The organism is Panacagrimonas perspica (assembly GCF_004364935.1).
Lineage (GTDB): Bacteria > Pseudomonadota > Gammaproteobacteria > Nevskiales > Nevskiaceae > Panacagrimonas > Panacagrimonas perspica.
Genome location: NZ_SOBT01000008.1, coordinates 2,511,814 through 2,552,833 on the forward strand (window position 1 = coordinate 2,511,814; position 41,020 = coordinate 2,552,833).

The window sequence follows — 41,020 nt, forward strand, 5'->3', positions numbered from 1 at the left end:
GTGCGCGATCAATTGCTCGGAATGGTCCGCTGCGGCATCGACAGCTTCGAACTGCGTGCCGACCAATCGCCCGAGTCGTGCATGGAAGCGTTGAAGGATTTCTCGATCGCTTACCAACCTCCTGCAGACGATCTTCCGCAGATCCGAAGCCTGCGGCGCCGAAGCATGTCGACGTGAGCCTCAACTGAACCAAGATGAATCGTTGAGCGACCGCTTTTTCGCGGTCGTTCATGGTGTTGTCATAGAAGAACCCATCCGCTCTAATTGATTGGATGCAGCGCAAAAGCGCTCGCAGTTCAAGCACATCAATAAGGTGGGGAAAGAACGCCATGAAGCTCAAAGCCGTCGCGGCAACGTTTGCCCTGAACGCGATCTCCCTGGCTGTCGTCACTGCGAACGCGCAGGGCTCAGCCATCTCCGTGCCGCAGTCGGCGCCCAACTCTTACGCGGGTGCCAGCTTCGGTTCGCCGCTGGCATTCGGTGCGGATTGGGGAGCCGTCGGTATCGGCGTCTACGGCCAGACCCTGCCGAACAAATTCAACGGCGCCAAGTTGGATACCGACGAAGATTTCGACGGCAGCGCCGCGATCGTCTTCGGCCTCGGCGATGCCGATAAATACGTAGGCCTGGAAACGGCGATCGTGACCACGTCGCTGACCGGGTCCGAGAAGTTGACCGGCAACGACTCCGATGAATTCGGCGAGTCCGGTGGCCTGTCCTTCAAGCTCCACACCAATGTTCCGGGCGGTGCAGCTCTTGCCATCGGCGTCATCGGCACCGGCCGCTGGGGTGAAGCGGAAGAACAGAATGAGTCGAGCGTCTTCGCAAATGCGACGAAGGTGTTCTCCATCGACACCGGATCGAGCAAGCATGCGTTGGTAGCGAACATCGGCATCGGCGACGGCTCCTTCACGAGCAGCCTGCGCGACGATGGCGTCAACGTGTTCGGCTCGCTGGCGTTCTATGTCACCCGGCAGCTTTCGCTCATCGCAGACCACAACGGTCGATTCACCAATCTTGCAGTGTCCGCAGCCCCGATCAGAGGCATCCCGCTCGTCGTGACGCTTGGCGCCGTGAACGTCGGCGAGCGCTTCGATTCCGACATGCAGTTCGGCGGCACTCTCGGCTACACGCTCAGCTTCTGAGCGAACTGAATAACTGGAGATTCAAATGTCTTCCAATTTTCTCAAGTCGGTCGCGTTTCTCGCCATGACCATGGCTGGTACGGCTGCGATGGCACAGACGGACGGCGGCGCCACCACCGGTGGCGTAAGCCTCAGCGGCAATCTCGGCGGGCTGAACTCCGACTTCGCGGGTGGTACTGCAGCCGGTTCGAACACCGGAAAAACGGGCGGCCTGATCTCGTCGATCGACAAGGCCATGGGCGGAAGCGGCGGCGAGAAAAAGCAGGATACGACTGCCGGCTGCGGCAAGCTGAAGTGCGATTGATCGACGGCTCAATCGCTGAGGCGGGCCTCCATCAAACCTTGATGGAGGCTTGTCCGAAGTAGCTCTGAAGCGCGCCCGGGATTTCGATGGAACCATCGGGCTGCTGATAGTTTTCGAGGACCGCCACCAAGGTGCGTCCAACGGCCAGGCCCGAACCGTTCAGCGTGTGAACGAGTTCGGGCTTCTTCGTTTGCGGGTGCCGGTAACGCGCGAGCATCCGTCGCGCCTGAAAATCGCCGTAATTCGAGCAGGAACTGATCTCCCGATAACGATTCTGCGACGGCAACCAGACCTCGATGTCGTAGGTCTTGCTCGCCCCGAATCCCATGTCGCCGGCGCATAGCGCGACTGTGCGAAACGGCAATTCGAGTTTCTTGAGAATGTTTTCGGCGTGCGAGGTGAGTTCTTCGTGCGCAGCGGCGGAGTTCTCCGGCAACGTCGCCATGACCAGTTCCACCTTCTCGAACTGATGCTGGCGGATCATGCCGCGCGTATCCCTGCCCGCCGCTCCCGCTTCCGCGCGAAAGCACGGCGTGTGGCAGACCCACTTCTTCGGCAGCGACTCCAACTCGACGATCTCGTCGCGCAGCAGGTTGGTCACCGGGACCTCGGCCGTCGGGATCAGCCGCCAGTCCTGATCACCCTTGAGCGCGAACAGGTCGTCGCCGAATTTCGGGAGCTGGCCCGTTCCGCGCAGCGAGGCTGCATTCACGATGTAGGGCACGTACAGCTCTTCGTATCCGTGTTCGGCGGTGTGCACGTCGAGCATGAACTGCGTGAGTGACCGATGCAGACGCGCAAGGCCCGCGCGCAGCACCGTGAAGCGCGCGCCGGTGATCTTGGCCGCGGCCGCGAAATCCATCAGGCCCAGCGCTTCGCCGATGTCCGCGTGGTCGCGCGCGCCCTCCGAGGATCTCGGCGTACCCCATCGTCGGACCTCGACGTTGTCGTTCTCGTCGCGACCCTCCGGCACCGACTCGTGCGGCGGGTTGGGCAAACCCATCGCAAAGTCGTCGACCTCCGACTGGATGGCCGTCAGGCGCGCCTCGTTGTCGGCGAGCTGCGTCTTGATGCGATCCATGTCCGCAAGGATCGGCGTGGCGTCTTCGCCCTTGGCCTTGGCCTGCCCGATGCGCTTGGACCCTGCATTGCGGTCCGCCTGGAGCTTCTCGGTTTCGCTCTGGATCTGCTTGCGCGCCGTTTCCAGCTCACGGAAGCGCTCCAGATCCAGCACGAATCCACGACGCGCAAGCTGGGCCGCAACGGCCTCGGGGTCTGCGCGCAGGCGGCGGGGGTCGAGCATGGGACGATGATCCTGGTGAAGAAAAAGGGAGGCGACCAAAGCGCCGACGCGAATTATCGCGACAGCAGACGCTTCACGCGAGCACGGAGCGCGCGACCCACAACCCCAGGGCACAGGCGCCGAAGCCCAGGATCAGCGTGGCCACGACATAGATCGATGCCGCCCAGGCGCCTTCGACGCGCAGCATCTCGACGGTCTCGATCGAGAACGCCGAGAACGTCGTGAAGCCGCCCAGCACACCGATAATCAGCCCGAAGCGCACCCAGTCCGGCGCGGGTTTCAGCAGGAACAACCCGAACAGCACCCCGATCGCGAAGCTGCCGCTCACGTTGACCACCAGTGTCCCGAGCGGCCAGCCGGGCCAGAGCGCGCGAGCGGCCACGCCCACGCCATGACGCGCCACCGAGCCCAGCGCACCGCCCAGGGCGACGGACAGGACGGTGAGCCAGGCCGAGGCGCTCACGCGCCGTCCTTCTTGCGAGGGCGCAACGCGGCGAGGCGTTCGGCGATGCGCCCTTCCATGCCGCGCGCCGTCGGCACATAGAACTGGGTACCCGCGAGCGCATCGGGCAGGAACTGCTGCCCCGCCGCATGCGCGTCGGCTTCGGCATGGTCGTATCGATACTCCTTGCCGTAGCCGAGATCCTTCATCAGCTTGGTCGGTGCATTGCGGATATGCATCGGCACCTCGAGAGAGCCGTGCTGTTCCACCGCGGCGCGGGCCGCTCCATAAGCCGCATAGACCGCATTGCTCTTCGGCACGCCGGCCAGATACACCAGTGCCTGCGCGATCGCGAGTTCGCCTTCCGGGCTGCCGAGCCTTTCGTAGGCATCCCAGGCATCCAGGCAAAGCCTCATCGCGCCAGGCTCGGCCAAACCGATATCCTCGTAGGCCATGCGCGTCACGCGGCGCGCGATGTAACGCGGATCCGCTCCGCCGTCGATCATGCGCGCAAACCAGTACAACGCCGCGTCGGGATCGCTTCCGCGCACCGACTTGTGCAGTGCCGAGATCTGGTCGTAGAAGTTCTCGCCCTGCTTGTCGAAGCGACGCAGGCCGCGGCCGATCAACTTTTCCAGAAGCGCGTCGGACTTCTCGCCCGCTGCTCGCGACAACTCCACGGCGGTCTCGAGCAGGATCAGCGCACGGCGAGCGTCGCCGTCGGCAGCCTCGGCGATGCGATCCAGCCATGACTCGGGCAGCGCGTCGGCACTCAGCCCCAGCCCGCGATCCGCATCGACGAACGCCCGTCGCAACAGGTCGAGAACCGCCGCGTGATCGAGCGACCGCAGCACGAACACGCGAAGTCGCGACAACAGAGCACCGTTCAACTCGAAGCTGGGATTCTCCGTCGTCGCACCGACCAGCAGCAGCGTGCCGTCCTCGACGAACGGCAACAGCGCGTCCTGCTGCCCCTTGTTGAAGCGATGGATTTCGTCGATGAACAGAACCGTGCGCCGCGCCGTGAGGCCCTGCGCCTCGGCCTGCGCGTGTGCCACCGATTCGCGGATGTCCTTGACGCCCGCCAGCACCGCGGACAGCGTCAGGAACAGCGCATCCACGTGCTGCGCGATCAGGCGCGCGAGCGTGGTCTTGCCGACACCGGGAGGTCCCCAGAACACCAGCGACGGGATGCGTCCGGATTCAAGCAAGACTCGCAGCGGCGCGCCCTGCCCCAGCACATGCTCCTGCCCCACCACCTCGTCGATCGAGCGCGGTCGCATGCGCTCCGCAAGTGGCGCCTGAGGCTTCATCGCGCGCTTGCAGCACCCTCGACGACTTCGACGCCCTTGGGCGGCGTGAACGTGAACTGCGCGTCCGGAATCGGTCCGTTGACCTTCACGTCGCGCAGCTCGACCACCGTGTTGCCACCCAGCGGATCGGAGAAACGCAGCTTCTGCGGCACGCCCGCCTTCAGCCACAGCTCGATGGACTTGAAGTCGCTCTGTTCGGACTTGGGTTCCAGCGAGACGACGCGCAGGCCGTCCTTCTCGCCCAGATCCTTGGTCCTGAAGTTCTCCGCCAGCTTGGCTTTCTGCGCCAGCAATTCCGCGGGCGTACCCGCGAGCGTCTCGCCGGCCGGGCGGACCGTGACCTGCTTCAGGTCCGGGTCGTAGGCCCAGATCTTCTGGCCGTCGCAGACCATGAGCTGCTCGTAAGGCTGATCGTAGGACCAACGAAAACGCCCGGGCCGCGAGATCGCGACCATGCCCGCCCCGGAGGACACCAACTCGCCGTGCTCGTCGGTCTGCGTCTGCACGAAGCGGCCGTTGAGCGTGCGCACGTTCTCGACGAACTGGCGCAGCTCCTCGTCGGCCGAGCCGGCACGCGCCGGATCCGCAGCGAGCAAAACGCCGAACAGGCCGACGGCAAACAGAAACTTCTGGAGCATGGAGACGGAACCTGGTTTCGAATGGCGGCGAGGAATCGCCGCCGGCGGCGCGATCGGTAGGAGCGTCATCCGCCGCACCGGGAGCAGCAGCATGCGGGACGCCAGCTTAAGCAGCGCGGAATGCACGCCTAGTCGCGTCCGCCAGGGGCCAGGATGTCGCGGTTGCCGCCGGGGCCACTCGGACCGACCAGGCCCGAGGACTCCATCTGTTCGACCATTCTCGCGGCGCGGTTGTAGCCGATCTTCAGACGCCGCTGCACCCAGCTCACGCTGGCCTTGCGCTCCTGCAGCACCATGGCCACCGCCTGGTCGTACAGCGGATCGGACTCCGCATCGTCACCGCCTTCGCCCGGCTGGGGCGCCTGCGGCTCGTCGGCGCAGATGTCTTCGATGTAATCCGGCGGCGCCACCTGCTTGAGGTAGGCGACGACCTTGTGAACCTCGTGATCGTCGACAAAAGCACCGTGCACGCGAGCGACGGTCGAGGCGCCGATCGGGCGATACAGCATGTCGCCGTGACCCAGCAGCGTCTCGGCGCCCTGCTGATCCAAGATCGTGCGGCTGTCGACGCGCGACGCCACCTGGAACGCGATGCGTGACGGAATGTTCGCCTTGATCAGGCCCGTGATGACGTCGACGCTCGGGCGCTGCGTGGCGACGATCAGGTGAACGCCGGCGGCACGTGCCTTCTGCGCCAGGCGCGCAATCAGCTCTTCCACCTTCTTGCCCACGACCATCATCATGTCGGCGAGCTCATCGATGACGACGACGATGTGCGGCAGCGGCGCCAGCGCTTCGGGCTCCGGCAGCGGACCGTCGCCGCCACTGCTGAACATGTCCGGTGCGATCTTCAGCGGATCGCGGATCGGCAAGCCGGCCGCCTCGGCGTCCTCGATCTTCTTGTTCATGCCCGCGAGATTGCGCACGCCGAGCTGCGTCATCAGGCGATAGCGCCGCTCCATCTCGGCCACGCACCAGCGCAAGGCGTTGGCGGCGTCCTTCATGTCGGTGACCACCGGCGTCAGCAGGTGCGGAATGTCGGCGTAAACGGACAACTCCAGCATCTTCGGGTCGATGAAGATGAAGCGCACCTGATCGCGCGTGGCCTTGTACAGCATCGACAGGATCATCACGTTGATCGCCACCGACTTGCCGGCGCCGGTGGTGCCGGCCACCAGCAGATGCGGCATGCGACCCAGGTCCACCGAGACCGGATTGCCCGCGATGTCCTTGCCCAGCGCCATCGACAGCGGCGACGTCGAATTCTTGTACGCGGGCGATTCCAGGATTTCGCGCAACGCCACCATCTCGCGCTTGGTATTCGGAATCTCGAGACCCACGTACGGCTTGCCCTCGATGACTTCGATGACACGCACGCGCGACACCGAAAGCGAGCGGGCGAGATCGTTCGAGAGGTTCGTGATCTGCGCGCCTTTGACGCCGGGCGCCGGCTGCAGCTCGAAACGCGTGATGACGGGACCGGGCGTGGCCGCGACGACCTGACACTTGATGCCGAAGTCAGCGAGATGCCTCTCGACGTCGCGCGACAGCTTCTCGAGTTCTTCGTTGGTGTAGCGCTTGCCGCTGGCCCTCGGCGGATCGAGCAGGGCAACCGACGGGATCGGGTCGCCACGAAACGCGGTGGACGATTCGAGCTTCACCGGCTTGCGCGGAGCGCGGGGCGCCCGCGGCGCAGCCGGCTCGACGGCGAGATCGATGTCCGGTTCGGCGGCGCCCAGGCGCATCGGCACCGCGTCATCGGCAAAGCCGCTCAGGCCCAGTTGGGTCTCGGGTTCAACCAGCGGCACCGGCCGGGCGGCCTCCCCCAGGTCCGGAGCCTTGCGCCGTGATCCGCGCGCAGGCTTGGACGCGGCTTCCGGATCCGCCTGTCCGGCGAGTTCGAGCAGCGGATCGCGCTCGATCGATTTCTCTCGGCGCTTCGGCACTAAGCGCATCACCAGGCCGCCCACGCGATCGACGACGCCGACCCACGAGAACATCAACGCCAGCGGCGCGGCCGACAAGAACAGCGTCAGCAGGCTCAGGCTGGCCCCGAGCGGCTTGAGCGCCGTCACGAACCAGGCGCCGATGACCTGCCCGGAAATGCCACCGCCACCCTGCGGCGGGAACGAGGGCCAGACGCCGGCGTGCAGCGCACATAACCCGGCCAGCGCCACCAGCATCACCATCCACGCGGCGATGCGCACCAGCACCGGCATCGGCGTCGTGGCCGGCGCTCCACGGTAGATGCGCACGCCCGCCACGCAGACACCCCAGGGCAGGAAGAACGCAACGTAGCCGAACAGGCTGAGCATCACGTCCGCCGTCCACGCACCCAGCGGCCCGACGAGGTTCTGCACCGGCGTTCCGGCGCCGGACGAGGTCCAGCCCGGATCGTTCGGATCGAAGCTGATCAGCGCGACCAGCAGGAAGAGCGTGATGCCGATGCAGGCAAGAAGCCCGGCCTCGCGAGGCAGTCTTTCCAACCAGCCCGGATCCGCCGCGACCGCTGTGGCCTGGGATTTGCTTTTGGACAAAGGGGTACGTCGCTGAACCGAAAGGTGGAATCCGGCGCCATGAAGGCGGTCTGCCGCCGGCGATGGACGAGCGGTCGGCGCAAGCGGATGACGGGCACGAGTATAGCAACGGTAAAGCTGCGGCCATCTTGAAAACGGCCGTTAAAGTGGCATACAGGGTGTGTCGAAAAGATGGTTACCGAGGAACTGCTGGAGAACGCTCATGCATACGAAGCACTTCGTCCTGACACTGGATGGTGGCATCCGGGAATTCACGCCCGAGCAGGCTGCGATGGTCGCGGCCGGCACCAATATCCTTCCCGAATTCGCAGACCGGCGCGTGCGCTATCTGCAGGTCACGGTGGATAACGAGAGCGGCAACGAGCTGAAGATCCAGACAGCCGGCGCCGCGATCGAGTTCGACCACGGCGGCAAGATGACCCAGGCGGGTCCGCCTTCGGCCGAAGAGCAGATCAGCCGTTTCGAGCACGACGCGGTCGTGCAATGGGCCATCAAGGACATCCCCAACGCTGCCCCGACGTTCCACTGACGAGATACCCTCCCATCGGTGCGAACCCGGCATGTGCAGCGACTGGGTGATGTCGCGGCCGCCGATTGGGACGGGCTGTTCGATGGCGGCTATCCGTTCACTCGCCACGCTTGGCTATCCGCGCTGGAAAAGCATGGATGCGTCTCCGACACCGAGGGCTGGCAGCCGCATCACCTGATCGCAGAAGACGACGCGGGACGGCCCATCGGCGCCGTCCCGCTGTACCTGAAGCATCATTCATACGGCGAGTTCGTTTTTGACTTCGCGTGGGCCAATGCCTCGCACGAACTCGGCAAACCCTACTACCCGAAGCTGCTCTGCGCGATTCCGTTCGTGCCCTCGGTCGGGCCCCGCATCGGCGTGAGCGAAGAATCGGTGCGCCCCGCGATCGCGAGTTATCTGGCGAGACTGCCCGAGGCCGAAAAGCTGTCCTCGATCCATGCGCTCTTCGCCGCCGACGTGGACGCCGCCGCCCTGGATGCGCAGGGGCTGATCGAACGCAACGACACCCAGTTCCAATGGGACGACCGCGGCTATGGCGACATGGCCGGTTTCCTTGCGAGCCTGACCAGCGAGAAGCGCAAGAAGCTGCAGCGCGAACGTCGCCGCGTCGCCGAGGCGGGCATCGGCTTCGAGGTCGCGCGTGGGCGCGAGTTGTCGGAGTCCGCGTGGGATCTGGTCTACCGGCTGTACATCAACACTTACCTGGAACGTGGGCAGTCGCCCTACTTCACGCGCGACTTCCTGGCCGAGATCGGCCGCCACCCGGACCTGGACATGCGACTGGTGTTCGCCGTCCATGAAGGACGCCGCGTCGCGGTGGCCATCACGCTGGTCGGCGGCGATACGCTGTACGGCCGCCACTGGGGCGCCGAAGCGCACTACCACTCGCTGCACTTCGAGTGCTGCTATTACCAGGGCATCGAGCTGTGCCTGCGCGAAGGGTTGAAGCGCTTCGACGCCGGCACCCAGGGCGCCCACAAGCATGGCCGCGGGTTCGAGCCGGTCCGCACCCGTTCCCTGCACCGGATGTCCGACCCGCGCCTGCATCAGGCGGTGGCGCATTTCCTCGCGCGGGAGCGGCGCGCGGTGGCGGCGCGGGAGTCCGAATTCATGCAACATACGGCCTATCGCGCAGAGTCCCCGGCGCGAGTCGAAGCTGACCGAGCGCAGAGCCGATTCGATGGATAACCCGATCCGGCTGCATTGGCTGGATCCACGCGATCCGCAGCAGCCTTTCCCGCCAGCGCATCTGGCCATGCGTGATCCCAACGGCTTGCTCGCCATCGGCGGCGACCTGTCGGTGGCGCGCCTGATCCGCGCGTACTCGCAGGGCATCTTCCCCTGGTACAACCCGGACGAGCCCATCCTCTGGTGGAGTCCGGATCCGCGTGCGGTGCTGATTCCGGAAGATCTGCACGTCTCGCGTTCGCTCGACAAATCGGTGCGCCGCGCCGACTACGCCGTCAGCCTGGATCTGGCCTTCGGCGACGTGCTCACCGAATGCAGCGGTCCGCGCGCGCGCAGCCGCGGCACCTGGCTGGGCTCGGAAATGCGCGAGGCGTATGCGCAGCTCCATGCACGCGGCTATGCGCACTCGGTCGAGGTCTGGCGGGACGGCGCCCTGATCGGCGGGCTATACGGCGTGGCACTGGGCCGGGTGTTCTTCGGCGAGTCGATGTTCAGCCGCGCCTCGGACGCCTCCAAGCTGGCGCTGTACTGGCTGGCGCAACAGATGATCGCCTGGGACTTCGGACTCATCGATTGCCAGGTCGGCTCGGCACATCTCAGGAGCCTTGGCGCAACCGACGTGTCGCGCGAACGCTTCCTGAATCTGCTGCGCACCGCCGTGGCACGGTCGCCGCGTACCGGCCAGTGGCGTTTCGACATCGCGCTGCCCTCGTCGCGCGAGCACCTGCCGGCATGAGCGCGCCCCGACACGGTGCCGCGCAGCGTGGGTGCGCCAGGGGCGCGACCTGCTCACGGCGACGCTCGGGTGCCGCCTGCAGGCCGAAGGTGCCCCAGTGAGCGCGCGCGTCCGCCTGTTCCTGTCCACCGAGCATCCCTGCGGGTACCTGCCCGCGCGGGCCGCGCGCAGCCTGTTCGTGGACCCGGACTACATCCTCAATCCGCAGCGCTACGAAAGCCTGCTCGAGCAGGGCTTCCGCCGCGGCGGCAATCACGTCTACCGGCCGCGCTGCGAGTCCTGCCGCTCGTGCATCCCGGCGCGCGTGAAGGTCCTGGACTTCCTGCCCACCCGCACGCAGCGCCGCTGCGAGCAACGCAACGCCGATCTGCACCTGCACATCCGCAAGGACATCACCGACGAGCAGTTCACGCTCTACCAGCGCTATCTGCGGGCGCGACATGACGGCGGCGGCATGAATCCGGAAGACAAGTCCGGGTTCCACAATTTCCTGAACTGCGGCTGGGGCGCCACCGAATTCTGGGAATTCAGCCTGGACCAGCGCCTGCTCGCCTGCGCCGTGGTGGACCGCGTGCCGCAGGGCCTGTCGGCCGTCTACACCTTCTTCGACCCCGACGAGACCGCCCGCGGCCTGGGCACCTATGCCGTGCTCAGCCAGATCCGGGCGGCCCGGTCGATGGGCCTGCAGTTCGTCTACCTGGGCTACTGGGTGCCGGACAGCCCGAAGATGGACTACAAGAAGAGCTTCCGGCCGCTGGAGGTCCTCGGGACCCAGGGCTGGGAAGGCCTGGCCGAGGAGTCCTGAAGGCCGGAAATCCCGGGGCGTGGTTGAACCGTTCGGGTCCAGCCCGGATAATGCCCGCCCTTTTAGCGACCGGATTGAAACGCCCCCAGAGCATGGCCAAAGAAGACCACATCGAAATGCCCGGCATCGTCGCCGAGACGCTGCCCAATACGACCTTCCGCGTGAAGCTGGAGAACGGGCATGTGGTCACGGCGCACATCTCCGGTCGCATGCGCAAGAACTACATCCGCATCCTCACCGGCGACAAGGTGACGGTACAGCTGACGCCCTACGACCTCACCAAGGGTCGCATCACGTTCCGCGACAAATAAGCCGACCGTAGCCCGGACGAAGTCCGGGATACCCAAGAAAAAGCCCGCTTTCGCGGGCTTTTTCGTTGCTGCATCCGGCTCAGACCGGTTCCAGCGCCACCGTCTTTTCGCGCGCTTCCAGCTCGAAGTCGATCTTTCCGTCCTTAACCGACACGTGCACGCGACCGCCGTGCGCCAGCTTGCCGAACAGCAGCTCCTCGGCCAGCGGACGCTTGAGGTTCTCCTGGATGACGCGAGCCATCGGACGGGCGCCCATCTTGGGATCGTAGCCCCGCTCGCCCAGCCAGACGCGTGCGTCCTCGTCGATGTCCAGCACCACACCCTTGGACGCGAGCTGCTCTTCGAGCTGCAGCAGGAACTTGTCCACCACGCGCGCGATCTCGGTGCGGCCCAGCGCCGCGAACGGGATCACCGCGTCCAGGCGGTTGCGGAATTCCGGCGTGAACATCTTGCGGATGACTTCCAGCGCGTCGGTCAGATGGCTCTGCTCGGCGAAGCCCATCGAACGGCGCGAAGACTCCTCGGCACCGGCGTTGGTGGTCATCACCAGGATCACGTTGCGGAAATCGGCCTTGCGACCGTTGTTGTCCGTCAGCGTGCCGTGGTCCATGACCTGCAGCAGCAGGTTGAACACGTCCGGATGCGCCTTCTCGATCTCGTCGAGCAGGATCACGCAGTGCGGGTGCTTGATGACCTGCTCGGTCAGCAGGCCGCCCTGGTCGAAGCCGACGTAACCCGGGGGCGCACCGATCAGGCGCGACACCGTATGCCGCTCCATGTACTCGGACATGTCGAAGCGGATCAGCTCGATGCCCAGCAGGCTGGCGAGCTGGCGCGTGACTTCCGTCTTGCCCACGCCCGTCGGGCCGGCGAGCAGGAAGTTGCCGATCGGCTTGTCGGGGTTGCCGAGGCCCGAACGCGACAGCTTGATACTGGCCGTGAGCTGCTCGATGGCGGCGTCCTGGCCGAAGATCACGAGCTTGAGGTCACGCTCCAGCGTGGCGAGGCGGTCACGATCGTTGTTGGACACGCTCTTGGCCGGGATGCGCGCGATCTTGGCCACCGTCTCCTCGATGTCGCGCACCTGCACCGTCTTGCGGCGCTTGGACTCGGGCAGCAGGCGCAGGCGCGCTGCCGCCTCGTCGATGACGTCGATGGCCTTGTCCGGCAGCAGGCGGTCGGTGATGTGGCGCGCCGACAGTTCCACCGCCGAGCGCAGCGCCCCGCGGGTGTACTGCACGGCGTGGTGCTCCTCGAAGCGCGTGCGCAGGCCTTCGAGGATCTTCACCGCATCCTCGACGCTGGGCTCGGTCACGTCGATCTTCTGGAAGCGACGCGCCAGCGCGCGATCCTTCTCGAAGACACCGCGATATTCCTGGTACGTGGTCGAACCGATGCAGCGCAGCGTGCCGCCGGCGAGCAGCGGCTTGAGCAGGTTGGACGCATCCATGACGCCGCCGCTGGCGGCGCCGGCACCGATGATCATGTGGATCTCGTCGATGAACACGATCGCACCCGGCATCTGGGTGAGTTCGGTCATGACGGCCTTGAAGCGCTTCTCGAAATCACCGCGGTACTTGGTGCCGGCGATCAGGCTGCCGAGGTCGAGCGAGAACACGATCGAGCCCTTCAGCAGCTCGGGCACCTTGTCCTCGACGATCAGCCAGGCCAGGCCTTCGGCGATCGCCGTCTTGCCGACGCCCGCCTCGCCGACCAGCAACGGGTTGTTCTTGCGGCGGCGGCACAGCGTCTGCATAACGCGCTCGATCTCGTGCTCGCGCCCGATCAGCGGATCGATCTGGCCGCGCGTGGCGCGCTCGTTGAGATTGACGGCGAACTGTTCCAGCGCCGTCTTGCCCTGCGCCGTCTTGCCGTCTTCCTTTTCCTCGCTTTCCTGCGAGTTCTCGGACGGCTGCTGCGCGCTCGGGTTGTTCTTGGCGATGCCGTGCGAGATGAAGTTCACGACGTCGAGGCGGCTGACACCCTGCTCGCCCAGCAGGTACACCGCGTGGGTGTCCTTCTCGGCGAACATCGCGACCAGCACGTTGAGCGTGGTGACCTGCTTCTTCCCCGCGGCCTGCACGTGGTAGATCGCCCGCTGCAGCACGCGCTGGAACGACAGCGTCGGCTGCACCTCGGTCTGGTCTCCGCCGCGCGTGGCGTGGATGTTGTGGCGGATGTAGTCGCGCAGTTGCTGCTCGAGCTTCTCGAGGTCCGCCCCGCTCGCGGTGAGGACCTCCGAGACATTGGCGTCGGAAAGCAGTGCCAGCAGCAGGTGCTCGACGGTGAGCAGCTCGTGGCCTTCGCCGCGGGCAGCGAGAAACGCGGCATCCAGCGCTTTTTGAAGTTCGTCAGACAGCATGATCGGCTCCCTCGGGATCCAACATGAACGATTCGCACATGAACGACTTGTATGGGCTCATCAGGCTTTTTCCAGCACGGTCAGCAGCGGGTGCTGATGCTGGCGCGCGTAGGCATTGACCTGCGCGGTCTTGGTCTCGGCGATCTCGGCGGGATAGACACCGGCGACGCCGCGGCCCTTGGTATGCACGTGCAGCATGATCTGCACCGCCGATTCACGGGTGTGGTGGAAGAACTGCTGCAAAACCTGGACCACGAACTCCATCGGCGTGAAGTCGTCGTTCACCACAACAACCTTGAACATCGGAGGTTGTTTGGTCTTCGGCTTGGCCGCCTCGACGACATTGTCGAGTTCCGAGCCCGGAGGGATTCGGGGTGTGTCGCTCATGGGTTCCAGTCTAGCGCGGGGCGAACCGGTTGGGTTCTGAAATCCCGCCTGCCGAGGATGGCGCTGTTCGCTCCCTTTTCAAGTGAATGACGCGGTGCTGCGTCGCCTGTGGTTTATCACAACATCCAAGAGCCGTTCCAAGTCCATCGAAAGAACTTCACTGTCCATCGGCTCGCGGTCGCAAGCAAGGACCTCGTCGGGCGCCGCGCGTTCCCGGATGTGCCTGAAATCCGCGTTGAGGATTCTTGCCCTCGGATGTCCCGCCGGCGCGAGGCCGCCGTTGATCCGGGCTGCCGCGACGGGCCGGGAAGCGTAGGCTTGGAGCCGCGTCGCCCGTGCTCGAACGGCTTCCGCAGACGGAACAGCGGATCACTCGACACCCGGGCCCTGGGCGCGAGGCCCTGCACCCGAGTTCAGGGCAGCTTCATCGTCTCCGAAAAAGCTTCGTTCCATGCCGGGTCCGGAATCGGGCCTGCCGCACTCCAGGGAGTACCGCGACATGAGCTTCTTCACCCGCCTGCTGTTCATCGCCATCGCCGCAGGCACCTTGCTGGTGGGCATCCAGTTGCCCAACTTCGTCGACCAGTACGAGAAGCGGCTCGACGCCCACTTCATCGAGGTGCAGACCAACCTCAAGCCCTTCCAGGACATCGCCAACCAGTTTCACAACGGGTCGATGGAAGAGCTGATTCTCAAGCACAAGCGCAGCGACGACCCGACCTTCAACATGGAAGGCGACGCGATCGACAAGATGTACCGGCGCTTCCAGCGTTTCGCCAATGAACGAGGCCAGCTGCAGACCGCGTTGCCTCAGCAGCTCCTGTTCATCGCATCGCGCGCGGATCGGGAACTGGTCGCGGAGACGCGCCAGAACTATTCCTTCGGCCTGCTGCTGAACACCGAGGCGGTCATCACCGGCTTCGTGCTGATGTTCTGCGTGATCGTCGTGCTCGAGCTGATGGCGGCAGTGATCCGCACATTGCTCCGACCCGCCCGGGGCCCGCTGGACTAAGGTCGAGAACGCCGGGCCGCGGGATGAGCGAAATCCCACAGCCACCCGGCCCGGAGCAGTCCCAGCGGCTTACTTGACCTTCACCGCCGCCAGCCGCTCGGCACTGTCCGACGGCTGGCCGAACGGCATGTCGCGTTCGTAGCGAAGGGCCTTCTCGCGCGACGTGTTGCGACCGGCGTGCAGCAAGGTCTTGTTGATGCGATGGCTCTGCGACGAATTCGCGGCGACCTGCGCCGCGATCCGACCGATGCGGGCGTCGAGTTCGGCTTCCGCCACCGATTCGTCGACGAGGCCGATCGCCGCAGCCGCCGCACCGTCGAGAATCTCGCAGCTGAACATCAGTCGCTTGGCCGTCGCCATGCCGACGCGCTCGGGCAAGCGCACCGACAGTCCCCAGACCGGCACGAGCCCCCACTTCGCGTGGGTGTCGCCGATCTTCACGTTGCTCGCCGCCACCAGCAGATCGCAGCCCAGCGCCAGCTCGAGCCCACCGGTCAGGCAGTGACCCTGCAGCCGCCCGATCGTGGGCTGTGGCAGTGCTTCGAGCAGATCGATGGTCTCGGCTTCTTCGTAACGTGAATCGAGCGCGTTGCCGCCGGCGAGCGCCTCGAGATCATGGCCGGCACAGAAGCTGCGACCGGCGCCGGCGAGCACCACGCAGCCGACGCCATCATCCTTCGCGATGGCCGCGAGATGCACGCGCAGTTCCCGCAGCACGCCGGCCGTCAGCGCGTTGAGCTTGTCGGGCCGGTTGAGCGTCAACGTGACGACGCGGCCGGCCTGCGACCTTAGAACCTGAGCGTCGGTCATGACCCGCCTCAGCCGCGGATCTTGCTCGTGAAGTTCGGCCACACCTTGGTGGTCATCAGTTCGAAGCTGCGCATGAGCTGCGCGTGCGGGACGTGGTTGTAGATGAACAGCCAGAAGTAATCGACAGGCAGTTCCTTGAACAGTTTCTCGAGCTTGCGATTGACCGTGTCGGGGCTGCCATAGATCACCAGGCCGCGCTCGGCCGTCGCCTCGAAGCTGTTGGGCACGGTGAACGGGTTCTTCTCCTCCGGCGTCGCGATGGCCGCGTTGAAGCCGAACGGCTGGAAGAAATTGCACCAGATGAACGCACCGGCATCGCGCGCGATGGCCTCGGCTTCCGCGTCGGTATCGGCCACGATGATCTCGCGGCTCATCGCCATGCCCTGACCGAACTTGTAGTCCTTGCCGGCCTTCTGCGCGGCCTTCTGGCCGGCGAGGAAATCCGCCTTGATGATCTCCGGATGCGTGCGGATGGTCACCGGCACGACGCCGCGCTCCATCGCCCAGGTGATCGAGCGTTCGGACACCGCGAAGGGCATGAACAGGTCCGGGATCTGGTTGTTGTAGAGACCGGGCGCGATGCCGATCTCCTGGATGATCCCCTTGTCGTCGATGCCCTTGCCGTACTTGCGGCTGGTCTCGGCCGCGGGCCAGCTGATGTTCGGCGTCGGGATCTGCCAGTGCTTGCCCTTGTGGGAGAACGTGTCGTTCTTCCACGCCTTCATCATGATCTCGAAGTGCTCCTCGAACAGCTCGCGCTTGAGCTCTTCGTATTCCTCGCCCTGGCCGGGCTCGCCCAGGCCGTGGTGCTGGCCGAGCACGTTGACCCAGCGTCCCTGGTAGCCGCGCGCGAAGCCGGCGAACACGCGGCCCTGCAGCATCTGCGAAGCGATGGCGATGTCTTCGGCGCGATTGATCGGATTGAGGCAGGGCAGCACGTTGCCGAGCTGTCCGAACTTCATGCGCTTGGTGCGCAGGCCGAAATAGAGATTGAGCAGGACCGGGTTGGTCGAGACTTCCTCGCCTTCGATGTGGAAATGGTGCTCGGTGGTGCCGCAGCCGTAGTAGCCGTGGTCATCCATGTAGGCGAGCTGCTCGGACAACTCGGACAACATGCGCTGGTACAGGTCCGTGCGCTTGCCCGCCATGCCCTGCTCGATCTCTTCCTTGCGACCCAGGCTCGGAAGATAAAAGGCGCCCACTTCCATATCCGTCTCCTCTGACGATCCGGCCCCGATGGTGGCGCATCGAGACGAGGGTCGGAACGCGGGAGAACCCTACCCCTGCAGGGGTAGCCGGTTACTTGTGGTGAAAGGTATACACACCGTCCCATGCCGGGCCGGGCGGTTTGCTGCGCAATTCGCGGATGCGTTCGATGAACAGTTCGTAGATGCGGTGCGGTCGTTCCGAGCGGCTCAGGTCCAGCAGCTCCGCCTCGGCCTCGTCCCAGCGTTGCCGCCGGTACAGGATCATTGCGCCCCGGTGTCGCGCCAGATCGTGGCGCAGCGCCGGATCGAGCGCTTCCTTGGGGCCCAGCGGCTCGTAGATGCCGACCGGCTCGGCCCGCCCCTTCACGCGCACGAAATCCACTTCGCGGAACGACCAGTCCTGCGGCGCCGCGGCGCGCGTCCACTCGGTGCACAGGATCGAAACGCCGTATTCCTTGGTCAGGCTCTCGACGCGCGACCCCAGGTTCACCGCGTCACCGATGACGGTATAGGCGACGCGGAATTCCGAGCCCATGTTGCCCACGTGCATCTTTCCGGTGTTGACGCCGACGCCCACGTACAGCGGCGGCCATCCGCGCCTGGCGAATGCGTCGTCGAGCCCGCGCACGGCGCGCACCAGTTCCATGCCGGCTTCCAGCGCGCGCTGCGCGTGCTGTTCGTCGGTCATCGGCGCGCCCCAGAACGCCATGATCGCGTCACCCATGTACTTGTCGATGGTGCCGCGATGGCGCTGGATCACCTCGGTCTGGCGGGTGAGGAATGCGTTCATCAGCGCCGACAGGTCGCGCACTTCCATCTTTTCGGAAATGTCGGTAAAGCCGCGCACGTCGGTGAACAGCACGCTCATCTCGCGTGATTCGCCCTCCATGCTGATGGCCTGGCCGGACGCGGACATTTCCTCCACCACTTCGGGCGGAACGTACTGGCCGAACTTGAGCTGCGTATCGCGCGCACGCCGCGATTCGAACAGATACCCGACCAGCAGGTGTCCCATGAGCAGGACCAGCGTGAACACCACCGGCACGCCCAGCGGCATCACGAAGTTCGACGCCGTCCACATCCACATGGCCAGTGCGATCACGGCCGCGATCACGCCGACGGCGAGACCCGCGCCGGCCAGCGGCGAGAGCCGCGGGAACGCCAGGCCCACGACCAGCACGATCACCAGCAGGACGCTGACCTCGATACCGTTGTAGTAAGGCGCCTTGCGCTTGATGCGGCCTTCGAGCATTCCCGAGACGAGGTTGGCGTGCACCTCGACTCCGGCGTAGTTCTGTCCTACCGGCGTGCTCCGCAGATCGAACAGGCCGGCCGCGCTGGTACCCAGCAGCACGATCCTGTCGCGCAGCAGCGTCTCGTCGACGCGACCATGCAGCACGTCGGTCACCGACAGATAGCGGAACGAACCGAAACGGCCGCGATACGGAACCAGCGCCGCCACGGTGCCATCCACCGGAACGACCAGATCGCCGACGACGAGGTTCTCGATGTTCAGCGAGGTACGGACATCGGGCGGCGAGAACTGCAGCTCGACCGGCGGATTGCCGAGCGAAAGCCGCGTCAGCGCCAGCGCCAGCGACGGATACAGCGCACCGGCATACTTCTGCACGAGCGGAACGCGCCGGAAAACGCCGTCGGCGTCGAGCAGGGGATTGTCGAAATAGCCGCAGTGCGGCGTCGCGCCCTGCAGTCCCGGCAGGTTACCGGTGAAGCCGAGCGCGCTGGCGAAATCGACCGCGTAGAGCGCGGCCGCGTTGTCCTTTACCAGCGGAGCGCACAACGCGCCGCTGATCGGCGTGTCGCCCGGCATCAGCGCGGGCTTGAAGAAATAGGCCAGCACCACCGCACGACCCTTCAGGGCCTCGGCGAAGCGGCGATCGTTGTCGAACTGCGGCGCCAGGACAGCGACGCGCTTGGCAAACCCAGGCAGATCCGCGAGCTCTTCGGCGGCCAGACGTTCCAGCAGGGCCGCGCCGGAACTGCGGTCCGGTTCGGAAAACAGGATGTCCGAGCCGAGCGCGCGGATGTGATAGCGATCGAACAGCAGGTCGAGCAGCTCGGCGAGACGGTCGCGTGGCAGCGGCCAGCCCTCGGCCGCCAAAGTCCTGTCGTCCATGTCGAGGATCACGACCTTGTCGTCGACCGTGTTCTGCAACGTCAGGCGGATACGCTCGTCGTAGGTCCAAGCCTCGATCTGCGTCAGCAGGCCCATCGGGGCGTAACCGGCGCTGTGCAGGACGAACAACGCGAAGACGAACAGTCCCAAGCCCAGGCGTATGGCCCAGCGCCGAACCTTGTGCTTCGCCCCGAGTCCGAGTCCGAGTCCCCTCATTCCCATTTCTTCTTTTTTTACGCCCCACCGATCCCCAGCAGCTTTGTACACACTCTGCAAAGCTCGCGCCGCATTGTGTCGGGCTTCGGGCCAGCGTGGTAGCCGCCGGCAATCTCGCAACCGGACCACTGCGTCCGCTCCAGACAACCCTGAACAACAGCCGGCGCGCACAACGCGCGGGTTATGATTCGCTAATGCCCTCCAGCCTTCGCACGCCCCCCGCCCTGCTGCGCGCCTATGAACGTCATGCACGTTCGCTTCCGCGCTTCGCGGAGGTCGTGCTGGTGATCCTGCTGGCGCATGCGGCGGCCATCCTGGCGTGGCAGCTTCTTCCGAAGCCGCAGGCCCTGGTCTGGCAGGCGCCCCGCGCGGCCACTCCGGCGCCGGGCAGCATGGGTGCAGCGCCGACCGGGCCGAACATCGACCTGATCGCCGACTCGCACCTGTTCGGCGAGGCCGCAGTGGTGGCCGATCCGGCGCTCAGCGAACTTGCTGGTGCACCGGACACGCGGCTGGACCTGACGCTGCTCGGCATCCTGTCCGCCACGATCGAGCGCGGGTCGCGCGCCCTGATCGGCACGTCCAACGGCGAAGAGAAGCCTTACGCGATCGGCGACGACGTGGTGCGTGGCGTGCGGCTCCAGGCGATCTTCGCGGACCGCGTGATCCTCGCCCGCGGAAGCCAGCTCGAGGCGTTGCGCCTGAACAAGGACGCTCCGTCGCAGGGCCTGCCGCTGGCCGCCGTCGAGCAGCCGGTGCCGGCCACCGACACCGGCCGCATGCTCACGACAATCCGGCAGGAACTGCTCAACGATCCGAGCCGCGCCTCCGAGTACATCCGCATCCAGCCCGCATCCAGCGGAGGTCAGCTGAAGGGGTATCGCCTGTACCCGGGCCGCGATCGCGGCGCGTTCAACGCCGTGGGCCTTCGTCCTGGAGATTTGGTCACACAGGTCAATGGCATACAATTGAACGATGCCAACACTGCCCTGCAGATGCTGGGGCAGTTGAGCCAGGCCGGCAGCGTATCGCTGGTAGTGGAACGCGGTGGACAGCAGCAGACCGTGAACGTCAATTTCAATTGATCGAATGAAGAAACTTCTCGCGGGATTGCTCACGCTGACCCTGTTCGGTACGACCCTGGCAGCACGTGCCGATGTCACGCTGAACCTCAAGGACGCCGATATCGCGACCTTGATCCAGACCGTCAGCGAGGTCACGGGCAAGAATTTCATCGTCGACCCGCGCGTCAAGGGCAAGGTCACGGTGGTGTCGTCCAGCCCGATGAACGAGGCCGGCCTTTACGAGACCTTCCTCGCCGTTCTCCAGGTGCAGGGGTTCGCCGCCATTCCGGCCGGCGACACGATCAAGATCGTGCCCGAGACCAATGCCCGGCAGGACGGCGGCGGCTACAACTCGGGCGGCTCCGGTCTTCCGATCGACGAGATCGTGACGCACGTCTACGCGATCCAGAACGTGTCGGCTGCGCAGCTCGTGCCGATCCTGCGTCCGCTGGTTCCGCAGTGGGGTCACCTGGCCGCGTATGCCGGCAGCAACATGCTGATCATCTCGGATCGTGCCGCCAACGTGGTGCGCCTCGAGAAGCTGATCCGCCAGATCGACCTTTCGGGCGATCGCGGCATCGAGATCGTGAAGCTCGAATATGCCGGCGCCACCGAAGTGGTGCGGGTGCTGACCTCGCTGGCCCAGGGCGACAAGCAGGGACAGCAGGACCCCTCGCAGCGCCAGATCGCCGTCATCGCCGACGAGCGCTCCAACGCCGTGCTGGTGGCCGGCGACCGTACCGAGCGCGTCAAGCTGCTCGAGATCATCAAGCAACTCGATGTGCCCGTCGGGGAAGACGGTGCGACGCAGGTCGTGTACCTGAAGTACGCCGACTCCGAGAACCTCGCGCCGATCCTCGAAGGCTACGCACAGCAGGTCAACAAGGGTCCTGCCGGCGCCCAGGCCGCGCAGGCGGCGGCAACCGCGGCAGGTCCGAACGCCAACGGCGTGCGCGTGCTGGCGGACAAGGACACCAATGCGCTGATCATCACCGCGCCGCCCAAGACGATGCGTCAGGTTCGCGACGTCATCGCGCAGCTCGACATCCGCCGCGCGCAGGTTCTGGTGGAAGGCATCATCGCGGAAGTCAGCGCGAGCAAATCCAGCGCGCTGGGCATCGACTGGGCCGTCTTCAACGGCGACCGGATTGCCGCGGCGGGTCTGCTCGACCCGGCGACCCTGGCGGCCGTGCAGGCGCTGGGTACTGTGACCGGCAGCAGCTCCAGCTCGTCCAACAGCGATCTGGCGGCGCTCGGCCTGCTCGGCAACGGCATCAACATCGGAGGCGGCCGCGTGGGCGGCAACGGCACCAGCTTTGCGCTGCTTCTCAAGGCCATCAAGGGCGATGGCGACTCCAACGTGCTCTCGACGCCGACGCTGGTGACGATGGACAACGAGGAAGCGGAAATCTCGGTGGGCCAGGAAGTGCCGTTCCTCACCGGCTCGTTCAGCAATACCGGCTCGAGTAACGGCTCGTCGCTCAACCCCTTCCAGACGATCGAACGCAAAGACGTGGGCCTGACCTTGGGCATCACGCCGCAGATCAACGAAGGCGACAACATCAAGCTCAAGCTCAAGCTCGAGGTTTCGAGCCTGGTCACCGGCTCGACCGGCGGCGCCGTCGACCTGGTCACCAACAAGCGCACGCTGACCAACACGGTGAGCGTCGAGGACGGGCAGGTCCTGGTGCTGGGCGGCCTGATCGACGAGAACATGAACGACACGCAGCGCGGCGTGCCGTTCCTCAGTGACATCCCGCTGATCGGCTCGCTGTTCCGCTATCGCTCGGTGGGCAACAACAAGCGCAACCTGATGGTGTTCATCAAGCCGGCGATCCTGCGCAAGCAGATGGAAGGCGACTACTACTCGCGGCTCAAGTACAACTCGATCCGCGACCTGCAGATGTCCACCAGCTCGGGCGGCAACAACGCCGTGCCGTTGGCAGGCGCCCAGCGCATCCTGCTCGAACCCTTCGACAAGTACGTCGCCCGTGACGCCGAGGTCCGCCAGCGTGCACAAGCCGCGGCAGCGGCCGAAGCGGCCGCCAAGCTGACGCCGCCGTCGCCGGGCGCTGTTGCACCGGACACGGCCGCCCCTGTCGCGCCGACGACGGATCTTCCGCCGGTGGATACGGCGCCGTCGTCGCCCCCGCCGTCGAGCCCGACGCTGCCGCCCATCGAACTCGCGCCGCCGCCGGCGGAGCCCGCGCCCCCCGCCGACGACGCGCAGATCGCGCCCCCGCCGCCACAACCCTAGCAGCGAGCCCTTTCATGGAGCCGCTGCGGCGCCCACCTTTCGCGTTTGCCAAGCGTCACGGCCTGATCGTGACCGAGGATCGTGGCGATCACGTCATCGTGATGGCACGCCCCGGCACCAGTGTCGATGCGCTCCAGGAGGCGCGTCGGTTCGTCGGCCGCCCGGTGCGGCTGCAGCGGGTCAATGCCGACGAGTTCGATGCACTGCTGTCGCGTACCTACGAAGGCCAGACCGGTGCCGCGGCCAGCCTGATGGATGGACTCGATGCCGAAGACAGCGATCTGGACGCGCTCGCGCAGGCGCTGTCCGAAAACCAGGATCTTCTCGAGTCCAATGACGATGCCCCGGTCATCCGGTTCATCAACGGACTGCTGGTCGAGGCGATCAAGGAAAACGCCTCGGACATCCACATCGAAAGTTTCGAGAGCCGCCTGCAGGTGCGCTTTCGCGTCGACGGCGTGCTGCGCGAGGTGATGCAGCCGCCGCGCGCGCTTGCGCCGCGACTGGTGTCGCGCATCAAGGTCATGGCCAAGCTCGACATCGCGGAAAAACGCCTGCCGCAGGACGGCCGCATCAGCCGCGCATTCGGCGGCCGCAAGGTGGACGTGCGCGTCAGCACGATCCCGACCGGTACCAATCTCGAACGCGTCGTGATGCGTATTCTCGACAAGCAGGCCGAGCGTCTCGACCTCGGCGAGCTGGGCCTGGACGACGCGCAGATCGAAGTGCTGAACCGGATCATCTTCCGGCCGTACGGCATCCTGCTGGTCACCGGCCCCACCGGATCGGGCAAGACGACGACGCTGTATTCGGCGCTCTCGGTGCTCAACGACCGCTCGCGCAACATCATGACGGTCGAAGATCCCATCGAGTACTACATCGACGGCGTCGGGCAGACCCAGGTCAACACCAAGGTGGAGATGACGTTCGCGCGGGGGCTTCGCGCGATCCTTCGCCAGGATCCCGACGTCGTGATGGTCGGCGAAATCCGTGACCTCGACACCGCGCAGATCGCGGTCCAGGCCAGCCAGACCGGCCATCTCGTGCTCTCGACGCTGCATACCAACACCGCCGTCGGCGCGGTGACGCGTCTGCGCGACATGGGCGTCGAGCCCTATCAGCTCTCGTCTTCGCTGGTGGGCCTGATGGCGCAGCGCCTCGTGCGCACGCTGTGCCCGCACTGCAAGCAGCCGTACGACCCGAGCCTCGCCGAAGTCGAGCAGCTCGGCATCGCGCCGGCGCGGCACGGCACGTTCCAGCTCTTCAAGTCGGTGGGCTGCCCGCTGTGCCGCCACACCGGCTTCCTGGGCCGCAGCGGCATCCAGGAAATCATCGATATCGATCGGCAGATCGAGTCGATGATCCATGACAACGCCAGCGAGCAGTCGCTCGAGAGTTATGCTCGCTCGAAGGGTCCGGGCATCGTGCAATCGGGGCGCAACAAGGTGCTGCGCGGCGAAACGACGATGCGCGAGGTCCTGCGCGTGACGATCGAAGAATGACGAAAAGCTAATGTCCGCGTTCGAATACACCGCTCTGACCGCCTCCGGCGGGCAGGAACGCGGGCTGATCGAAGGCGACACCGCGCGCCACGCGCGCAGTGCCCTGCGCGACCGCGGCCTGATGCCGCTGGAGATCCGCGAGGTCCAGGAGCGCTCGGCGCAGCAGTCGCAGCTGTTCGGCGGCGGTGGCGGCAGCATCAGCACCACCGAACTCACGCTGTTCACGCGGCAGCTCGCTACCCTCGTGCGCTCCGGCCTGCCGCTGGACGAAGCGCTGGCCGCCGTATCGCAGCAGAGCGAATCCAAGCGCGTGAAGCGCATCGCGCTGGGCGTACGCTCCTCGGTGCTCGAAGGCTCGAGCCTGGCGCAGGCGCTCAATCAGTTTCCCAACGCGTTTCCGCCGCTGTTCCGCGCAACGGTCGAGGCCGGTGAACAATCCGGCAAGCTCGACTACATCCTCGAGCGTCTCGCCGAATACGTGGAACGACGCCAGGAACTGCAGCAGAAGGTCCTGCTGGCCTCGCTCTATCCGGTCATCCTGACCGTGGTGGCGATCGGCGTCGTCGTGCTGCTGCTGGCCTACGTGGTACCGCAGGTCGTCGGCGTTTACGGCGACATCAAGCAAGAGTTGCCTGGCCTTACGAAAGGCCTGATCGCTCTCAGCGACTTCGTGCGCGACTACGGTCTCTACGTGGGTGCTGCGCTGATCGCGGCGCTGTTCGTTTTCAGCCGGATGATGCGCAACGAGGATTTCCGGCGAAAGGTGCACCACATCCAGTTGCGCCTCCCGCTGATCGGCCGCCTCACGCGCGGCGCCAATACGGGCCGCTTCACGCGCACGCTGGGCATCCTTTTCGGGAGCGGCGTGCCGATCCTCGACGCGATGCGGATCGGAACCCAGGTCGTGTCGAACGTGCCGATGCGGGACGCCATCGATATCGCGACGAGCAAGGTGCGCGAAGGCGCGCCGCTGGCGCGATCTCTGGGCGAGAGCAAGCTGTTCCCGCCGATCGCGTTGCACCTGATCGCCAGCGGCGAATCTTCGGGACGACTCGACGAGATGCTCGACAACGCCGCGCGCAACCAGGAGCGCGAAGTCGAAACCCTGATCGGCGCCCTCGTCGCGATTCTCGGGCCGGTGCTGATCCTCGCGATGGGCGGAATCGTGTTGCTGATCGTGCTCGCGATCCTGCTGCCGATCTTCGATCTGAACCAGCTCGTCAAATAATCGAGGCGCTGCGCACGTGCTCGTGCGCAGGGATCAAAAGGAAAACGGGTGCGCCGCGACTCAGGCCGCGCGAACGTCCACGGAAGTCTTGAGCGCCTCGCCCAGCAGGGCGCTGATCCGGTGCGGCACGTTTTCCTTGACCTCGCGGATACCGACGCGGATCGCGTTGGCGAAACCCACGACGTCGGCGCTGCCGTGCGACTTGACGACCGTACCGTTGAGTCCGAGCAGCGTCGCGCCGTTGTAGTAGCGGGGATCGATGCGCTTGCTCAAGGCCTTGAGCGCCGGCATGGCGGCGACGGCCGCCATCTTGTGCAGGATCGAGGCCGAGAACTCTTCCTTCAGGAACTGGCGGATCATCTTGGCCACGCCCTCGCCCGTCTTGAGCGCCACGTTGCCGACGAAACCGTCGCAGACGACGAGGTCGACTTCCGACAGGAAGATGCCGTCGCCTTCGATGAAGCCGATGTAGTTGAGGCTGGACGCCTGCAGCATCGTGGCCGCGCCGCGGATGATGTCGTTGCCCTTGATCTCTTCCGATCCGATGTTGAGCAGCGCCACCTTGGGGTGCGCATTGCCCTGCATGGCGGTGATCAGCGCCGAGCCCATCACGGCGAACTGAAAGAGCTGCTCGGACGTGCACTCGGCGTTGGCGCCGAGATCGAGCATGTGGACGTAGCCGTTCACCGATGGGATCGCCGAGACGATGGCGGGGCGATCGATGCCCGGCAGCGTCTTGAGGACGAACTTTGCGGTCGCCATCAGGGCGCCGGTATTGCCGGCGGAGACCATCGCCTGGGCCTGGCCTTCGTGGACGAGGTCGATCGCGACACGCATCGACGAGTCCTTCTTGCTGCGCAGGACCTTGGACGGACTCTCGTCCATGGCCACCGTCTCGGTCGTGTGCCGGATGCTCCGGCGCGAGTCGGGACCGGCCTTCTGCTTGCGCAGTTCAGCCTCGATCTGCGGCTGGTCGCCGACCAGCACGATCTGAAGATCGGGATCTTCCTGCAGACATGACAGAGCGGCGGGCACGGTCACGCTCAGACCGTGGTCGCCGCTCATCACATCTACGGACAGCGTGACCGGCACAGCGCGAGCCGACCGGTCCGGGCTTACTCGGACGCGGTTTCCGGCGCGGCCTTGTCGATCACCTTCTTGCCGCGGTAATAACCGTCGGCCGTCACGTGATGACGCAGGTGGGTCTCACCCGAGGTCGGATCGACCGACAGGGCGGGAGCGGTGAGCGCATCGTGGGCGCGGCGGTGGCCGCGGGTCGAACGGGATTTGCGAGATTTCTGGACTGCCATATCACTTCCTTCGGGCTGGGGTCACGCCCTTCAAACTCAAACTTTTCAGTGCTGCCAGCGGGCTTGGTCTTGCGACCTCATCCGATGGCTCGTCCGACGGCGGGCGTGCATTCTCGCACGCCGGACACCTCGGCATCATGGGCAAGGCCAACAACACCTCGTCCTCGACAATCTCATGCAGCATCAGGCTGTCGTCGTGAACCAGCAACGGTTCACCATGGGCCATCAGCCGCTCTTCCTCTTCCTCGCTCATGGCCAGCGCCAGCTTCACCGGCGCGTCCAGCGACCAGGAAAAACCTTCGCTGCAGACCCGGCATTCCAGCTGTACCACGCCAGCGATCCGGCCCTCGATCCAGCGTCGGCGCGCCGTATCGGTCCATATGCGCAAGTCGGCGCTCAGACCTTCCGGTGACAGATCGCGCAGGCGATCCAGTCCCGCAGCGTCCACCGGGCCGGTATAGCGCTCGTCTCGTGCAAGAGCGCGAGAGGCGCTGATCTGGACAGGAATGGTCATGGCGGGGCCGCCAAAAAGGGCGCGAATGGTAGATTCGCCGTCCTCCCAAGTCAAAGCCACGATTCCGCATGACGCCCCTGATCCTGGCTTCCACCTCGCGCTTCCGCGCCGAACTGCTGGTCCGCCTGCGCCAGCCGTTCGGACAGGCCGCCCCGGATGTCGACGAGACGCCCAAGCCCGGCGAGACGGCCGAAAAACTCGCGGCGCGCCTGGCGCGGGCCAAGGCCCAGTCGGTTTTCGCGAAACGGCCTGACGCCTGCGTCATCGGCTCGGACCAGTCCGCGACGTGCATGAACCGGTTGATCGGAAAGCCCGGCAGCCGGGAAGCCGCCTGCGAACAGCTCGCCTTCATGGCCGGCCGGACGGTGAGCTTCGCCACCGGCGTCGCGCTGGTGCACCCGGATCTGCCGCGACCGCTCGCGGGCCTGGACATCACGCTGGTGAAGCTGCGACGGCTCAAGGCCGCCGAGATCGAGCGCTATGTCGGAGCCGAACCGGCGCTCGATTGCGCCGGCGGCTTCATGGCCGAGGGGCTGGGCATTTCGTTGTTCGAGGAGATCCAGTCGCGCGATCCGACCGGCCTGATCGGTCTGCCGCTGATCCTGACGGCTCGGTTGCTGCGCAAGGCCGGTTACACACTGCCCTGAGCGCTGCGTAGCCCGGGCGAAACCCGGGATCCTGCTCCGATCAGAGAGAAAAACCCCGGGTTTCACCCGGGCTACGGGGAGGGGCGGACGCCTCAGCCCCTCAACCAACGCGGCAGGTCCGCCACGGATTCGATCAGCGCCATCGCGCCGGCCGCAAGAATCCGCTGCGGCGCGTGCACGCCGCAGGTCACGCCCAGCATCGGCATGCCGATCGCGCGCGCCATCGCCGCGTCGTACTCGGTGTCGCCGATCATCAGCGCCCGCTCGACCGGCACGCGCAGTTCATCGAGCAGCTCGCTCAGCATCAGCGGATCCGGCTTGTTGGCGGTCTCGTCCGCAGTACGGGTAGCCGCGAACAGCGACCGGATCGACGCGTGGGATTTGAACGAGCGCTCCAGGCCCGGACGGGGCTTGCCGGTGGCGACGGCCAAGGTCAGCCCGCTTTGCGCCAGCTCGACGAGCGCTTGCTCCGTGCCGGTGAACAACGGCGCCTCGTTGTGCGGCTTTCCGGCGAAGGTGGCGCGATAGCCCATCAGCAGCTTGATCAGCTCGCCGGTATCGATCTCGGGATACAGCTTCTGCATCCCGTCGGTCATGCCCAGGCCGATGAGCTCTCCGATCGCCGAATCGCTGCGCGGCGGCAGGCCCAGATCGGTGATCGCCGCCTGCATGCTGCGCACGATCAGGGATTCGGAATCCGACAGCGTGCCGTCCCAGTCGAAGATCAGCAGGTCGAACCGCCGCGCCGCCGACGTCATGGGGCTCGCAACGGCAGCGGCGTGGAGAATTCCTTGTTCTTGCCGATGAAGCTGAAGCCCAGCGTCTGGGCCTTGGCGTCGTAGGCGTACGGCCGCCCCGTGTTCGGATCCTTGAATCGCTCACCCAGCGATTTGATCTGGGCCGGTGTCGAATCCGTCGTTGCGCCATTGCGCCGCAGTTCGAGCTGCAGGCCCACCATTCCTTGCAGGGCCACCAGATTGCACTGGCGACCGAGGTACTGGGTGTACATGCGGCGGCTGTCCGCGCTCGCGTGCATCAGGCGGCCGATCGGGTTGTAGCCCCACTCGTACCAGCGCAGGCCCGAGCCCGAAGGCGGCGGCAGGGCTTCCGCCTTTTCGACGGCCGCCTTCACGTCGACGCAACCCTTCTTCTCGATCGCGAGGATCGCTTCGAGATCGGCCAGGCTGCGCAGCGTGGTTTCGTTCTTCTTCACCAGCAACCGGTACCACCAGGACTGCGCACTGGGAAAATCCCTGCGCACTACCGGATCGTCCGGGTTGCTGATGCGCTCCCACAGCGCGGCCTGCATCCTGAACTCGGAGGCGAACGGACCGGCGAGGCTGATTTCCGCACCCTGCAAAGGCCGCACGATCGACTCGATCGATTCCAGCCCCGGGCCCTCCAGCGTCGGCAGCTCGCGAATCAGTTCGGACGCGAACAGCAGATGCGCGGCGTAGGCACGCGAGGCGACGAGCTTGTCGACGAGGCTGACGTTGCGCGCCGCAAGCACGCGCCGCCACACGCCAGCGGACCGTCCGAGCGCAACGACCGCAGGTTCCACCGAGCCTTCTTCGGCCGCGAGCGCCAATACCGACAGGTTGACCAGACCCACCCGGAACGCCAGGTTGTCCATCGGATCGTCGGCCGTCGTGACGCGCGGGTCGACGTAGCGCGGATACGTCTCGAGTTCGTGATACCGCAGCAGCAGCGGACTCAGGCGCATGACCAGCGGCTGGAATCCTTCCCGTTGCGCCCGGCTGTTGCGCAGGCAGTGGTAGGCGCCTTCCACGGTCCCCGTGCTGCACAGGACCACCTTCTCTTCATCGAAAGCGGCGAACGGCCGGTCCAGGGCCTCGGCATACGTCTTGGGCAGCGGCCGGCCGCCTTTGGCGACGATCCCGGCATAGGCATCGAGCGCCGCAGCGCCGCGTTCATGGGCCGGCTCTTCACCGGAGATCGAGAAGCCCAGGATCGCGAGAAACAGGTTCTCGGAGTCGGGCACCGCTTCGGGCTTGGCGTCGAGCAGCGTCTGCGCGGTCGGCGTCAACGGCTCGTCCCACCAGTTGTAGCTGCCCCAGGCCAGCAACGGCAGCACGAACACGCACAGGAACACCACGCCCGGCTTGCGGCGCGTCTGCCCCGGGACGCGCAGGATATGACCGGCCATCAGCGGACTCCCGGCAGGCGAGCCAGCACGTCGCGCAGCTCATCGGGCATCGCGGCGCTGAGCAGCAGCTTGGAGAACGCCCCGTCGGCGGCGAGCTTCAGGAAATGGGAGTGCAGGAACATGCGCTTGAGTCCCTTGTCCCGGATCGCCTTGTCGAATCCGCGATCGCCGTACTTGCGATCGCCGGCCACGGGGTGACCCAGCGCCAGCGCATGCACGCGGATCTGGTGTGTGCGGCCCGAAAAGATCTGGACCTCGCAGAGCGTGGCGTCCCGGTAGCGGGCCTGCGGAGAGAAGCGCGAGTGCGAGGGCTTGCCGTCCTCGTCGTCGACCTCGGTGTAGCGCTCGCCGTTGTCGAGCTGCGCCTTGACCAGTGCCGCATCGACATCGCGGTCCTCGCCTTTCCAGCGGCCGACCACCAGCGCGAAGTAGCGCTTCTCGGTGGTCCCTTCCTTGAAGGCCTTCTGCGCCCGCAGCAGGGCTGCGCGGGATTTGGCCAGCAACAGCACCCCGCTGGTGTCGCGGTCGAGCCGATGGCACAGCTCGACGAACTCGTATTTCTCCCAGGCGCGGATCGCCTCGATGACCCCGTAGGCCAGCCCGCTGCCGCCGTGGCTGGCGTAACCGGCCGGCTTGTCGAGCGCCAGGTAATGCTCGTCCTCGTGGATCACGGCGGCGCGCAGCCGGTTCAGGACCTCGTCCGGCGGCCTCACGGTCTCGCCCTTCTCGGCCATCCGGACCGGCGGGATGCGGACCTCGTCGCCCTCGGCGAGCTTGCGTTCGGGCTTGACCCGGCCTCCGTTGACCCTCACCTGCCCTGATCGCAACAGCCTGTAAACATGGGATTTGGGTACGCCCGGCAGCTCACGCAGCAGGTAGTTGTCGATACGTTGCCCGGTTTCGCGGGGACCGGCCTTGGCGTGGCGCACGCCGGTCTTGGGTTCTACGGGCTTGGAAGGAGTCGTCACGGAGTGGTTTGGTCTGGAGCGGTCCGGCGTCATGGTGACCCGGGGTGATGGCGTTGAAGATAAAGCGGGGTCCGGGGACCTCGAGGCGCGAATGTCGCCCTAGCCCCTGGATCGGTCCTGTGCCAACAGAACCGGGTCTGTGGCAATATGTTTGGCACTCCGAGGCTTAGGTATCCCTGCTACCGGAGTTTGTCACCCGGTGAACCGCGTTTTGCGATGCGCCGCCCGTGATAGGAATAAAACACGATGGCTGCCAGCCTCCCGCGAGCGAAAACTAGATTAACCGCTATGCGGGCGGTTGGACACGTTGTGCGCCAGCCCGGTCAACCGGCGGTGCATCGCGGCCAGTACCAGAAACCTGGGCTCCTGCCAGGCTTCGGGTCACAACGACAAGACGCGCCTCACGCGCCTACCCGTTCATCCCTTGCCTTGCGGTCGAGCTCTCAACCAGACCGCTATTCAAATGAAACGTATCTTGATCAACGCGACGCAGGCCGAAGAGCTGCGCGTGGCCATCGTCGATGGCCAGAAACTACATGACCTCGACATAGAACTCGCTTCCAAAGAACAAAAGAAGGGCAATCTCTACAAGGGTCGCATCACGCGGGTCGAGCCTTCGCTCGAAGCCTGCTTCGTCGAATACGGATCGGAACGCCACGGCTTCCTTCCCATCAAGGAAATCGCGCGCAGCTGCGTCAACGGCCAGGGTCCGATCAAGGACCTCGTGCGTGAAGGCCTCGAGCTGATCGTCCAGGTCGAGAAGGAAGAACGCGGCAACAAGGGCGCGGCGCTGACGACCTACGTCTCGCTCGCCGGCCGCTACCTCGTGCTGATGCCGAACAACCCCAAGGCGGGCGGTGTATCCCGCCGCGCCGAAGGCGACGAGCGCGAGGAGGCCAAGGCCGCCCTCGACGCGATGAACCTGCCGGACGGCATGGGCGTGATCGTGCGTTCCAATGGCGTGGGCCGCACCGCCGAGGAACTGCAGTGGGACGCGGACTATCTCGTCGAGATCTGGACCGCCATCGACAACGCCGCCCGCGAACAGCGCGCGCCGTTCCTGATCTATCAGGAAAACAACATCATCCTGCGTGCATTGCGCGACTACCTGCGCCCGGACATCGGCGAGGTGCTGGTCGACAATCCCGAGGTCTACGAACAGGCGCGCACGCACCTGGCGGCCGTGATGCCCCAACAGCTCGCCCGCCTGAAGCTGTACAAGGACGAGACCCCGCTGTTCTCGCGCTACCAGATCGAAAGCCAGATCGAACTCGCGCACGAACGCCAGATCCGCCTGCCCTCCGGCGGCTCGATCGTCATCGACCGCACCGAGGCGCTGACGTCGATCGACATCAACTCGGCCAAGGCCACCGGCGGCGGCGGCATCGAAGAGACGGCGTTCAACACCAACCTGGAAGCGGCGGACGAGATCGCCCGCCAGCTTCGCCTGCGCGACCTCGGCGGCCTGATCGTGATCGATTTCATCGACATGAACAGCGCGCGCAACCAGAAGGACGTGGAGAAGCGCCTCGAGCGCGCCTGCGAGATCGATCGCGCGCGCATCCAGTACGGACGCCTCTCCCGTTTCGGCCTGATGGAGATGTCGCGTCAGCGCCTGCGCCCGAGCCTGGGCGAGCACACCCAGATCTCCTGCCCGCGCTGCGAAGGCAGCGGCCAGATCCGCTCGGTCGAGTCGCTGGCGCTTTCGATCCTGCGCCTGATCGAAGAAGAGTCGATGAAGGACCGCACCGCGCGCGTCATCGCGCAGCTGCCGGTCGACGTCGGCACTTTCCTGCTCAACGAGAAGCGCGCCCAGGTGCGCGAGATCGAAGGCCGCAACCGCGTGTCGATCACCATCGTCCCGAATCCGACGATGCAGACGCCGGCCTACGAACTGCGCCGCGTGCGCGGCGATCAGCTCGCGCTGGAAGCCAACAGCGGCGTCAGCCACGAGCTGGCGCAGGATTTCGAAGCCGAGGCCGTAGAGGACCTTGCCGACGGCAAGACGCCTCCCAAGCCCACGCCGAAGCCTGCGGTCGAGCAGATCCTGCCGTCGGCGCCTGCGCCGATCGTCGAGGCGCCGGTCGCCGCACCGGTCGTGGCGCCCGTGTTCACGATGGCGCCCATCGCGCCGGAAGGATTCTTCGCCCGCCTGCTGTGGCTGTTCGGCTTCATGCCGCGGCCGCGCGAAAAGAAGGCCAAGAAGGTCATCGAGGCCGACGACAACGCCAAGCAGGCGCGCGACGAGTCGCGCCGCCCGTCGCAGCGTGGTGATCAGCGCCGTGACGGCGGCCGCCGCGATGAACAACGCCGTGGTGACCGCGATCGCCGTCCGGATCGGGGCGATGCCCGCCGCGAGCAGGGTCGTGACTCGAATCGCGATGCCAAGGTCGAAGCCACCCCGAACGCCCCGCGCGACGCCAATCGCGAGCGTGGCGGTGGTGGTGGCGGCAACAAGCCGCAGCAGCAGCAACCCCGGCGTGATGGCGCGCAGGGGCCGCGCGAAGACCGCCAGCCCAACGAGCAGCGCAATCCGCAGCAGCCGCGCCCGCCCAAGCAGCCCCAGCAACCGCAGACGCCCAAGCCGCCCCGGCCGCCGGTCGTCGAGGAAGGATCCGACGAGCGCGATGAACGCGATGCCGCGTCCGGCGCGGGTGCTCCCGCCGGCAACGGTGAACGCGCCGAGGGTGGCCCGCGTCAGGGTCGTGGTCGTCGCGGCCGTCGTGGTCGTGGTCGAGGCGAAGGCGGCGAAAGCGCGCCGACGCAGGCAGGCGCCGAGGACGCAGCATCGGATTCCGCGATCACGCGCGATTCGCTGCCGGCCGACCTCGCCGCTGCGCTGGGTCGAGGTGCGGCAGCCGGCTTCGTAGCCACCGAGCTGGCCCCGTCGGATCGCATCGCGGCACCCGAGGCCACGAGCGAGTCGCCGTCGATCGTCCGCGCGGAGAACGATCCGTTCGAAGCCAGCCCGTTCGAGGCCGCAGCTCCCTCGCCGGAGGCATCCGAAACGGCGAATCCGTTCGAGGTCGCGCGCGACGCGTCACGCGAACTGCAGATGGCCGAGGCGGCGCACAGCGCACCCCCGGCTCAGGTCGAAGCACCCCCGCCGTTCGTGCGCACGCTGGATCTGCCGCTGCACGAGGCCGAAGAAGCGGTTGCGGCCGCACCGTCGGTCCAGGTCGCCGAGCCGCAGCCGGTGGCGCACGTGGCCGCACCGCCCGCCGAAGTCGTGGAGCCGAAGATCGTGGCCGCCGCCCCGGCGCCCGAAGCAACGGCCACGCAGGTGCGCAGCTTCGTGAACCGTTTCGAGCAGGTCGAGACGCGCTTCCCGCCGCCGCCCGTCGAAGCGCACGAGGAGCCGGCCCCGGCAGCGGTCGCCGCCGAGCCGGCCCCCGTTGCGGTCGTCGCCGAGGTCGAGGTCGTGACCCCGCCCGTCGCGGTTGCCGAGCCGCAACCGGAAGTGGCGGAAGTGGCGCCTTCGTCGCCTGAGGATTTCGAACAGGTCGAGACCCGCCGGGACGCCTGAGGATCCAGCCAGACGCTCCATCGACGCCGGCACGCCATGCGTGCCGGCGTTTTTCGTTGGCGAAGGCGGTGACCGAAAACCGTCATCGCCCTCCGCCTGGGGCTGGAATGAACCCTGCAGGCCTCTACACCGCACCGCGACATTCCGTCGCCAAGCCGGCGGGCCACTGGGCGTGTTTCCCCCGGCGGGCCATCCGGCCCGATCTTCGCGAGACCTGCATGGACGGCGACACAGTCATCACGGGAATGCCGTTTGCCGGCGAGGCGCACGCCTCGCGCCATCAGATCGTCCTGCGCCAGTTGTCGACGTGGTCGCCCGGCGCATTGGCCGCGCTGATCCACATCGATCTGCGCAACGTGCGCGACATCAACCGGCTCTCCGGCGCCGCGGAAGGCGACCGCCTGATCCGTCGCGTCGAACATGCCCTCCAGCAATGGAGTGCCGGCAAGGCCGTCACCAGCCGCCTGTGGAGCAACGAGTTCGTCGCCGCCAAGGCGGTGGACCACACGCAGACTGCAGGAGAGGAAGCCGCCCAGCTACGCGATCTGCTCAGCGAGCTGCACTACGACTCCGCCGTGGGACCCGCTCGCGTCGGCGTCTCGCTCGGCTTGTCGATCTATCGTCAGGGAGACGACTGGACCCGCGTCCTCGCCGAGGCCGGGCAAGCCTGCGTGCTGGCAAAGCGTCGCGGCCTGAACCAGATCGTCCGCTTCGGCAGCGGCGTGGTGGAAATGCCGATCTACAGTCCGTCCGCCGTCACCGAATTCCGCAGCCTGATGAAAGCGGGGCGCTTGAGTCTGCACGCGCAGCCGATCATGGACATCAGCGGCGAAGAACCACGCCTGGCCAAGGCCGAGTTCCTGATCCGCATGGAGCGCAACGGCGTCTACATGCCGCTCGCGGCCGGCGTCATCGAAACGCTGGAAAACTACGGTCTCGCAGCGGAGCTCGATCGCTTCAGTTCGACGTTCCTGCTCGACTGGCTCGACACGCAGCCCGCCATCCTGGATCGCGTCCACGGCCTGTCGATGAACCTTTCGGGCGCCAGCCTCGTCGACGGCCGCTTCATGGACGATCTCTACCGGGACGTCAGGAACGCGCGTCTGCCTGCCGGCAAGCTCTGCTTCGAAATCACCGAGACCGCCGCGATCCAACACCTCGACGTGGCCGCCGAGGTCATCGGCGCGTTCAAGGCCATCGGTTGCCGCTTCAGCCTCGACGACTTCGGATCCGGCCTGTGTTCGTTCGGATATCTCAACTCCCTGCCGGTGGACGAGGTGAAGATCGACGGCCGCTTCGTGCGCGATATCGCGCAGAGCGCGGTCTCGCAGGAGATCACGCGCGCCATCCACACCGTGGCCAAGGTCACCGGCAAGAAGACGGTGGCGGAATTCGTCGACGACACGCGAAAGCTCGAAGCGCTCAAGAAGATCGGCGTCGACTACGCGCAAGGCTGGCTGTTCTATCCCGCCGTGGCGCCGGAGAAGCTGCTGGAGTTGCTCGCCCTCTGACGGCCGCGTTGCGGCGATTCGCCGGTCTGACCGCCACCGCTCGCCGATCGACGCGCTCGGACGGAAGTGAACTTGCGGCCAGCGCGGCTCGGTGCGCCTGCTGGCTGCGTGCGCCGGCTACCCGGGATGAGCGCGATCGGGTTTGCGTGAAAGCGTGCGAGACCTCCTGCGCACCTCTCCTGCGTGCGGCTCGTCCCTCGTTCCGCTCATCCCGCGTGCCTCACGACGGCTTTTCCGGGTGAGGCGTGCCGAGGGATGCCGTGTATCACCGCCCGCAACAGACGATGGACCGGATGGAGCGAAGCTTCCTCAGAACAGCTCCACCGCTCCAGCCTGCAACGTCTCCTGCGCGACCGGCTTGTGCACCGGCGTACGCCAGTCGAGAGCGTCCTTTCCGTTGGCACCGTTGTGGGCGTGACCGTTGACCGGCGCGCCGGGAACCGGAGCACTGAACACGATCGGCGCCGAGGGTGCCGGCGACGGCGGCGGTGCTGACATCATCGCCTGCGGTGCTGCGACGGCGGCCGGCTGCATGTGCATCGGAGCGGTCATCGCATGCGGCATCGAAGCCTGCACACGTCCGGCCTCGGCGCCCACCGATTCGATGCGGCCCGCATGGCGGATCGCCGATCCCAGGGCCTGCGTGGCGATGTCCTCGAACTGCAGGCAGCGCACCGCCTGCCCGACGGCCTCGCGGATCTGGTCGCCAGCGCCGGAAACCTCGCGCATGCCCTCGTTGAGCAGCGTGTTGAGATTCTCCATTTCGCTGAGCAGCGTCGACACTTCCTGGCGGGCGCGATCGGTGGTGCCGCTGTCGCGGCTCGCCAGCTGGCCGACCGTTTCGCGAACCTGCGCGACGGCGTCCTTCGACGAGAACACGAGCTTGCGGATCTGTTCGTTGAAACTGGTCGAGCGCTCGGAAAGATTGCGCACTTCCTCGGCGACGACTGCGAATCCGCGTCCCGCCTCGCCCGCACGTGCCGCCTCGATGGCGGCGTTGAGCGCGAGCAGGTTGGTCTGGTCGGCAATCGTCTTGACGTCGCCGAGCAGTTCGAAGATGGCGTCGAGGTGCTTCACCATGCTGTCGATGCGCTGCACGCTCTGCGCGCTCTGGTGGCTGGCCTCCGACATCACGCCGACGAGGTTCTCCATCAGGGCGCCCGCACGCTGCGCGAACTGGCGCACGTCCAGCGCGCCGCCGGCGCCGCCGCGCCCGGTCTGCGACAGCACCTGCGAGACCGCCTGCGACTGGCGCTGCGCCTGTTCGTTCATGCGGCCGAAGGCACGCGTCAGGTCACGGATGGCCTCCCGCATCAGGCCGTTCACACGATCCACCTCCTGGCGGACGCCGCCGGCCTCGACGGTGATCCCGCTACGCAGCTCGTCGAGCCGGTAGCGGTGCTCGCCGTCGCGGGAGATCTGCGCCACCACCGCCGTTTCGGCCTGGTGCGCGCGGTCCGCGAGGCGCCAGCAGGCCCAGGCCCAGGCGCCCAGCGCTGCGGCAGCCGCCGGCATGGCGACGGAGTTGGGCGCACCACCGATCTGCACCGCCACATGTGCCGCCGTGGCGGCGGAAGGGACGGCCAGGACGCGCCAGAAGGATTCGATGAGGGATTTCGTGCTCAAGATGACTCTCCGCGAGATCAGGCCGCGCTACGCGCCGGAGTTCCGACACAGAGGTCGAGCAGCGCGTCAGCGATACGCGGTAGAGGCAAGACCTGTTCCGCGGCGCCGAGCTTGAAGGCAGAACCCGGCATTCCCCAGACCACGGAGGTCGCCTCGTCCTGGATGATCGTGTGGCAACCGGCTTCGCGCATCGCAAGCAGCCCGCGCGCGCCGTCGTCGCCCATGCCCGTCAGGATCGCGCCGATCGCGTTGGTGCCGGCGTTCTCGGCGACGGATTTCAGCAGCACGTCGCAGCTCGGCCGGTGCCGGTTCACCGGCGAGGATTGATCGAGCCGGCAGACGTAGCGCGCGCCATCCCGCACGACGCGCAGATGCCAGTCGCCCGGCGCGATGTAGACGTGGCCCGGGACGATCTGCTGTCCGTCCGTGGCCTCGCAGACCCGCATCGCGCAGCAGCGGTCCATGCGCGCGGCGAACGGGGCGGAGAACGCGGCCGGAATGTGCTGCGCGATGACAATGGCCGGCGCATCGGCCGGCATGCCCATCAGCACGTCCTTGATCGCCTCGGTTCCACCCGTCGAAGCGCCGATCGCGATCAGGCGTTCGGTCGTGCGCAGCATCTTGCGCGGTGAAGGACGGATCGCACTGACGCCGGACTTGTCGACGACACGCACCCGCGCGCGCGCCGCCGCCTTGATCTTGGCGGTCAGCTCGTCGGCGTACTGGCGGATGCCGGCCTCCAGGTCGATCTTGGGCTTGGTGACGAAATCGACGGCCCCGAGTTCCAGCGCCTGCAGGGTCGTCTCCGCGCCGCGCTCGGTCAGCGACGACACCATCACCACCGGCATCGGCCGCAGTCGCATCAGGTTTTCGAGGAACGTGAGGCCGTCCATGCGCGGCATCTCGACGTCCAGCGTCAGCACGTCGGGCGAAAGCTGCTTGATCTTGTCGCGCGCCACCAGCGGATCGGGCGCAGCGCCGACCACCTCGAGCTGCGGATCGCGCTCCAGGAATTCGGTCAGCAGCTTGCGCATCAGCGCGGAGTCGTCAACGACGAGGACCTTGATGCGATTCATGGGCGAGCTCCGGAAGCTGCAACGCAAAGGCGCAAAGGTGGCAAACGACGATAGTGGTTTGTCGCTTTTTCCCGCGAGCTTTGCGCCTTTGCGTTGAATTCGTTTTTCATGCGCATCAGAAAAGCTCCACTGAACCCGTCGTCGGAGATTCCTGCAGACGGGAGCGGTACATCCGCTCGCTCGCGAGAACCTCGGTGTCGTTGGCCGAAGGCAGGCGCTTGACCATGACCTTGCCGGTCTTCGGGAAGTAATGGACGCGTCGCGGGCAGACGTCGAACAGATCCTGTCCGTTGACCATCAGGCCCTCGTTGCGCAGGTAGTCGAGCACGAAGCGCCCGTTGCGCTCGCCGACGTTGTTGGCGGTGAACCCGGCCAGCACGGCGCCACCGCCGAAGACCTTGGTCTCCAGTCGCGAGCGGGAAGCGCCGTGCTTGAGCAGATCGTTGATCAGCATTTCCATCGCGTAGCTGCCGTAGCGGGCGGATTCGTTGCCCCAGCTGCTGGTGGCGCCGTCGCCGCCCGCGTCCGGCAGCATGAAGTGGTTCATGCCGCCGACGCCCGCCAGAGGATCGCGGATGCAGGCGGAGACGCAGGATCCCAGCACGGTCACCAGCATCACGTCGCGCTGCACCACCAGGTACTCGCCGGGCAGCACCTTCAGGGCCTGTGCGTTGAACTTCGGATCGAAGTAGCCCTGCGGCTCGGCCGATGGGCCTTCGCTGCGAGCCTTGCGGATCAGATACACGTCAGCTCACCCGATGGGCTCGTGCTGCAACCGGACCCGATGCGGCGGCCTCGTGCGCGTTGCGCGCGCTGCGCTTGTAGATCGTGCGGCCGATCGGCTGGATGACGTCGGCGGCGTGAAAGAAACTCTCGGAGTGGCCGGCGAAGAACAGGCCGTCGTGCGACAGCAGCGGAACCATCTTCTTGAGCACGGACAGCTGCGTGGGCTTGTCGAAATAGATCATCACGTTGCGGCAGAAGATGGCGTCGAACGGCCCCTTCATCGGATAGCGCGCGTCGAGCAGGTTGAGCTGGCGGAACGTCAGCAGCTTGCGCAGCGGCTCGACGACGCGACACTGCCCTGCGGTGCTGCCCTGCCCTTTCTGGAAGAAGCGCCGCTTGCGCTCCAGGCTCATCTTCTCGATCCGGTCGAGCGGATAGACGCCACGCTCCGCAGTGGCCAGCACGTTGGTGTCGATGTCGGTGGACAGGATCGCCACCGGCGGCGTCAGGCTGTCGTAGGCCTCGCAGGCGGTGATCGCCAGCGAGTACGGTTCCTCGCCGGTGCTCGCCGCCGAGCACCAGATGCGCACCTGCCTGTCGCGCGGCTGCTGGCGCAGGAAGTCGCGCAGCGCATCGAAGTGATGCGCCTCGCGGAAGAACGACGTCAGGTTGGTCGTCAGCGCATTCGTGAAGTCCTGCCACTCCTGTTCGCTGCCACCGGCCTCGAGTCCGTCCAGGTAGGTCTTGAACGAATCCAGCCGCAGCGCGCGCAGCCGTCGCGCCAGACGGCTGTAGACCATTTCCTCTTTCGACTCCGCGAGCGCGATCCCGGCCTTGCCGTAGATCAGCTTGCGCACACGTTCGAAATCGCGCGCGGTGAAGACGAAGTCGCGCGCTTCGGCTGGGGTGGTTCCGTCTGCCATGAGGTTCTCGTCGCTGCCTTGCTCCCTCTCCCCGCGCCAGCGGGGAGAGGCGGTTCCTGATACCGGAGGGACATCGAGTCACTCCGGTACCCGCAACCGGGGTGAGGGGCTCTCGCAGAACGAGGCACGCTCGACGTCTGGATGACGGCTGCCGAAGCTCAGAACTCCGTCCACTGCTCCCCACCCTTCTCCGCCGAGGCGGCCGGGGCGTGCTTGCCGTTCATCGATGCGCCGTTGGTACGTCGGGCGATCGGCGCCGCTGCCTTGGAAACCGGCTTGCCCACCGGACGCGCAGCGGGCCTGGCCGCCACCGTGATCGGTCGGGCCGGCTGGCGCGGTGCCGCTACGTGCTGCGGCGCGGCGTCGTCGGCGAGCTTGAACGTGTCGACCGACTGGCTCAGGCCACCGGCCTGCTCCTCGAGCGACCGGGCCGCCGCGCTGGCTTCTTCGACCAGCGCTGCGTTCTGCTGAGTGACTTCGTCCATCTGCGTGATGGTCTGGTTGACCTGCTCGATGCCCTGGCTCTGCTCCTGCGATGCAGCGCTGATCTCGGCCATGATGTCCGTCACGCGCTTCACGCTCGTCACGA

Annotated in this window: 36 protein-coding genes and 1 pseudogene (1 of these 37 cut by a window edge); 16 read left to right on the forward strand and 21 right to left on the reverse strand. The window is 66.2% G+C overall.

The features are described 5' to 3' along the window. From DFR24_RS11325 to DFR24_RS11335, 3 genes are all read left to right on the forward strand, one after another. Positions 1 to 177, forward strand: partial view of a DUF934 domain-containing protein gene (locus tag DFR24_RS11325; RefSeq protein WP_133881361.1) — the final stretch only. 330 nt of this gene lie to the left of the window's left edge; 177 of the gene's 507 nt are visible here — the last part of the coding sequence; its start codon lies beyond the left edge, outside the window; its stop codon occupies positions 175 to 177. A 152-nt stretch (positions 178 to 329) separates the two neighbouring features. Next, positions 330 to 1,145, forward strand: coding sequence for a hypothetical protein (locus DFR24_RS11330; protein ID WP_133881362.1), 816 nt, complete (start codon positions 330 to 332; stop codon positions 1,143 to 1,145). 25 nt (positions 1,146 to 1,170) lie between these two features. Next, positions 1,171 to 1,449, forward strand: coding sequence for a hypothetical protein (locus DFR24_RS11335; protein ID WP_133881363.1), 279 nt, complete (start codon positions 1,171 to 1,173; stop codon positions 1,447 to 1,449). A gap of 31 nt (positions 1,450 to 1,480) precedes the next feature. On the opposite strand, the gene serS is transcribed toward DFR24_RS11335, so the two are convergent. From serS to DFR24_RS25155, 5 genes are all read right to left on the reverse strand, one after another. Then, the gene (gene serS / locus DFR24_RS11340) at positions 1,481 to 2,752 is read right to left on the reverse strand and encodes a serine--tRNA ligase (protein WP_133881364.1); all 1,272 of its coding nucleotides are present in this window, start codon (positions 2,750 to 2,752) and stop codon (positions 1,481 to 1,483) included. A 73-nt stretch (positions 2,753 to 2,825) separates the two neighbouring features. After that, positions 2,826 to 3,215, reverse strand: a complete 390-nt coding sequence (locus DFR24_RS11345) for a fluoride efflux transporter FluC (protein ID WP_133881365.1) — start codon at positions 3,213 to 3,215, stop codon at positions 2,826 to 2,828. Further along, positions 3,212 to 4,507, reverse strand: a complete 1,296-nt coding sequence (locus tag DFR24_RS11350; protein ID WP_133881366.1) for a replication-associated recombination protein A — start codon at positions 4,505 to 4,507, stop codon at positions 3,212 to 3,214. Before DFR24_RS11350 ends, DFR24_RS11345 begins: the two co-directional genes overlap by 4 nt. After that, positions 4,504 to 5,145, reverse strand: coding sequence for an outer membrane lipoprotein chaperone LolA (lolA, locus tag DFR24_RS11355; RefSeq protein ID WP_133881367.1), 642 nt, complete (start codon positions 5,143 to 5,145; stop codon positions 4,504 to 4,506). The genes DFR24_RS11350 and lolA overlap by 4 nt, the downstream gene beginning before the upstream one ends. A gap of 128 nt (positions 5,146 to 5,273) precedes the next feature. Further along, on the reverse strand, positions 5,274 to 7,631 hold the full coding sequence (locus DFR24_RS25155) for a DNA translocase FtsK (RefSeq protein ID WP_281280158.1): 2,358 nt from the start codon (positions 7,629 to 7,631) through the stop codon (positions 5,274 to 5,276). Between the two features lie 253 nt (positions 7,632 to 7,884). On the opposite strand from DFR24_RS25155, the gene DFR24_RS11365 reads away from it, so the two are divergent. The 5 genes from DFR24_RS11365 to infA all read left to right on the forward strand — a co-directional run bounded on the left by DFR24_RS11365 (position 7,885) and on the right by infA (position 11,254). Beyond that, positions 7,885 to 8,211 carry a hypothetical protein gene (locus DFR24_RS11365; RefSeq protein WP_133881369.1) on the forward strand — a complete coding sequence of 109 codons (327 nt, stop codon included), beginning with the start codon at positions 7,885 to 7,887 and terminating at the stop codon, positions 8,209 to 8,211. Between the two features lie 18 nt (positions 8,212 to 8,229). Next, complete coding sequence (locus DFR24_RS11370) at positions 8,230 to 9,402, forward strand: GNAT family N-acetyltransferase (protein ID WP_133881370.1); 1,173 nt, start codon at positions 8,230 to 8,232, stop codon at positions 9,400 to 9,402. Further along, positions 9,395 to 10,138 (forward strand): leucyl/phenylalanyl-tRNA--protein transferase, encoded by a 744-nt coding sequence (aat, locus tag DFR24_RS11375; RefSeq protein WP_133881371.1) that lies wholly within the window; start codon positions 9,395 to 9,397, stop codon positions 10,136 to 10,138. Before DFR24_RS11370 ends, aat begins: the two co-directional genes overlap by 8 nt. A gap of 97 nt (positions 10,139 to 10,235) precedes the next feature. Then, entirely contained in the window at positions 10,236 to 10,943 is a 708-nt protein-coding gene (locus DFR24_RS11380) for an arginyltransferase (protein WP_246051598.1), read from the forward strand. Between the two features lie 92 nt (positions 10,944 to 11,035). After that, positions 11,036 to 11,254, forward strand: a complete 219-nt coding sequence (gene infA, locus DFR24_RS11385) for a translation initiation factor IF-1 (protein WP_133881372.1) — start codon at positions 11,036 to 11,038, stop codon at positions 11,252 to 11,254. A gap of 79 nt (positions 11,255 to 11,333) precedes the next feature. Here the strand turns inward: infA and clpA are convergent, their stop codons facing one another. Continuing rightward, positions 11,334 to 13,616 (reverse strand): ATP-dependent Clp protease ATP-binding subunit ClpA, encoded by a 2,283-nt coding sequence (gene clpA, locus DFR24_RS11390; protein ID WP_133881373.1) that lies wholly within the window; start codon positions 13,614 to 13,616, stop codon positions 11,334 to 11,336. 60 nt (positions 13,617 to 13,676) lie between these two features. Continuing rightward, entirely contained in the window at positions 13,677 to 14,003 is a 327-nt protein-coding gene (clpS, locus tag DFR24_RS11395) for an ATP-dependent Clp protease adapter ClpS (RefSeq protein ID WP_133881374.1), read from the reverse strand. 499 nt (positions 14,004 to 14,502) lie between these two features. On the opposite strand from clpS, the gene DFR24_RS11400 reads away from it, so the two are divergent. Then, entirely contained in the window at positions 14,503 to 15,015 is a 513-nt protein-coding gene (locus tag DFR24_RS11400; protein ID WP_162851160.1) for a DUF2937 family protein, read from the forward strand. Between the two features lie 69 nt (positions 15,016 to 15,084). Here the strand turns inward: DFR24_RS11400 and DFR24_RS11405 are convergent, their stop codons facing one another. The 3 genes from DFR24_RS11405 to DFR24_RS11415 form a co-directional block, all read right to left on the reverse strand. After that, positions 15,085 to 15,825, reverse strand: coding sequence for an enoyl-CoA hydratase/isomerase family protein (locus DFR24_RS11405; RefSeq protein ID WP_133881376.1), 741 nt, complete (start codon positions 15,823 to 15,825; stop codon positions 15,085 to 15,087). An 8-nt stretch (positions 15,826 to 15,833) separates the two neighbouring features. Then, the gene (locus DFR24_RS11410; protein ID WP_133881377.1) at positions 15,834 to 17,033 is read right to left on the reverse strand and encodes an LLM class flavin-dependent oxidoreductase; all 1,200 of its coding nucleotides are present in this window, start codon (positions 17,031 to 17,033) and stop codon (positions 15,834 to 15,836) included. A 91-nt stretch (positions 17,034 to 17,124) separates the two neighbouring features. Beyond that, on the reverse strand, positions 17,125 to 19,386 hold the full coding sequence (locus tag DFR24_RS11415; RefSeq protein WP_162851161.1) for a CHASE2 domain-containing protein: 2,262 nt from the start codon (positions 19,384 to 19,386) through the stop codon (positions 17,125 to 17,127). Between the two features lie 194 nt (positions 19,387 to 19,580). Here DFR24_RS11415 and gspC point away from each other — a divergent pair, with 194 nt between their 5' ends. Genes gspC through gspF form a run of 4 tightly spaced genes read left to right on the forward strand, consistent with a single transcriptional unit; the run spans position 19,581 to position 25,437 of the window. Continuing rightward, positions 19,581 to 20,471, forward strand: a complete 891-nt coding sequence (gene gspC / locus DFR24_RS11420) for a type II secretion system protein GspC (RefSeq protein ID WP_133881379.1) — start codon at positions 19,581 to 19,583, stop codon at positions 20,469 to 20,471. A gap of 4 nt (positions 20,472 to 20,475) precedes the next feature. Continuing rightward, positions 20,476 to 22,707, forward strand: a complete 2,232-nt coding sequence (gene gspD, locus DFR24_RS11425) for a type II secretion system secretin GspD (protein ID WP_211346597.1) — start codon at positions 20,476 to 20,478, stop codon at positions 22,705 to 22,707. 14 nt (positions 22,708 to 22,721) lie between these two features. After that, the gene (gene gspE, locus DFR24_RS11430; protein ID WP_133881380.1) at positions 22,722 to 24,209 is read left to right on the forward strand and encodes a type II secretion system ATPase GspE; all 1,488 of its coding nucleotides are present in this window, start codon (positions 22,722 to 22,724) and stop codon (positions 24,207 to 24,209) included. A gap of 10 nt (positions 24,210 to 24,219) precedes the next feature. Next, positions 24,220 to 25,437 (forward strand): type II secretion system inner membrane protein GspF, encoded by a 1,218-nt coding sequence (gspF, locus tag DFR24_RS11435; RefSeq protein WP_133881381.1) that lies wholly within the window; start codon positions 24,220 to 24,222, stop codon positions 25,435 to 25,437. Between the two features lie 60 nt (positions 25,438 to 25,497). On the opposite strand, the gene plsX is transcribed toward gspF, so the two are convergent. From plsX to DFR24_RS11450, 3 genes are read right to left on the reverse strand one after another with little or no spacing between them, the layout of a single operon-like run. Further along, positions 25,498 to 26,529: a phosphate acyltransferase PlsX gene (gene plsX, locus DFR24_RS11440; RefSeq protein WP_281280159.1), complete on the reverse strand. Its 1,032-nt coding sequence runs from the start codon at positions 26,527 to 26,529 to the stop codon at positions 25,498 to 25,500. A gap of 23 nt (positions 26,530 to 26,552) precedes the next feature. Then, positions 26,553 to 26,747 (reverse strand): 50S ribosomal protein L32, encoded by a 195-nt coding sequence (gene rpmF, locus DFR24_RS11445; protein ID WP_133881383.1) that lies wholly within the window; start codon positions 26,745 to 26,747, stop codon positions 26,553 to 26,555. A 1-nt stretch (position 26,748) separates the two neighbouring features. Further along, entirely contained in the window at positions 26,749 to 27,261 is a 513-nt protein-coding gene (locus DFR24_RS11450) for a YceD family protein (protein ID WP_133881384.1), read from the reverse strand. Between the two features lie 68 nt (positions 27,262 to 27,329). Between DFR24_RS11450 and DFR24_RS11455 the strand changes: the two genes are divergently transcribed. Beyond that, complete coding sequence (locus tag DFR24_RS11455) at positions 27,330 to 27,908, forward strand: Maf family protein (protein ID WP_133881385.1); 579 nt, start codon at positions 27,330 to 27,332, stop codon at positions 27,906 to 27,908. 92 nt (positions 27,909 to 28,000) lie between these two features. Here DFR24_RS11455 and DFR24_RS11460 read toward each other — a convergent pair whose 3' ends face one another. The 3 genes from DFR24_RS11460 to DFR24_RS11470 are packed head-to-tail and all read right to left on the reverse strand — an operon-like array spanning position 28,001 to position 31,043. Continuing rightward, the gene (locus DFR24_RS11460; RefSeq protein ID WP_133881386.1) at positions 28,001 to 28,666 is read right to left on the reverse strand and encodes an HAD family hydrolase; all 666 of its coding nucleotides are present in this window, start codon (positions 28,664 to 28,666) and stop codon (positions 28,001 to 28,003) included. Then, positions 28,663 to 30,075, reverse strand: a complete 1,413-nt coding sequence (locus DFR24_RS11465) for a hypothetical protein (protein WP_133881387.1) — start codon at positions 30,073 to 30,075, stop codon at positions 28,663 to 28,665. The genes DFR24_RS11460 and DFR24_RS11465 overlap by 4 nt, the downstream gene beginning before the upstream one ends. Next, positions 30,075 to 31,043, reverse strand: coding sequence for an RluA family pseudouridine synthase (locus DFR24_RS11470; protein WP_246051599.1), 969 nt, complete (start codon positions 31,041 to 31,043; stop codon positions 30,075 to 30,077). The genes DFR24_RS11465 and DFR24_RS11470 overlap by 1 nt, the downstream gene beginning before the upstream one ends. A gap of 463 nt (positions 31,044 to 31,506) precedes the next feature. On the opposite strand from DFR24_RS11470, the gene DFR24_RS11475 reads away from it, so the two are divergent. Together DFR24_RS11475 and DFR24_RS11480 are read left to right on the forward strand one after the other, a co-directional pair. Continuing rightward, on the forward strand, positions 31,507 to 34,569 hold the full coding sequence (locus tag DFR24_RS11475; protein ID WP_133881389.1) for an Rne/Rng family ribonuclease: 3,063 nt from the start codon (positions 31,507 to 31,509) through the stop codon (positions 34,567 to 34,569). 218 nt (positions 34,570 to 34,787) lie between these two features. Beyond that, positions 34,788 to 36,080, forward strand: a complete 1,293-nt coding sequence (locus tag DFR24_RS11480; RefSeq protein ID WP_162851162.1) for an EAL domain-containing protein — start codon at positions 34,788 to 34,790, stop codon at positions 36,078 to 36,080. A 309-nt stretch (positions 36,081 to 36,389) separates the two neighbouring features. Here the strand turns inward: DFR24_RS11480 and DFR24_RS24720 are convergent, their stop codons facing one another. The 5 genes and pseudogenes from DFR24_RS24720 to DFR24_RS24725 form a co-directional block, all read right to left on the reverse strand. Then, complete coding sequence (locus DFR24_RS24720; RefSeq protein ID WP_133881391.1) at positions 36,390 to 37,706, reverse strand: methyl-accepting chemotaxis protein; 1,317 nt, start codon at positions 37,704 to 37,706, stop codon at positions 36,390 to 36,392. A gap of 17 nt (positions 37,707 to 37,723) precedes the next feature. After that, positions 37,724 to 38,782 (reverse strand): protein-glutamate methylesterase/protein-glutamine glutaminase, encoded by a 1,059-nt coding sequence (locus tag DFR24_RS11490; protein ID WP_133881392.1) that lies wholly within the window; start codon positions 38,780 to 38,782, stop codon positions 37,724 to 37,726. 115 nt (positions 38,783 to 38,897) lie between these two features. Then, positions 38,898 to 39,527, reverse strand: a complete 630-nt coding sequence (gene cheD, locus DFR24_RS11495; protein WP_133881393.1) for a chemoreceptor glutamine deamidase CheD — start codon at positions 39,525 to 39,527, stop codon at positions 38,898 to 38,900. 1 nt (position 39,528) lies between these two features. Further along, the gene (locus tag DFR24_RS11500) at positions 39,529 to 40,431 is read right to left on the reverse strand and encodes a CheR family methyltransferase (protein ID WP_133881394.1); all 903 of its coding nucleotides are present in this window, start codon (positions 40,429 to 40,431) and stop codon (positions 39,529 to 39,531) included. A gap of 158 nt (positions 40,432 to 40,589) precedes the next feature. Continuing rightward, a pseudogene (locus tag DFR24_RS24725) lies at positions 40,590 to 41,020 on the reverse strand (hypothetical protein); the annotation flags it as partial.

Bases quoted from the DNA above. Each gene is read 5' to 3' on its own strand.
- DFR24_RS11330 (WP_133881362.1), top strand. From the start codon at position 330: ATGAAGCTCAAAGCCGTCGCGGCAACGTTTGCCCTGAACGCGATCTCC.
- DFR24_RS11335 (WP_133881363.1), top strand. From the start codon at position 1,171: ATGTCTTCCAATTTTCTCAAGTCGGTCGCGTTTCTCGCCATGACCATG.
- serS (WP_133881364.1), bottom strand. From the start codon at position 2,752: ATGCTCGACCCCCGCCGCCTGCGCGCAGACCCCGAGGCCGTTGCGGCC.
- DFR24_RS11350 (WP_133881366.1), bottom strand. From the start codon at position 4,507: ATGAAGCCTCAGGCGCCACTTGCGGAGCGCATGCGACCGCGCTCGATC.
- lolA (WP_133881367.1), bottom strand. From the start codon at position 5,145: ATGCTCCAGAAGTTTCTGTTTGCCGTCGGCCTGTTCGGCGTTTTGCTC.
- DFR24_RS11365 (WP_133881369.1), top strand. From the start codon at position 7,885: ATGCATACGAAGCACTTCGTCCTGACACTGGATGGTGGCATCCGGGAA.
- aat (WP_133881371.1), top strand. From the start codon at position 9,395: ATGGATAACCCGATCCGGCTGCATTGGCTGGATCCACGCGATCCGCAG.
- infA (WP_133881372.1), top strand. From the start codon at position 11,036: ATGGCCAAAGAAGACCACATCGAAATGCCCGGCATCGTCGCCGAGACG.
- clpA (WP_133881373.1), bottom strand. From the start codon at position 13,616: ATGCTGTCTGACGAACTTCAAAAAGCGCTGGATGCCGCGTTTCTCGCT.
- clpS (WP_133881374.1), bottom strand. From the start codon at position 14,003: ATGAGCGACACACCCCGAATCCCTCCGGGCTCGGAACTCGACAATGTC.
- DFR24_RS11400 (WP_162851160.1), top strand. From the start codon at position 14,503: ATGAGCTTCTTCACCCGCCTGCTGTTCATCGCCATCGCCGCAGGCACC.
- DFR24_RS11405 (WP_133881376.1), bottom strand. From the start codon at position 15,825: ATGACCGACGCTCAGGTTCTAAGGTCGCAGGCCGGCCGCGTCGTCACG.
- DFR24_RS11410 (WP_133881377.1), bottom strand. From the start codon at position 17,033: ATGGAAGTGGGCGCCTTTTATCTTCCGAGCCTGGGTCGCAAGGAAGAG.
- DFR24_RS11415 (WP_162851161.1), bottom strand. From the start codon at position 19,386: ATGAGGGGACTCGGACTCGGACTCGGGGCGAAGCACAAGGTTCGGCGC.
- gspC (WP_133881379.1), top strand. From the start codon at position 19,581: ATGCCCTCCAGCCTTCGCACGCCCCCCGCCCTGCTGCGCGCCTATGAA.
- gspD (WP_211346597.1), top strand. From the start codon at position 20,476: ATGAAGAAACTTCTCGCGGGATTGCTCACGCTGACCCTGTTCGGTACG.
- gspE (WP_133881380.1), top strand. From the start codon at position 22,722: ATGGAGCCGCTGCGGCGCCCACCTTTCGCGTTTGCCAAGCGTCACGGC.
- gspF (WP_133881381.1), top strand. From the start codon at position 24,220: ATGTCCGCGTTCGAATACACCGCTCTGACCGCCTCCGGCGGGCAGGAA.
- rpmF (WP_133881383.1), bottom strand. From the start codon at position 26,747: ATGGCAGTCCAGAAATCTCGCAAATCCCGTTCGACCCGCGGCCACCGC.
- DFR24_RS11450 (WP_133881384.1), bottom strand. From the start codon at position 27,261: ATGACCATTCCTGTCCAGATCAGCGCCTCTCGCGCTCTTGCACGAGAC.
- DFR24_RS11455 (WP_133881385.1), top strand. From the start codon at position 27,330: ATGACGCCCCTGATCCTGGCTTCCACCTCGCGCTTCCGCGCCGAACTG.
- DFR24_RS11460 (WP_133881386.1), bottom strand. From the start codon at position 28,666: ATGACGTCGGCGGCGCGGCGGTTCGACCTGCTGATCTTCGACTGGGAC.
- DFR24_RS11465 (WP_133881387.1), bottom strand. From the start codon at position 30,075: ATGGCCGGTCATATCCTGCGCGTCCCGGGGCAGACGCGCCGCAAGCCG.
- DFR24_RS11475 (WP_133881389.1), top strand. From the start codon at position 31,507: ATGAAACGTATCTTGATCAACGCGACGCAGGCCGAAGAGCTGCGCGTG.
- DFR24_RS11480 (WP_162851162.1), top strand. From the start codon at position 34,788: ATGGACGGCGACACAGTCATCACGGGAATGCCGTTTGCCGGCGAGGCG.
- DFR24_RS11490 (WP_133881392.1), bottom strand. From the start codon at position 38,782: ATGAATCGCATCAAGGTCCTCGTCGTTGACGACTCCGCGCTGATGCGC.
- DFR24_RS11500 (WP_133881394.1), bottom strand. From the start codon at position 40,431: ATGGCAGACGGAACCACCCCAGCCGAAGCGCGCGACTTCGTCTTCACC.